We start from the raw sequence: 43,806 nt of genomic DNA, 5'->3' as shown, positions 1-43,806 counted from the left end.
GCCGGCAAGACCGGCACCAACAACAACAACAAGGAAGCCTGGTTCGTCGGCTTCACCCCGCAACTGTCGACCGCCGTCGGCATGTTCCGCCAGGAATGCAAGACCAAGAGCGGCAAGGTCGTGCCGCCGAAGAACGACATCTGCCCGGTGACCAAGGGCAAGAGCACGCGCTACAACGACCAGAATCCCTACAGCACGCCGTACGAGAAGCCCCTCGGCACCGGGTTCCAGGGCGGCAGCTACTCCGCGGCCATCTGGAAGACCTTCATGACCGAGGCGATGAGGAACGTGCCCGTCGAGCAGTTCCCCGAGCGGGTCGACGCCGGAGTCACCGAGGACCTCGCGCCCAAGCCGATCCCCACCCCGACGGCCACCAAGGACCCGCTGGAGGAGCCGGACCTCGACGCCACCTGCGAGATCGGCCCGTGCGACGACGGTGAGATCATCACGATCGACCCCAACGAGATGGGCACCATCGACGACGGCGACGGCAGCGTGCTCGGCGGCGGCGCCCTCGGCGACGGCACCTTCGGCGGCGGCGGCTACGCCTATCCCGAGCAGACCCGGGCGTCCACGCCTTCACGGCGCGAAACCCCGTGAAGGCGGTCACGGAGGTGCGCCCGCCGCTGACCGCGCGGGTCGTCCCGTACCTGCCCCTGGGGCTGTTCGCGGCCCTGGGGGCGAGCCTCGCCTACGTCTTCCGGCTGCCCTGCCGGACCGGCGGCTGGAACGACCAGACCACCGTCTACACCAACTTCTGCTACACCGACATCTACCCCCTCTACTTCGACCGGCAGCTCGCGGCGGAGAACCCCTACTTCGCGCAGGTGCCCTTCGACAAGCACGTCGAGTACCCGGTGGTGCTCGGCGAGGTCATGCAGGCGTTCGCCTGGGTCGCCCGCCTGCTGGAGCCGGGCCCCCGCGCCCTGGTGGAAGCGGCCCAGGCGACCCTGTTCTACGACGTCACCGTCGTCTTCCTCGGCATCTGCCTCGTCGTCGGCGTCCTGCTGATGGCCGCGGTGGCCGGGCCGACCCGGCGCTGGGACGCCCTGTGGTACGCGCTGGCCCCCTCGGTGATCCTGGCCGCGTACATCAACTGGGACCTCGTCGCCGGCGCGCTGTCCATGGGCGTGCTGCTGGCCTGGGCGCGCAAGCGGCAGGTGCTGGCCGGCGTGCTGCTCGGGCTGGCGATCGCGACGAAGTTCTATCCGCTGATGTTCGTCGGGGCGCTGTTCCTGCTCACGCTGCGCACCGCGCGCTGGCGGCCGTTCCTCGTGACGATGGGCGCGGCGGTGGCCGCCTGGCTGGTGGTGAACGTCCCGTTCATGGTGCTGGCCTGGGACGGCTGGCGGCGGTTCTACGTGTTCTCGCAGGAGCGCGGCGTCGACTGGGGCTCGCCCTGGCTGTTCTTCCAGAACAAGGGCTGGCCGGTGCTCGGCGAGATGGACGTCAGCACCCTCGGCATGGCGTCGCTGCTGCTGCTGTGCGCGGGCATCGCCGTGCTCACCCTGGTCGCCCCGCGCCGGCCGCGGCTCGCGCAGATCTGCTTCCTCGCGCTGGCCGCGTTCATGATGACGAACAAGGTGTGGTCGCCGCAGTTCGTGCTCTGGCTGGTGCCGCTGGCCGTGCTGGCCAGACCCAACTGGAAGCCGCTCGCGCTGTGGCAGGTCGCCGAGGTGTGGTACTTCTTCGCGATCTGGCTCTACCTGGTCGGCCAGCCGCCGCTCGACCGCGACGACCTGGGCATCGGTGACGACACCTACTTCACCGCCGTCTGGGGCCGGGTCATCACGATCGGCATCATGATGGCGTTCGTGGTGCGCGACATCCTGCGCCCGCACAAGGACCTCGTCCGGCAGGGCGACGTCGACGACCAGGGCGGCGGCGTCTTCGACGGAGCTCCCGACCGGTTCACGCTGGTCGCCGCCTCCAGGTGATCACCCGCTCGGCCGGTCGCGACGCCCTGCTGCTGTGGCTCGCCTCGCGGGCCGGGCTGGTGGTCGCGACGCTGCTCGGGGCGGCGCTGCACGACTACGTCGGCAGATGGCAGCAGTGGGACGCGGGGCTGTTCGTCACGATCGCCCGGTACGGCTACGACGGCGACCCGGGCAGGCCACCCGACGCCGGGCTGCCCGCCTTCTTCCCCGGCTTCCCCATGGCACTGCGGCTGGCGCACCTGGTGGTGCCCGACTGGACCGCGGCCGGGTTGCTCGTCTCGCTGGCGGCCGGGGCCGTGGCCGTGGTCGCCCTGGCCCGGCTGGCCGAGTTCGAGGGCGCCTCCGGCTGGATCGCCGTGCTGGGGTTGCTGCTCTGCCCGACGGCCGTGTTCCTGACCGCCGGATACAGCGAGTCGCTCTTCCTGGCGTTCGCGATCCCCGCGTGGCTGGCCGCCCGGCAGGGCCGCTGGCCGCACGCCGTGCTGCTCGCCGCCGGCGCCTCGTGCGTGCGGATCACCGGGCTGTTCCTGGCGGTCGCGCTGGCGGTGGAGTTCGTCGCCGGCCGGTCCCGGGGAGCCGCCGTGCCGGTCTCGTGGCGGCAGGCGCCGTGGCTGCTGGTGCCGTTCCTGCCGCTGGTGGCGTACTCGGCCTACCACTACACCCGGTCCGGCAACTGGTTCGCGTGGAAGGACGCGCAGGAGGCCGGGTGGGGGCGGGAGCTGGTGTGGCCGTGGACCTCCTGGAGCACCACCTGGAACGCGGCCCGGGGCGGCGACGACTTCGCCGTGGCCTTCCGCATGGAGATCGCCGGAGCGGTCGTGGCCGTGCTGGCCCTGGCCTGGCTGGTGGCGCTGGGCCGGTGGAGCGAGGCGGTCTACACCGGGTTGCAGGCGGCGGCGCTGATGACCTCGGCCTACTACCTGTCGATCCCGCGCTCGCTGCTGCTGTGGTTTCCGCTGTGGGTGGCGCTCGCCCGGCTGGCCACCCGGCGGCCGTGGGTGATCGTGGTGTACGCCGCGGTGGCGGGGCCGCTCATGCTGCTGGGCACGCTGCGTTTCCTGGGCGGAGCCTGGGCCGGCTGATATCCGTACCCACTTCTGTGGATCAGTAATCCAGGGAAGTTATCCACAGGCTGTGTGTTTTGGCTACAGGTTCTTCCGCAGGAAGGCGATGTCGTCGGCCTGGCCCTCACCCGGCGTCTCCACCACGATCGGCGCCCCGGCCGCCCGGCACACCGCGAGGATCAGCTCGGGGTCGATGCGGCCCCTGCCGAGGTTGGCGTGCCGGTCGGCGCCCGAGTCGAAGTCGTCACGCGAGTCGTTGCAGTGCACCAGGTCGATCCGCCCGGTGATCGCCTTGACCCGGTCGACCAGGTCGACCAGCTCCTCGCCGCCCGCGTGCGCGTGGCAGGTGTCGAGACAGAAGCCCACGTCGAAGCCGTCGAGCGCGTCCCACAGCCGGGCGACGCGCTCCAGCTTGCGCGCCATCGCGTTGCCGCCGCCCGCGGTGTTCTCGATCAGCACCGGGATCGGGCACTCCAGCCGCTCGAACACCTTGCGCCAGTTGTCGAAGCCGGCCTGCGGGTCGTCGTTCTTGTTGACGTGGCCGCCGTGCACGATCAGGCCCTTGGCGCCGAGCCCGGCCGCCGCCTCCAGGTGCTGGGCGAGCAGCTTGCGGCTGGGAATCCTGATGCGGTTGTTGGTCGTGGCCACGTTGATCAGGTAGGGCGCGTGGATGTAGACGTCGACGCCCTCCACCGGCCTGGCCGGCAGCACGGGCTTGTCGTAGCCCTGGGGATCGCCCAGGAAGAACTGCACCACCTCGGCGCCGACCGCGGCGGCGTGGGCGGCGGGGTCGTCCTGGCCGACATGAGCTCCGATGGGCACCATGCGACCGAGCCTATCCGTTTGACGGGACCGTACCGGGGCAGTCGCAGGGCACCCCCCGAACGAGGAGAACGAGAGATGTCCCGCTGGCGCGTGCGCTCCCTGGTCTTCCTGGTCTACGTCGCGATCGGCGTCTACGTGGCGTGGGCGTACGACTACATCACCCCGGCCGTCCTGAGGGACGTCGCCGAGGCGTTGCTCGCCGTCTTCCTGTGGTTCCTCGTCCTGCTGGGCGTGGACCTGAACATCGGCTGACGACCCAGGCGGCGGCCCGCCGGCGGACGGGCGCGCGGACCACGGGCGCGCGGACGCCGCCCGGCGGGGCGCCGGGCGGCGGGGAGCGGCGGCGTCAGGGCAGGAAGCCGCCGCGGGCGATGCCGAGCGCCACGCCGACGAACGCCGCCACCAGCCCGACGATGTTGAGCGCGCGCTGCGCCGTGGTCGCCGAGATGTACTGGGAGTAGAGGCCGGTGCCGAAGCCGAGCGCACCCGCCCACGACGCGACCACGTGACCGCCGGGGAAGAACGTCGCGACGAACGCGACGAGGCCCAGGGAGAGCGTGGCCACCGCCAGGATGTTCTCGACCGGGTGGGGTCGCCCGTCGGTGTTGAGCGTGGGCCTGAACCGCTCGTTTTCGGAAGGTTGAAGGATGTGTGGCACAACTATCACCCCCTTGTTCCTTGAGGCCTTCCCACCTGTGCACGGCTGGTAACCTGGTCAAGCTGCGCTGTGATGGGTGACCCGTCACCCCGGAGGCCGAAAGGGGCGCTCCGGGTCCAGGCGTCAGCGTCCTCCTGTCACGGCAGAGCGCCGTGACCGCAAGAGTCCAGAGGAGGTTGGAGTCCCGCATGCGTCGTTACGAAGTAATGGTCATTCTGGACCCTTCGCTCGATGAGCGCACTGTCGCGCCGTCCCTCGACCAGTTCCTCACCGTGGTCCGCAACGACGGCGGCACCGTGGAGAAGGTCGACGTCTGGGGCCGTCGCCGTCTCGCCTACGACATCGACAAGAAGTCCGAGGGCATCTACGCCGTCATCGACCTGTCCGCGGAGCCCGCGACGGTCAAGGAGCTCGACCGCCAGATGAACCTCAACGAGGGCATCCTGCGCACCAAGGTTCTCCGCCCCGACGTGCACTAAGCAGTCCGTCACCCGGCTTTTTGTCGGGCGGCGGCCGTACTCTGAGCCGTAACCAAAGCGAAGGCGTGCAGGAAGGCGAGCGCTGGCCATGGCAGCAGGCGACACCGTAATCACCATCGTCGGCAACCTTGTCGACGACCCGGAGCTACGCTTCACCCCGACGGGGCAGGCGGTGGCCCGGTTCCGCATCGCGTCCACTCCGCGGTTCATGGACCGCCAGACCAATGAGTGGAAGGACGGCGAAAGCCTGTTCCTGACCTGCAACGTGTGGCGGCAGGCGGCGGAGAACGCCGCCGAGAGCCTCCAGCGCGGCATGCGGGTCATCGTGCAGGGGCGGCTCAAGCAGAGGTCTTACGAGACCAAGGAAGGCGAGAAGCGCACGGTCTACGAGGTCGAGGTCGACGAGGTCGGCCCGTCCCTGCGCAACGCCACCGCCAAGGTCAACCGCACCTCCCGTCAGGGCGGCGGCGGTGGCGGCTTCGGCGGCGGCCCCGCCGACGACCCGTGGGCGTCCGCGTCGCCCGCCCCGCCCCAGGGGGGCGGCGGCTTCGGCGGCGGTGGCGGCTACCAGGGCGGCGGCGGCCAGGGCGGCGGCCAGCAGGGCGGCGGCTTCGGCGGCGGCAACGACTTCAGCGACGAACCGCCTTTCTAACTCCAGTTCACCAGCCCGAGTCCATTCCCGCTTGACGGCGGGGCTCTGAAAGGAGCACCACGATGGCTAAGCCGGCACTGCGCAAGCCCAAGAAGAAGGTTTGCCTGTTCTGCCACGACAAGATCTCCTACGTCGACTACAAGGACACGGCCCTGCTGCGGAAGTTCATCTCCGACCGTGGCAAGATCCGTGCGCGCCGGGTGACGGGCAACTGCACCCAGCACCAGCGTGACGTGGCGACCGCGATCAAGAACGCCCGTGAGGTGGCCCTGCTGCCTTACACGAGCACCGCGCGCTAAGGAGGTCTGTCGACATGAAGCTCATCCTCACCAACGAGGTTTCCGGCCTCGGCGCCCCCGGCGACGTCGTCGAGGTCAAGGACGGCTACGGCCGCAACTACCTCATCCCGCGCGGCTACGCCATGCGCTGGACGCGTGGCGCCGAGAAGCAGATCGAGTCCATCAAGAAGGCTCGTGACGCGCGCGAGATCCGCGACCTGGGCACGGCCAAGGAGGTCGCCGGCCAGCTCGGCGCCCTGCGTGTCCGGCTCACCACCCGCGCGGGCGACTCCGGCCGCCTGTTCGGCTCGGTCACCACGGGCGACATCGCCGACGCGGTCAAGGCCGCCGGCGGTCCCACCCTCGACCGCCGCCGCATCGAGATCATCAACCCGATCAAGAGCGTCGGCTCCCACAAGATCAGCGTCAAGCTGCACCCCGAGGTCTCGGCCTCGGTCGACGTCGAGGTCGTCGCCGGCTGAGTCCGGCGTCGCCTTGTGCAAGCGGCCCCTGCTCCCACCGAGCGGGGGCCGTTCGCATGTCCGGGAAGACGGGCGTCCGGTCGGACGGAAGCGCCATGACTGGAGTCAAGCTGGGCGGTATGACCCCAGGTGGGGCGTATAGCCGATCGTGGCGGCCGTAGAATCAGGGGCGTTCTTCCCCGCGTCCCTTCTGGAGGCACCACCCATGGTCCGTCCCTCGACGCTGCTCGCGCTCGGCGCGCTGGCGGCGGCGGTCGTCGCGTGCGCACCCGCCGACAACACGGCGAGCACGACCGGCACCGCCGGCACCGCCACGTCCACCGCGTGCGGCAAGGACCAGCTCAAGCTCGTCAACGCCGGCAAGCTGACGATCGGCACCGACAAGCCCGCCTTCGAGCCGTGGTTCAAGGACGACGACCCCGCCAACGGCCAGGGGTTCGAGAGCGCCGTGGCCTTCGCGGTCGCGGGGGAGCTGGGCTTCGACCGTGACGAGGTGCAGTGGACCACGGTCAAGTTCGACTCGGCGTTCGCCCCCGGGCCCAAGCAGTTCGACTTCGACGTCAACCAGGTCTCCATCACCCCGAAGCGGGCGGAGGCGGTCGACTTCAGCAACGGCTACTACACCGTCAAGCAGGCCGTCGTCACGGTCGACGGCGGCAAGTTCGCGGGCGCGAAGAGCCTGGCCGAGCTCAAGGACGCCAAGATCGGCGTGCAGGTCGGCACGACCTCGTTCGCCGCGGTCAAGGAAGTCATCAAGCCCTCCGCCGACCCCCACGTCTACAACGACCAGATCGACGCGGTCACCGCCCTGAAGAACAAGCAGGTGGACGCGATCGTGGTCGACCTGCCCACGGCGTTCTACGTGACCGCCGCCCAGGTCGAGAACTCCAAGATCGTCGGCCAGTTCAGTGCGACGGGCGGCACGCCGGAGGAGTTCGGGCTGGTCATGCAGAAGGGCAGCCCGCTGAAGTCCTGCGTGGACAAGGCCGTGGACGCGCTGAAGTCCAAGGGCGAGCTGGCCAAGATCGAGCAGCAGTGGCTCGGCTCGGCGGCCGGCGCGCCCGAGCTCAGCTAGCCGACGACCGATGAGTGACATGCCCGCCGGCCCGGGCTGGGTCAAGAGCGACCGGCAGCGGGAGCGCGAGCGGGTCCGCAGATCGCGGGCCCGCCGCTCGGCCTCGATCGCGACCGCCTCCACGATCGTGTTCGCCGTGCTCGTCGCGGTGGTCGTGACCAACGCGCCGGGCTGGTCTCGTGTGCGGGAGGCGTTCCTCAGCGGTGAGGCCTTCGCCGACGCGCTGCCCGACGTGGCGTCGGGGTTCCTGGTCAACATCAAGATCTTCCTGATCGCCGAGCCGTGCATCCTCGTCGTGGGCCTGCTCGTGGCGTTCGCCAGGGGCGTCAAGACGCCCGCCTTCTTCCCGATCAGGGCGCTGGCCACCCTGTACACCGACGTCTTCCGTGGGGTGCCGACGCTCCTGGTGATCTTCCTCATCGGGTTCGGGGTGCCGGCGCTCAACCTGCAGGGCGTCCCCACCGACCTGGTCACGCTCGGCATCATCGCCCTGACGCTCTCCTACGGCGCGTACGTGGCCGAGGTGTTCCGATCGGGCATCGACTCGATCCATCCCAGTCAGGTGGCGGCGGCCCGCTCCCTGGGCCTCAGCCACGCCAAGACCCTGCGTCACGTCGTCCTGCCCCAGGCCACCCGCAGGGTGGTCCCTCCGCTGCTGAACGACTTCGTCTCGCTGCAGAAGGACACCGCGCTGGTGGCCACCCTCGGCCCGCTGGAGGCGCTGCGCCAGGCGCAGATCTACACTTCCGGCACGTTCAACTACACGTCCTACCTGGTGGCGGCGCTGCTGTTCATCCTGCTCACCATCCCCATGGCCAGGTTCACCGACCACCTGGCCGAGCGCACCAGGAGGAGGCGGGGAGCATGAGCCTGCTGACCATCGACGGCGTGTGGAAGCACTTCGGCGACCACAGCGTGCTGCGCGGCATCGACCTGGAGGTGCGCCCGCACGAGGTCGTCAGCCTCATCGGCGCGTCCGGCTCCGGCAAGTCCACGCTGCTGCGCTGCGTCAACCTGCTGGAGACCGTGGACGACGGGGTGATCCTGCTCGACGGCCGGGACATCACCGACCCGCGGGTGAACGTCGACGACGTGCGCAAGCGGCTCGGCATCGTGTTCCAGGCGTTCAACCTCTTCCCGCACATGACGGTGCTCGACAACATCACGCTCGCGCCGCGCCAGGTGCACGGCGTGCCGCGGGCGCAGGCGGAGGAGCGGGCGCACGACCTGCTGACCAGGTTCGGCCTGGCCGCCAAGGCGCGCGCCTACCCCGACCAGCTCTCCGGCGGCCAGCAGCAGCGGGTGGCGATCGTCCGCGCGCTGGCGACGGAGCCGATGCTCCTGCTGCTCGACGAGGTCACCTCCGCGCTCGACCCGACGCTGGTGGCCGAGGTGCTGGAGATCATCAGGGAGCTCAAGCAGTCAGGCATGACGATGATCCTGACGACGCACGAGATGGGCTTCTGCCGCGACATCTCCGACACCGTGTGCTTCCTCGACGACGGAGTGGTGCTGGAGCAGGGGCCGCCGGAGAAGATCTTCGGCGACCCGGAGCACGCCCGGACCCGGGACTTCCTGCGCGCGGTGGTCGAGGCGGGCCGGCTCTAGCGGCGGTGCCGGCCCCGCCCCGGAGCGGGGTCGGGGTGCGGCGTCGGCCGCGGTGCGGCCAGCAGACTGTGGCGTCGGCCGTACCCGAGGTAGACCAGCAGGCCGAAGGCCATCCACAGGGCGAACCACACCCACGTGATGACGTGCAGGTTCACCATCAGCCAGAGCGTCGCGAGCAGCGACAGGGCGGGCAGCACCGGCGACAGCGGCACGCTGAAGCCGCGCTCCAGGTGCGGCATCCGGCGGCGCATCACGATCACCCCGGCCGCCACGAACACGAACGCGAACAGCGCCCCCATGACGACGAGCTGCTCCAGCGTGAACACCGGCGCGAACACCGCCAGCAGGATTCCGATCCCGCCGATCACCAGCGTCACCCGCGAAGGCGTGTGGTAGCGGCGGCTGATCGCGGCGAGCCCGCGCGGCATGAGCCCGTCGCGGGCCATCGAGAACATGACCCGGGTCTGCCCCACGAGCAGCACGAGGATCACCGTGGTCAGGCCCAGCACCGCGCCGATGTCGATGACGTGCGCCATCCAGTGGACGCCCACACCGCGGAACGCGCCGGACAGCGGCGCGTCCACGGAGATGCTGGAGTACGGGATCATGCCGACCATGACCACGGCCACCGCGATGTAGATGACGGTGGCGACGACCAGGCTGCGGATCATGCCCTTCGGGACCGCCCGGGGCGCGTTGACGGTCTCCTCGGCCGCGGTGGCGACGATGTCGAACCCGATGTAGGCGAAGGCGATGGCCGGCGCCGCCGCGAAGATGCCGAACCAGCCGAAGGCGTGGCTCTGCCCGAGGAAGACGTCGAGCACGGTCGCGGACGGGGCGGCCAGCGGTTGGGGATCGGCGTGGAAGTCACCGAAGTTGGCCGGTTCGACGTGCGCGGCGCCCACGACGATGACGGCGCCGATGGCGAGCAGCTTGGCCGCCACCATGACCCACAGCGCGCGCAGGCCGATCCGCGCGTTGAGGGCGACGACGCCGGTGAGCAACGCCAGGATGAGCAGCACGAGCAGGTTCACGACCAGGTCGGGTGCGGGCAGGCCGACGCCGAAGTTCGCGAGGGCCCGCACGGTGAGTTCGCCCCACGCCCGGGCGACCACCGCCGCGGCGAGCTGGAGTTCGAGGATCAGGGCCCAGCCGATGATCCACGCCCACACCTCACCGAAGATCACATAGGTGAACGTGTAGGCGCTGCCCGAGGTCGGCATCGTCGAGGACAGTTCGGCGTAGCACAGGCACGCGAGCAGGGACGCGATGCCGGCGATCATGAAGGAGAGGATCACGCCGGGTCCGGCCATGGTGGCGGCCTGCCGGCCCGCGATGCTGAAGATGCCCGCCCCGATCGTCACGCCCAGGCCGAGCACGACGAGGTCGGCCGGCCGGTAGAGCTCGGCGAGACTGTGCCGGGCGCCCGTGCGCAGGCCGGTCGCCTCACTGGCGGGAAGACGTCGCAGGATCGTGGACACGGGGCACTCTCCGCTCGTGGAACTCGCCCACAGTGCCTCACCCCTCCTGCCACGGCAAGCACAGGACGGTTACGCCCCGGTCACCAGCCATGCCGTGCCGGTGGCCCGCCGTACCAGTGTGATCAGACGTGCGAACATCCACAGGCCGAGCGCGCACCAGAGCGCGACGATGCCGAGATCGGCCACCAGGAACGCGGCCGGCAGGTAGGCGAGCGTCGTCCACACACCCGCCCACGCGAGGTAACGCTGGTCTCCCGCGCCGATGAGCACCCCGTCGAGCACGAACACCACGCCGCACAGCGGCTGGAGCAGCGCCACCGGCCACAGTACGGCCAGCAGGTGCTCGGTGACCTGCGGGTCCGCGTCGAACAGCGCGGGCAGCAACGGCCTGGCGGCGAGCACCAGCACGGCCAGCACGGCACCCGACCAGACGCCCCAGCGCACCATGCGCCGGGTCGCCTCCTTGGTGGCCTCGGCGTCGCCGGCGCCGAGGCTGCGGCCGGTGATGGCCTGCCCGGCGATCGCGATGGCGTCCAGGGCGAGGGCCAGCAGCGTCCACACCTGCGTCGCGATGGCGTACGCGGCCAGCTCCGCCTCACCCATCCTGGTGGCGACCACGGTGGCGACGATGAGGACGATCCGCAGGCAGACGGTCCGGACGAGCAGGGCGACGCCGGCCGTGCCCGCCTGGCGCACCCCGGCCAGGTCGGGGAGCAGGGACGTGCCGAGCCGCCGCGCCCCCTTGACGACCACGGCCACGTACACGACGGCGCCGAGCGTCTGCGCCAGCACGGTCCCCCAGGCGGACCCGGCGATGCCCCAGTCCATGCCGAGGACGAACCAGGCGTTCAGCGCGGCGTTGAGCGCGAACGAGCCGATCGCCACGACCAGCGGGGTCGCGGTGTCCTGCAGCCCGCGCAGCACGCCCGTGCCCGCCAGCACGACCAGCATGGCGGGCGCGCCGAGCAGGCTGATGCGCAGGTAGGTCACGGCTTCGTCCGCCTGGCCCGGCGGCGCGCCGAACATCCCGACGATGGCGGGGGCGGCGGGCCAGCAGACCGCGACGAGCGCGACGCCGATGGCGAGGGCGAGCCAGATGCCGTCCACGCCGCCGCGCATGGCCTGCCCGTGGTTGCCCGCACCGCTCTGTCGCGCCACGGAGGCCGTGGTGCCGTACGCCAGGAAGACGCAGAGGTTGACCATCGTGGCCAGCACCGTGCCCGCCACGCCCAGGGCGCCCACGGCCGTGGTCCCCAGCCCGTGACCGACGATCGCGTAGTCGGCGAGCAGGAACAGCGGCTCGGCGACCAGCGCGCCGAACGCGGGCACCGCAAGCCGGAGAATCTCCTTGTCCTGGCGTGTAATGGGCATTTGGCTATTATGCCCATTACGGGGCATCTGGGGCCAACTTTCTTTTCTCCACAACCGGTGGATGAAGTCGTGCCTGCTCAGCGAGGGTGCGGTGGATGATCTTCCGGGTTATCCACAGGTTTCGTCCACAGTGCTTTCACACCTTGGGGACAGTCATGCACAGGCTGTCCACAAGGTTATCCACAGGCCGCGTTGCCGACGTCCCCCGAACCCGCGAAACTGTCAGCCCGGTCGACTACAAGTGGGGGTGGTGCGACCGCCGCAAGGGTTGTCGAGGGGGCGCGGTGAGCATTGACGAAGAGACCGGTGCGGGTCCCGGCTTCGAGCGCACGCCGCCCAGCAACATCGAGGCGGAGCAGTCGGTCCTGGGCGGCATGCTGCTGTCCAAGGACGCGATCGCCGACGTCGTCGAGATCATCAAGGCCGACGACTTCTACCGGCCCGCCCACCAGATGATCTACGACGTCATCACCGACCTCTACGGCCGCGGCGAGCCCGCCGACGCCGTCACCGTCTTCGACGAGCTGCAGAAGCGCGGCGAGATGGCCCGGGTCGGCGGCGCCGCCTACCTCCACACCCTGACCGCCGTCGTCCCCACGGCGGCCAACGCCGGCTACTACGCGAAGATCGTCCGCGAGCAGGCCATCCTCCGCCGCCTCATCGAGGCCGGCACCCGCATCGTCTCCTTCGGCTACGGCGGCAACAACGAGGAGGTCGACGACCTCGTCGACCGCGCCCAGGCCGAGATCTACAAGGTCACCGAGCGCCGCACCTCCGAGGACTACGCCCCGCTGGCCGACATCATGCCGGGCGCCCTCGACGAGCTGGAGGCCATCGGCAGCCGCGGCGGCCAGATGGTCGGCGTCCCCACCGGCTTCCAGGACCTCGACCAGCTCACCAACGGTCTCCACGCCGGCCAGATGATCGTCGTCGCCGCCCGCCCGGCCATCGGGAAGGCGCTCGCGCTCGACACGCCCCTCCCCACCCCGACGGGCTGGACGACGATGGGCGAGGTCCGGGTGGGCGACGAGCTGATCGGCGCCGACGGCAGGCCGACCCGCGTCGTCGCGGCCACCGAGGTCATGCACGACAGGCCGTGCTACGAGGTGGAGTTCAGCGACGGCACGGTGATCGTCGCCGACGCGCAGCACCAGTGGCAGATCGCCGCGCCGGAGCACACCGCCACGACGGCCGCGCACGACGTGGTCACCACCGAGGAGATCGCCGCGACGCTGCGGCGCGCCACGGACGGCCGGCCGCCCGACCACGCCGTCGCGGTCTCGGCCGCCTTCGAGCTCGACGAACGGGACCTGCCGCTCTCGCCGTACGCGCTCGGCGTCTGGCTGGGTGGCGGGGAGACCTCCGCCGCCCGCCCGGCCACGACCGAGCCCGAGATCATCGCCGGCCTGGGGAGCGAAGGTCTCAGCGAGGGCGTCCTGCGGACCCTCGGCGTGCTCGACGACAGGCACGTCCCGCAGCCCTACCTGCGCGCGTCCAGGCGCCAGCGCCACGACCTGCTGGCCGGCCTGCTCGACACCGGCGGTCACGTCGACCGCTCCGGTCGGATCCGGTTCGCCGTGACCGACCGGCGGCTGGCTCACGACGTGCATGAGCTGGTCCTCAGCCTCGGTCACCGGGCGACGATGCGCACCCGACCGGTCGAGGGCCGCACGGAGTCGCCCGCCACCCGCTACGTGATCAGTTTCACCACGGCGGAGAAGGTGTTCCGCCTGCCCGGCAAGGCGGAGCTGCATGCCCGCACCGCGCACCCCGCCCCGCGCGTCCGGCACATCGTGGACGTGCGCCCCGTCGAGTCGCGGCCCGTGCGCTGCGTCGAGGTCGACAACGCCGACCACCTCTACCTCGCGAGCAGAAGCTGCATCCCCACGCACAACAGCACCCTCGGGCTCGACTTCGCGCGGTCGGCGGCCATCAAGCACGGGATGACCACCGTCATCTTCTCGCTGGAGATGTCGCGCAACGAGATCACCATGCGTCTGCTGTCGGCGGAGGCGCGGGTGTCGCTGCAGTCGATGCGGTCCGGCATGATGAGCGACGACGACTGGACCCGGCTGGCCCGCCGGATGAGCGAGGTGGCCGAGGCGCCGCTGTTCATCGACGACTCGCCCAACATGTCGATGATGGAGATCCGGGCCAAGTGCCGGCGGCTCAAGCAGCGCAACGACCTGAGGTTCGTGGTCATCGACTACCTCCAGCTGATGAGCTCGCCGAAGAAGACCGAGAGCCGCCAGAACGAGGTGTCCGAGATCTCCCGTGCCATCAAGCTGCTGGCCAAGGAGCTCGAAGTCCCGGTCATCGCCATCTCGCAGCTCAACCGTGGCCCCGAGCAGCGCACGGACAAACGCCCCCAAGTGAGCGACCTTCGCGAATCTGGATCCATCGAGCAGGACGCCGACATGGTCATCCTGCTGCACCGGGAAGACGCCTACGAGCGGGAGTCGCCGCGGGCCGGTGAGGCCGACCTGATCGTGGCCAAGCACCGTAACGGTCCCACGGCGACCGTCACCGTCGCCTTCCAGGGCCACTACAGCCGCTTCGTCGACATGGCCCAGCACTAGCCGGACCTGATGGTGGGCGGATATTGGTTCGCCTGCCGGGTCGTCCGGCGCGAAGATGCCTGAGTGTGACGCTTCACGAGAACGAAGTCCCCATCGACGAGGTGATCGTCAGCTCGCTGCTGGCGGCGCAGTGCCCGCAGTGGGCCGGCCTGCCGTTGTCGCCGGCGGGCGCGGGCACGGACAACGTCATGTACCGGCTGGGTGACGACCTGCTCGTGCGACTTCCGCGGACGGCTGACAACGCGCGGTCCGTACGGAAGGAGCAGGAGTGGCTTCCCCGCCTGGCGCCACTGCTCCCGCGTCCGGTCCCGGAGCCGGTCCACGCCGGCGCGCCCACCCCGGCCTTCCCGCTCTCCTGGTCGGTCTACCGCTGGATCGACGGGAACGAAGCCCGGCGGGACACCGTCCAGGACTGGGCCGCCTTCGGAAGCGACCTGGCGGAGTTCGTGCGCGAGCTGCACGGCATCGACCTGATGGGGGCGGCCCGCGTGGGCGACCTCAGCTGGTACCGCGGGGGGCACCTGCGGGAGTGCGAGGGATGGGTCGGCTCCTGTTTCGCAGCCTGCCGGACGAGATGCGGTGCGGAGCTCGACGTCGAGACCCTGGAACGGTTGTGGAACGCCGCGCTCGCCCTGCCCGAGCCTGCCGGAGCGCAGGTGTGGCTCCACGGCGACCTCAAGCCCACCAATCTCCTGGTGCGGGAGGGTGAGCTGCACGCGGTCATCGACTTCGGGAGCCTGTCGGTCGGTTTTCCCGACGCCGAGCACTCCACCGTCTGGGACCTGCCGCCCCAGGCACGACAGGCTTACCGGAACGTCCTGAACCTTGACGAGCTGACGTGGGCCCGCGCCAGGGCGTGGGCCATCGCGGTGGCCGTCAGCGGAATCTCGTACTACTGGCACAGTTATCCCGCCTTCGTCGCCGAATGCCGAGCACGACTGCAAGCGATCCTCGCCGACGTCGCGGCACGCTGAGCGGCACGTCCCGAGGGACGTGTCCGGCGGCGGGCGCCGCTCAGCGGACGATGCGGTCCCGCGCCCGGCGTAGGGCGGCCACGATCACCTCCTCGCGCTGGGGGTCGAGGCGGACCATGGGGATGGAGCAGCTCAGCGCCTCGGCCGGAGCGGCCCCGAAGTCGAGGGCGACGGCGAAGCAGCGCAGGCCGATGGTGGATTCCTGCTCGTCCACGGCGTGTCCGCGGCGGCGGATCTCCTCCAGTTCGGCGCGCAGCGCCGGCCGGTCGGTGATCGTGTGGACGGTGCGCGCCTCCAGGGTCTCGGGGAGGAGCGCGTCGACCTCCTCCCAGGGGCGTCCGGCGAGGATGGCCTTGCCGAGCCCGGTCGTCCAGCAGGGCAGGCGCCGGCCGGGCCGGGAGACGACGGCGAGGGAGTGCCGGGAGATGTGGGTGGCCAGGTAGACGACCTCGGCGCCGTCGAGGCGCGCCAGGTGGATGGTCTCTCCGAGGTCGTCGTGCAGCGCGTCCATCACCGGCTGCGCCCGCTTGACGACGTCGTCGCGCTCGACGTACGACTCGCCGGCGCGCAGCGCGCGGATGCCCAGGCGGTAGCGGCCGGTCCCGTCCGTCTCGACCCATCCGGTCTGCGCCAGGGTGGTGAGCAGCGCGTAGCCGCTGGCGCGGGGCAGCCCCAGGTCGGTGGTCACCTCGCGGAGCGTGCGCGCCTCCTTGGCCGCGCTGAGGTATTCGAGGACGGCGATGGTCCGCTCGGCGGACTTCACGCTCCGGACGCCCCCGGCCTCGATCGGCTCGGCCGCCTGGGCTGGGACGTATGGCCCCATCTGTCCACCTCTTGACGTTTCCGGAAACAGCGACTTAATGTCTCGGGCTACAAGTATAGACGCCGTCTTCATATGTAGACAAGAGGTTTCCGTTGATGTCCGCTGCCGTTTCGCGAGTCGCCTCTCTCTCCGGTCTGCTCGCGTTCCCCGTCACGCCGTTCACGGACACGGGGGATCTGGATCTGCCTCGATTCAAGGACCACCTCACCGCCATGCTCGCCGCGAAGCCCGGCGCGATCTTCGTCGCCTGCGGCACCGGGGAACTCGCCTCGCTGACCGCCGCCGAGCACGAGGCCGTGGTCCGGACCGCCGTCGAGCACGTGGCCGGGGCGGCGCCGGTGCTCGCGGGCGTCGGCGGCGGCACGCGGACGGCCGTGGACCTCGCCGGCACGGCGCAGGCCGCCGGAGCCGACGGCCTGCTGGCGCTCCCACCATACCTGCAGGTCGGCCCGCCGGCCGGGCTCGTCGCCCACTACCGGGAGGTGGCCGCGGCCACGGATCTCGACGTCATCCTCTACCAGCGCGGCACCGCGATCTTCTCACCCGGCGCGGTGGCCGAGCTGGCCGAGATCGGCAACATCGTCGCCCTCAAGGACGGGTACGGTGACATGGAGTTGCTCCAGCGCATCCGCACCGCCACCGGCGGCCGGCTGGCCCTGCTCAACGGCATGCCGACCGCCGAGATCTTCGCCCGCGCCTACGCCGGTCTGGGCGCCCGCGCCTACTCCTCGGCGGTGCTGGCCTTTCTGCCGGAGGTCGCCGGCGCGTTCTTCACCGCGTTCGAGAACGACGACGAGGCGACGCAGGACCTGCTGCTGCGCGAGTTCTACGCCCCGCTCGCCGAACTGCGCGACACGACCCCCGGCTACGCCGTCGCCCTGGTCAAGGCCGGTCTGGAGATCCGCGGTCGCTCCGCGGGCCCCGTCCGCCCGCCGCTGGCCGACGTCTCGCCGGAGCACCGCGAGCAGCTCGCCCGCATCATCGACCGCGGCCTCGCCGCCATCAGCGCGACGCCGGTCGCCTAGCACGTGGCCGTCCCGGCACCGGGATCAGGCTGTTTCGGAGGAATCATGATCAAAACAATGCGAGTGCCGAGCACCCCCCGCCGGCGGCAGGCGGCCTCCGCCTTGCTGGCGCTCGGCACCATGCTGTCCGCCGGCGCGTGCTCGGTCGCCAACAGCGGCCCCGAGGCCTCGGGCGGCGCCGCGGCCAACACCGTCCGCGTCGTGCTCCCCGAGGAGCCGCCCACGCTGGAGCCGTGCGACGCGTCCCTCACCGCCACGGGCCGCGTCACCCGTGCCAACATCACCGAGGCGCTCACCGAGCGCGACCCCAGCACCGGTCAGCTCCAGCCGGCGCTGGCGACCGAGTGGAAGCAGGACTCGCCCACCGAGTGGACCTTCACCCTGCGTCCGGGCGTGAAGTTCCACGACGGCACGGCCTTCGACGCCAAGGCGGCCGCGTTCTCCATCGACCGCACCGTCGGCTCCGAGATCGACTGCAACGTCGACGGCTACGTCTTCGGCGGCATCGAGCTCACGGCCACGGCCGTGGACGACACGACGCTGAAGGTCAAGACGACCAAGGCGGACCCGATCCTCCCGCTGCGGCTGTCGTTCGTCGAGATCGTGCCGACCACCACGAGCACGACCGGCAAGGTCCGCGAGCCCGTGGGCACCGGCCCGTACAAGATCGCCAAATGGGACACCGGCCGGAGCCTGCGCCTGGAGCGTTTCGCCGGCTACTGGGGCAAGGCCCCCGAGTTCGCCGCCGCGGAGTACGTCTGGCGCGCCGAGGGCAGCATCCGGGCGGCCATGGTCAAGAGTGACGAGGCGGACGTGGCCATCGGCCTCGCCCCCGAGGACGGCGCCGGTGACTCGGCCGTGCAGTACCCCAACAACGAGACGTCCTACCTGCGGATCGACGCCACCAAGGCGCCGCTGAACGACCTCCGCGTCCGCCAGGCGATCAACTACGCCATCGACCGGAACGGCCTGGTCGCGTCGGTCTTCGCCGGGCTCGGCAAGCCGGCCGGCCAGCTCGTGCCCGAGGGCGTGACCGGGCACAGCACCGCCATCGAGGCCTGGCCGTTCGACATGGCGCAGGCCAAGAAGCTGATCGCCGAGGCCAAGGCGGACGGCGTCCCCACCGACACCCCAATCAAGATCATCGGACGGAACGGGATCTACCCCAAGGCCGCCGAGGCGATGGAGGTCGTGCAGAACGCGCTGATCGAGGCCGGGCTCAAGGTGGAGATCGAGATGCTCGACGTGAACGCCTGGCTGGAGTACCTGCTGCGCCCGTTCCCGAAGAACCTCGGCCCGACGCTGCTCCAGGCCCAGCACGGCAACCAGGCCGGTGACGCGGCGTTCACGATGGGCCAGATCTACGGCAGCAAGGGCGCGCAGAGCAGCTACGGCACCGCCGAGCTGGACGACATGATCACCGAGGCGGAGCAGGCGTCCGGCGAGAAGCGCCAGGCGGCGTTCGCCAAGGCGCTGGAGCACCAGAACAAGGACGTCGTGCGGGACGCGGTCCTGGCCCACATGACCGGGATCATCGCCCTGTCGCCGCGGGTCACCTACAAGCCCAACGCCGCCACGAACGACGAGATGCGCCTCGCCGACATGCACCCGGCCGGCTGAGAGGAACCAGTGTGCTGACCTTCCTGCGGCGCCGCATCACCTCCAGCGCGCTTCCGCTGGTCGTGGTGATCCTCGGGGTGTTCGGCCTGGCCCGCCTCACCGGCGACCCGGCGAACCTCTACCTGCCGCTCAGCGCCACGCCGGAGATGCGGGCCGAGTTCGCCGCCCGGCACGGCTTCGACCAGCCGCTGTACGTCCAGTTCGCGGACTACCTGGCCCAGGTCGCCCGGCTGGACTTCGGCGAGTCGCTGCGGACGGCGGAACCCGCGGCCGAGGCGGTGCTGCGGGCGTTCCCGGCCACGCTGCAACTGGCGGGGGCGACGATGATCCTGGCGATCCTCGGCGCGATCGTCGTCGGGAGCTGGGCGGCCTACCGCCCCAACTCGGCGGCCGACCGGATCGCCAGCTTCACCTCCACCACCGCGGCGAGCATACCGGACTTCTGGTTCGCCATCATGGGCGTCCTGGTCTTCGCCGTGGCGCTCGGCTGGCTGCCCACCTCGGGCACGGTCGGCGCGGCGGCCTGGGTGCTGCCGGTCCTCACCCTGCTCATCCGGCCGTTCGGTGTGCTCGTGCAGGTGGTGCGCGGCGCGATGGTCAGCGCCCTGTCCGCGCCCTACATCAAGGTCGCCCGGAGCAAGGGCGCGGGGGAGGTGCGGGTGGTCTTCGGCCACGCGCTGCGCAACGCCGCCCCTCCCGCGCTCACCGTGGCCGGCGACCTCACGGTCGGGCTGGTCAACGGGGCCGTGGTCGTCGAGACCATCTTCGGCTGGCCGGGCATCGGCAAGCTGATGATCACCTCGATCCTGCAGCGTGACTTCGCCGTGCTGCAGGCCGCCGTCCTGGTGACCGCCATCACCATCTTCGCGCTCAACATCGTCATCGACGCCTGCTACGCGCTCCTGGACTCCCGGGTCCGCCAGGGCGTGACGACGTGACGAACGGAGACCTCATGTCCACTCAGGCCGGGCTCGAACGCCCCGCCGACCCGCCGGCGGCGGGGCCGCCCGCCCGCCGGGTCACCTGGTGGCGGCTGCTGCTGCGCGACCGGTTCGCCTGCCTGGCTGTGCTGATCCTGCTGGTCGTGGCGGCCTCCGCCGTCCTCGGGCCACTGCTGTTCGGCGACCTGGCCACCCGGCAGAACCTGCGTGCGGTCAACCGGCCGCCGTTCAGCCTCGACGACGGCTGGGCGTTCGTGCTCGGCAGCGACTCGCTCGGCCGCAGCCTGCTGGCCAGGCTCGTCGTGGCGAGCGGCACGACGCTGTCCGTGGCGGTTCCGGCCGTCGTCATCTCGCTCGTCATCGGGTCGGTCTGGGGGATGTGGGCCGGATACCACCGCGGGTGGCGGGAGAGCGTGTCGATGCGGATCGCCGACATCATCCTCAGCTTCCCCTCGCTGCTGCTGGCCGTGGTCGTCCTGTACGTCTTCTCGCCGAGCGCCGTGAACATCGTCCTCGTCCTGGCGGTCGCCCGGATCCCCATCTACCTGCGGGCCGCGCGGGCCGAGTCGGCCGAGCTGCAGAGCCGGCTGTTCGTCGACGCGGCGCGGACGTTCGGCACCGGGAGCTGGGCGATCATCGCCAGGCACGTGGCGCCGACCGTGCTCCCGACCCTGTTCACCGTCGCAACCCTGGACTTCTGTTTCGTGATGCTGACCGAGTCGTCGCTGAGTTTCCTGGGCATCGGCATCCAGCCGCCGGACATGAGCTGGGGCCTGATGGTCGCCCAGGGCCGGCAGGTGCTGCAGAGCGCCTGGTGGATCGCCGTCTTCCCCGGCCTCGCCATCGTCGTGACCACCGTCTCGGCGACCGTCCTCGCCTCCTGGGCCCGCCTGGCGATGGACCCCGGCCAGCGGTGGCGGCTCACCCTGCCCCGTTCGCGGCGCGGCACCAAGGGCCTGGTCAAGGGGGTGCGGGCGTGACCGAGCGAGCCGAGGTGACGGTCGAGGCCGGCGCGCCCGCCGCTACCGGCCGGCCGGTGCTGGAGGTCGACGGCCTGGCGGTCGACATCCGGACCCCCGCCGGCACGGTCCGCGCCGTGCGCGAGGTCAGCTTCTCCGTCCGGTCCGGCGAGACGCTGGCGCTGCTGGGCGAGTCCGGCTGCGGCAAGAGCATGACGGCGCAGGCCATCGTCGGCCTGCTCGACCCGGTGGCCCACGTCGCCGGCGGGCAGGTGCGGCTGGACGGCACCGACATCCTCGGCCTGTCGCCGGCACGGCGCCGCAAGCTGGCCGGTCCGGGCCTGTCCATCGTCTTCCAGGACGCGCTGACCGCGCTGAACCCGGTGCAGACGGTCGGCGCCCAGCTCGCCGAGCCGTTCCGGATCCACGAGAAGCTGTCGCGCCGCGCTGCCCGGGAACGGGCCGTCGAACTGATGGAACGGGTCGGCATCCCCGAGCCGCGCTCCCGCGTCGGGGCCTACCCGCACCAGTTCTCCGGCGGCATGCGCCAGCGCCTGCTCATCGCGCTGGCGGTGGCGCTGCACCCCAAGGTGCTGCTGGCGGACGAGCCCACCACCGCCCTGGACGTCACCGTGCAGGCCCAGATCATGGAGCTGCTGCGCGAGCTGCGCACCGAGCAGCGGACGGCGCTGATCCTGATCACCCACGACCTCGCGGTCGTGGCCGAGCAGGCCGATCACGTGGCCGTCATGTACGCCGGGTCCGTCGTCGAGACCGGGCGGGTGGCGGACGTGTTCGCCCGGCCCCGGCACCCGTACACGCGGGGGCTGCTCGACTCGGTGCCGGCGGAAGTGGCCCGCGGCGCCACGCTGAAGTCCATCCCGGGCACCCCGCCGGAGCTGCACGCGGTGCCCTCGGGCTGCGCCTTCAGGACCCGCTGCCCGATGGCCGGCGACGTGTGCGCCGAGCGCCGCCCGCTCCTCGTCGAGTCCGGACCCGGACGCCTGTCCGCGTGTCACCACTGGAGGGAACTGGCCGATGACTGAGGCTGCCATGCCGGCGCTCGCGGCGAGAGAGACGGGCGTTCCCCTGCTGGAGGTGACGGGGGTGACGAAGACCTTCCATGTGCCCCGCGGCGCCTCCGGCCGCAACCGCCTGCGCGCGCTGGACGGGGTGGACCTGCGCCTCGGGCACGGCGAGACGCTGGGCCTGGTGGGCGAGTCCGGCTGCGGCAAGTCCACCCTCGCCCGGGTGCTGCTCATGCTGGAGCGCCCCGACCAGGGCTCGGTCCGCTTCGAGGGAGTGGACCCGTTCGCGCTGCGCGGCAAGGAACTGCTCAGGTGGCGGCGCCGGGTGCAGATGGTGTTCCAGGACCCGTTCGCGTCGCTGAACGCCCGGCTGTGCGCCGAGGACATCGTCGGCGAGCCGTGGCGGACGCACCGCGACCTGGTGCCGGTGAAGGAGCGCGGCAGGCGGGTGGCCGAGCTCCTCGACATGGTGGGGCTGCGCGCCAGCGACGCGCGCCGCTACCCGCAGGAGTTCTCGGGCGGCCAGCGGCAGCGGCTCGGCATCGCCCGCGCGCTCGCCCTCGAACCGGACGTCATCGTCTGCGACGAGCCCGTCTCGGCGCTGGACCTGTCGGTGCAGGCGCAGGTGCTCAACCTGCTCACCGACCTGCAGGCGCGGCTGGGCGTGTCGTACGTGTTCATCTCGCACGACCTGTCGGTCGTCCGCCATGTCGCCGACCGGGTGTCGGTCATGTACCTGGGCAAGGTCGTCGAGACGGGGCCGACCAGGCAGGTGTTCGACCGTCCGCGCCACCCGTACACCGCCGCCCTGATGTCCGCGGCACCCGTCCTCGACGTCACCGCGGGGGTCCGCCGCGAGCGCATCCTGCTCAAGGGTGAGGTGCCTTCCCCGCTCGACCCGCCGTCGGGGTGCAGGTTCCGGACCCGCTGCTGGCGGGCCCAGGACGGCTGCGCCGAGACCGTGCCGCCCCTGGAGCCGTCCGGCGACGAGCCGCTGCACGGCGCGGCGTGCCACTTCCCCCTCCAGGAGGCGGACGTCTCCTAGGCGGGCGGGCAGACGCCCTGTGGCGGGCAGACGCGGGTGTCCATGCGGCGGGCGCCCGGGCCTTCCTCGCCGAGCCGGTCGTAGGGGTTGGCCAGCGCGCACCGGTCGAGCGACAGGCAGCCGCAGCCGATGCAGTCGGTCAGGTCGTCGCGCAGCCGCTGGAGCTGCTCGATGCGGTCGTCCAGCTCGGCCCGCCAGGCGGCCGACAGGCGTGCCCAGTCGTCGCGCGTCGGCGTGCGCTCCTCCGGCAGCGTCGACAGGGCGTCCCGGATCGTCTTCAGCGGGATGCCGAGCCGCTGGGCCAGCCTGACGAACGCCACCCGGCGCAGCGTGTCGCGGGTGTAGCGCCGCTGGTTGCCGGCCGTGCGGCGGCTGGTGATGAGGCCCTTGGCCTCGTAGAAGTGGAGTGCCGAAACGGCGACCCCGCTGCGCTCGGCGAGCTGCCCGACGGTCAGCTCCCTGGAGTTCCACGCCGCCCTCGTCATAACCTCAACTCTACTTGGGGATCGCTGGGCCGTTCGAAGAACGTCTCCAGAACCACGACGGTCCGCGTGCCGGTGACCCCCGGCACCTCGAACACCTGCCGCAGCACCTCCTGGAGGCGGCGGGTGCCGGCCGTACGGACCTTGAGGAGCAGCGAGGCCGGGCCGGCGATGACGTGCGCCTCCTCGACGGCCGGGATCGCGGCGAGCCTGTCGGCGGCGTCGCCCATCCACGTGCCGCCGTCCACCAGCACGTAAGCCACCACGTCGCGGCCGATCGCCGCCGGGTCCACCTCGATCGTGGTGCGCCTGATCACCCCGCGTTCGCGCAGCTTGCGCACCCGCTCGTGGGCGGCCCCGCCGGACAGCCCCACCTCCTTGCCGAGCGCCGCGTACGACCGGGTCGCGTCCTCCTGGAGCAGGCCGATCAGCTTTCTGTCGATCTCGTCCATCGCCATAGCCTATCTTGTGGCAAGCCGGATTGACCAAACCTCATTCTGTGCGATTAGCTTCAGGCATGATGGACACCATCCCCACGCAGTTCGAGGTGCTGGACGAGCGTTTCGCCGAGGTCGCCGGCGACGACGTGGTCGAGCGGCTCCACGTCGGCACCCGCTGGGCCGAGGGTCCGGTCTACTTCCCGGCCGGCCGGTTCCTGGTGTGGAGCGACATCCCCAACGACCGGATGCTGCGCTGGGACGAGCCGACCGGCACCGTGGGCACCTTCCGCCGGCCCGCCGGCTACGTCAACGGCAACACCCTCGACGGTCAGGGCCGCCTGGTCTCCTGCGAGCAGGGCAACCGGCGGGTCACCCGCACCGAGCACGACGGCTCCGTCACGGTGATCGCCGACAGGTGGCAGGGCAGGCGGCTCAACAGCCCCAACGACGTCGTGGTGCGCTCCGACGGCTCCGTCTGGTTCACCGACCCGCCGTACGGCATCACCAGCGACTACGAGGGAGTCAGGGCCGAGCAGGAGATCGACGGCTGCCACGTCTACCGCGCCGATCCGGTGACCGGCCGGGTCGAGCGCGTCGCCGACGACTTCGAGCGACCCAACGGCCTGGCGTTCTCCCGGGACGAGAGCCGCCTCTACGTGGCCGACACGCGGCGCAGGCACCTGCGGGTGTTCGACGTGGGCGACGACGGCGCGCTGTCGGGCGGCGAGGTGCTGGCCGACACGGGGGAGGGCAAGCCCGACGGGCTGCGTCTCGACGACGCCGGCCGCATCTGGGCGGCCGTCGGCCGGGCCGTGCACTGCCACGCCCCCGACGGCACCCTGATCGGCCGGCTGCACCTGCCCGACCACGTCGCCAACCTGGTCTTCGGCGGGCCCAAGCGCAACCGGCTGTTCATCGCCGCCTCCACCTCGCTCTACTCGCTGATGGTCAACGTGACGGGCGCCCGCCCCGTCTGGGCGTGATCACTCCCACCGGAAGAACCGCACCGCCAGCGCGCTGCACAGCACGAGCCCGGCCCCCATGACGACCAGGTTCGCCGGCTCCGGCCACTGCCCGGCCCAGGTGGCGCGCAGCGCCTGCGCGAACGGCCCCGCCACCGAGTAGTCGCCGACCGCCCGCAGCGCGTCCGGCATGACCTCGCGCGGCACCCACATGCCGGCCACGAACATCAGCGGGAACATCACCGACGTCCCGATGAGCGGCGCCGCCTTCCCCGACGGCGCCAGGGCCGCGATCAGCAGCCCCATGGCCAGCAGCGCGGCGGCCCCGAGCAGGAATACCAGCACGAACCCGACCGGCAGCCGGGGCAGCGCCGTCCCCAGCACCAGCCGCCCGGCCACCACCAGCAGGACGATCGCCGCGACCCCCAGCACCAGGTTGATCACGAGCTGGGCCGCCAGCATCCGGCCGGGGTGCATCGGCGTGGTGGACATCCGCCTGAGCACCCCCTGCTCGCGGTAGGTGGCGAGGACGGCCGGCAGCACGGTGAACGCCAGGGTCAGCAGGGCGAGCAGCGTCATCATCGCCGGCAGGTGCGTGTCGATCATACGTTCGCCGCCGAAGGCCGGATTCGGCTCCGACAGTTGCGGGATGCTGCCGATGACCAGCAGCAGCGCCACCGGCAGCACGATGCTGAACACCACGGTCCCCACCTCCCGCAGGTGCAGCTTGGTCTCGACGAGGAGGATCTTCTTCACGACAGCTTCCTTCCGGTGAGCGCGAGGAACGCGTCGTCCAGCGTCGCCTGCTCGATGCGCAGGTCGGCCGGGACGATCTGGTGTTCGGCCAGCGCCAGAGTGACGGCGGCGACGAGGTTGCCGGTGCCGGAGACGGTGACGTGGTCGCCGCTCCGGGAGATCTCCCGCACCTCCGGCAGCGCGAGCAGCAGGGCGTCGTCCACGGGAGCCGACGGCCTGAACCGCACCCGCTGCTCGGCGGCCACGCGGGCGACCAGTCCGGCCGGGGTGTCGACGGCCACGACGCGGCCCCGGTCGATGAGCGCGATGCGGTCGCAGAGCCGTTCGGCCTCCTCCATGAAGTGCGTGACGAGCACGATCGTCACGCCCGAGGCACGCACCTGCTCGACCAGTTCCCACGCGTCGCGGCGGGCCTGCGGGTCGAGCCCGGTGGTCAGCTCGTCCAGCACCGCCACGCGCGGCCGCCCGACCAGGGCCAGGGCGACCGACAGCCGCTGACGCTGCCCCCCGGAGAGCTTGGCGAAGGTGGCGTCGCGCTTGTCGCCGAGCCCGACCCGCTCCATCAGCTCGGGCCAGTCGGCGGGGTCGGGGTAGAAGGACGCGTACAGGTCCAGCGCCTCCCACACCTTGATCTTCCCGGGCAGCGCGGCGCTCTGGAGCTGGACGCCGAGCACCCGGCGCAGCCCGTCCCGCTCGCGGTGCGGGTCCAGCCCGGCCACGCGGACGGTGCCGCCGTCGGGGACGCGCAGCCCCGCGACGCACTCGACCGTGGTGGTCTTGCCGGCGCCGTTCGGGCCGAGGATGCCGAAGATCTCTCCCTCGGCGACCTCGAACGACACGTCGTCCACCGCCACGTGGCCGGGGTAGCGCTTGTGGAGGTTCCTGACCTCGATCACCTTCATGCCATCGACGGTAGGAACGGCGCTTCTGCTGGGGAATGCGGCTGGATGTCGGGCAAGGGTGTACCTAGGTGCAGTGTCCGGACCGGACCGGCTCCCGCAGACTGGGAGCCATGCTGAGAAGGTACGGCCGGATCCTGGCCCTGCTCGGGCTGAGCGTCGTGCAGTTGGCCGTGGTGCTGGTGGCCACGGTCTGCCTGCTGCTGTCCTTCGCGCTGGGCATGGTCTTCCTCTATCCGCCGCAGGTGCGGCTGGTGCGCGGTCTCGCGGAGGACGCCCGGCGGCGGGTCGCCACCTGGACGGGGATCTCGATCGACCCGCCGTACCTGCCGGAGCCGCCGCCCCCGCAGCCGGGGCCCGACGGCATGTACCTGTCCGAGCGGACGCTCTACCGCACGCCGCGCGTCCCCGCCTGGAACGCCAGGTGGAAGTGGATGCTGACCGACCCGGCCACCTGGCGCGACTCGCTGTGGCTGCTGCTCGACCCGCTGATCAAGATCTGCCTGCTGCCGCCGCTGCTCGTCGTCCCCGGGCGCGCCCTGCGCCTGTACGGCATGTGGTGCGAGTTGCTGCTCTCACCGACCACGACCAGCCGGCTGGCCCGGCAGGTCACCCGGCTCAACCGGGTGCGCAACCTCGCGGCCGACTCCCAGGCCGCCGAGATGCGCCGCATCGAACGCGACCTGCACGACGGCACCCAGGCGAGGCTGGTGGCGATCGGCATGACGCTCGGCGCCGCCGAGGAGCTGATCGACCGCGACCCCGCCTCGGCCCGGGCACTGCTCGCCAAGGCCCGGGAGGCGTCCGCCGACACCCTGACGGAGCTGCGCCGGGTCATCCGCGGCATCCACCCGCCGGTGCTCGCCGAGCGCGGGCTCGCCGACGCCGTGCGGGCGCTCGCCATGGACAGCCCGCTGCGGGTGAGCGTGGAGGTGGACCTGTCCCACCGCCCGGAACTCCCGGTGGAGGCCGCGCTCTACTTCGCGGTCAGCGAGCTGCTGGCCAACGCCGCCCGGCACGGCGATGCCCGCACCGTGACGGTCGACATCCGGAGCGACGACGCCGACCTGCGGGTGAGCGTGACGGACGACGGCCTGGGCGGGGCCGACCCGGACAGGGGAAGCGGCCTGGCCGGCATCGAACGCCGGCTCGCGGCCTTCGACGGCGTGATGGCGATCACCAGCCCGCCCGGCGGGCCGACCTCCGTGACCATGGAGCTGCCGCGGGTGCTGCCCCAGCACTGGGCGGGCAGCCAGCCCAGGATGCCGCGCCGCAAGGCCGCCCTGGTCGTCTTCCTCTGGCTGACGGCCTGGTGCCCCCTGTTCCCGCAGGGTCTCGTCGCGGCCATCTTCAAGATCATCGATTTCCGGCACAGGTCGTGGTTCCTGGCGTTGTACCTGCCCGGGCCCTGGCAGTGGCCGGTCATCCTGTTCATGATCGCGCTGGGCATCGCCATGTACGTCCTTGCGATCACGATCCCCGCCGCCCACACCAGGGAACGCTGGATGGTCCAGACCGCACCGCCGCGTCTATGGTTCCGCCCATGACCCGCGTACTCATCGCCGAGGACCTCTACCTGCTCCGCGACGGCCTGGTGCACCTGCTGCAGGCCCACGGCTTCACCGTCGTGGCGGCGGTGGAGAGCGGGCCCGAGCTGCTCAAGGGGCTGGTCGAGCTGCGCCCCGACGTGTCGGTCGTGGACGTGCGGCTGCCCCCCACGTTCACCGACGAGGGGCTGCAGGCGGCGCTCGCGGCCCGCCGCCAGGTGCCGGGGCTGCCCGTCCTGGTGCTGTCCCAGCACGTCGAGCAGCTCTACGCCCGCGAGCTGCTGGCCGACGGCTCCGGTGCGATCGGCTACCTGCTCAAGGACCGGGTGTTCAACGCCGAGCAGTTCGTCGACGCGGTCCGCCGGGTCGCCGGCGGCGGCACGGCCATGGACCCCGAGGTGATCGCCAAGCTGCTGGCCAGCAACGCCCGGCACGAGCCGCTGGCCGCCCTGACCCCGCGCGAGCGGGAGGTCCTCGAGGCCATGGCCGAGGGCCGGTCCAACGCCGCCATCTCCCAGCGGCTCTACCTCAGCGAGAGCGCGGTGGCCAAGCACACCGCCGGCATCTTCGCCAAGCTCGGCCTCGCCCCCTCCGACGACGACAATCGCAGGGTGCTGGCCGTCCTCGCCTATCTCAACAGTCGTTAGCGGGACTGTCGGTGACACCGGATACCTTCGGAGGAGGCAGGCGAGAGGAAAGGGTCGATCAGGTGAAAATCCGGGTTAACCGCGATGTACTGGCTGACGCGGTGGCGTGGGCCGCCAGGGTTCTGCCCAGCCGTCCTGTGACACCCGTGCTGTCCGGGCTGTTGATCGAGGCGGGCGACGAGCTGACCGTGTCCGCGTTCGACTACGACGTCTCGGCGCAGGCCCGGATCGACGCCGACGTCGCCGAGGCGGGCCGCGTGCTCATCCCCGGCCGGCTGCTGGCCGAGATCAGCCGCAGCCTGCCCGGCGAGCAGGTGGAGATCGTGACCGAGGGCGCCGAGGCGGTGCTGACCTGCGGAAGCGCCGAGTTCGGGCTGGTCACCATGCCGGTCGAGGACTTCCCGACCATGCCGACGATGCCGCCGAGCATCGGCGCCGTCGGCGGTGGGGTGTTCGCCTCCGCCGTCGGCCAGGTCGCGCCCGCCTCCAGCCGCGACGACACGCTGCCCATGCTCACCGGCATCCGGGTCGACATCGAGGGCGAGACCGTCACGATGGCCGCGACCGACCGCTACCGGATCGCCGCCCGCGAGTTCGCCTGGCGGCCCACCGCGCCCGACGTCGCCGTCTCCGCCATGGTGCCCGCCCGGGTGCTGGTCGAGGTGGCCAAGTCGCTGCGCGGCGGCGAGGTGCTGGTCGCGATGGGCGACGGGGTGGCCGGGTTCGAGAGCGTCGGCCGCAGCACCACCGTGCGGCTGCTCGACGAGCAGTTCATCGACTACCGCACCCGGCTGACCGCCGACTGGTCCATCCGGGCCGACGTGCGGGTGGGGCCGTTCGTCGACGCGATCAAGCGGGTGGCGCTGGTGGCCGAGCGCAACACCGCGATCCGGCTGTCGTTCACCCAGGGCCAGGTGCTCATCCAGGCGGGGGGCGGTGACGTCGGCCGCGGTTCCGAGGTGGTCGAGTGCGAGCTGCGCGGCGACGACATCCAGATCGCGTTCCAGTCGCACTTCCTGCTCGACGGCCTCACCGGCATCGAGAGCGAGCTGGCCCGGATCAACATGGAGTCGCCCACGCGGCCGGCCCTGATCCAGGATGTGCCGGGCGACGCCGACCCCGCCTTCCGCTACCTGGTCATGTCGCTCCGCCAGGGCACCTGACCGGCCGGGCCGGTCAGGTGGTCGCCGAGTGGTGCCCGGCCACCAACCTGAAGATCCGCTTGAACTCGGCGTACACCTCCGCACCCACCGCCTCGGCGTGCCGTGCCTCGATCGCGGCCACGGCCGCGTCCGCCTTGGCCATCTGATCCAGCCCCTTGGCCGTCGGCACGACGAGCTTGGCGCGCCGGTCGGCCGGGTCCGGGCGGCGTTCCACGTACCCCAGCGCGGCCAGCTCGTCCACGAGCGTGCCGATCACCTGCTTGTGCTGGCCCGACTGCGCCGCCAGGTCGGTGGCCCGGCTGCCCTCCTCGTCCAGGTACGCCAGCACCGCGCCGTGCCGCGGCCGGAGCTCCGGGTGCCCCTGCTCGGCCACGGCGGCGAACAGCTCCTGCTGCAGCCCGAACAACGTGCGGCCGGCCAGGACGCCGAGGTCGGGGTCCTGCAGCTTGCGCTCGCTCCTGCGCACGGTCACGCCTCCATTAGTCACTTATCATGATAGTCACTGATTATTACTATATCGTCGTGGTATGACCACGACAGTGGAACTCACCCGGTTCCGGGCGTCCCCGGAGCACACCGATCGGCTGCCGGCCGCCCGCCCCGCGATGCTCGCGGACTTCCGCGCCGTGTCCGCGGACGCGGGCACCACGCAAGAAGGCGAGAACTGACCATGACGATCCTCATCACCGGAGCACCGCGAGGCCGGCGTGCGGCACGTCGTCCGCCTGTCGGCCATCGGCGCCGCGCACGACGCCCCCACTCGCAACGGCCGGCTGCACGCCCTCTCCGACGCGGAACTCCAGGCCTCCGGCCTCGACTGGACCATCATCCGCCCGGCCTTCTTCATGCAGAACCTCTTCGGCGCGCTGAACGGCACCACCCTGTACGGCTCCACCGGCCAGGGACGGCTGGGTCTCATCGACGTCAGGGACATCGGCGACTTCGCCGCCACAGTCCTCACCGATCCCCGACCCCACACAGGCAAGGTCTACACCCTCACGGGCCCGGCCAGCATCTCCATGGCCGAGGCCGCCGGCGACCTGGCGGAGGTCTACGGCCGTCCGGTCACCTACCAGCCCCTGCCGCCCGACCATGTCCACGCCGCCATGCTGGACGCCGGCGTCCCGGAGTGGATCGCCGCGGTCAGCGTCGAGTACGCCGTCGCCTACGCGCGCGGCTGGGGCGACTACACCACCCCCGACTTCGCGTCGGTCACGGGCCACGCCCCACGCACGTTCCTGGACTTCGCCCACGCTCACGCCGACCACCTGACCGCCGGCACCCCGTCCTGACCGGCCCGGACGCCCCAGCGGCGCTTCGGACGCGCCGGTGGTGGGGTGCGGGAGCCATGGCCGGCCGGACGTCGTCACGGCGGCCCGCCACCATCCGGTCAGCGGGCGTCTCCTGGAGGCCCTGAGCCCCGTGCGGCGGGTGGCGGCCCAGGCGGCCGTGCCGTCACCGGACGCCTGAAAGGGGAGCTCCGCGGGCCGCTACGACTCCGTGAGGGGGTACGGCGGGTGGCTGTGACGGAACGCCGGTGGGCCGCTACGACTCCGTGAGGGGGTCGGCGGGTGGCTGTGACGGAACGCCGGTGGGCCGCTACGACTCCGTGAGGGCGATGAGGATGTGCTCCATGCACGCGTGGCTGGCGCGCTCGGCGGCGCTGGCGTCGCCGGCGGCGATGGCGCGGGCGATCGCGTCGTGCGGGATGTAGCTCTTGTTGAGCGACGTGCCGGCGGCCGTGATGCTGGCTCGCAGCGCGGCCGAGAAGTCCTCGAACAGGTCGATGAGCACGAGGTTGTGCGTGGCGTGCGCGACGGCCATGTGGAAGGCGAGGTCGGCCTCGACGAAGTAGTCGGGGTCGTCGAGCTCCCAGGCCCGGTCGCGTTCGGCGAGGGCGGCCTCGATGCGCTTGATGTCGTCGTCGGTGCGCCGGGCGGCGGCCAGGCGGGCCGACTCGACCTCCAGCGCGCGCCGCACCTCAAGGATCTCGAGTTGCTCCGCCTGCTTGAGCCGGCGGAGCATGGCTCCCGAGAGTTCGCTGGTGGCCCGGACGTAGGTGCCGTCACCCTGGCGGCATTCGAGGAGCCCGGCGTGCGTAAGCGCCCGCACGGCCTCGCGAACGGTGTTGCGGCCGACCCCGAGCTGCTCCGCGAGCACGGTCTCGGTCGGGATCTTGCCGTTCATCTGCCACGACCCTGATGTGATCTGCTCCTTGAGCTGATCAATCACCTGGTCCACGAGCGAAGCCCGCTGCGCCGTACGCAGACTCACAGTCCGCCTCCTCCGGGAAACCAATCATCCTATGAGTCAATGACTGGTAGACCCTAATTATTCCAGACCGTTCAGCACAAATCTGGAACTTCCCCGGAGTCCTCCGTCAGCGGGAAACCGAGGCGTCCACCGTCAGGCCTGCCAGCGCGGAGCGCACTCCTGCCGCTTCCAGGGCCTTACGATACGCGCCGGTCTGGTGCGCCTGGTCACCGCCCCGACCGTACAGGTCGCCCAGCTCGCGCCAGCACCGGGCCGCCTGCCTGTCGGAGCCGAACACCGGCCGGCCGAGCGCCTCCAGCAGCCCGCGGGCGGTGCCGAGATGCCTGCCGGCGTCACCCCCGAGGTCGAGGGCGACGGTGGCGAGGATCAGGTGGGCCTCCGCCGGGATCGTGTGCGGCGCGGCGGGCGCGAGGTCGAGCGCCGCCGTCGCCAGCTCGCCCGCCCGTGCCGGGTCGGCGGCGCGCAGCCTGACCCGCGCGTGCGCTATGAGCGCCGCGCCGTGCTCCCCGGCGGTGCCCGGTGTCGCGGCGAACGCTCTGACCGCCTCCCGCGCCAGGTGCTCGGCCTCGTCGACCGGCGTGCCGGCCAGCATGGCCCAGTGCATGGCGGTCCGCGCGAGCTGCAGCGCGAGCCTGATGGACCGGCCTGCGGTGATGGCGTCGTCGGCCAGCCGTACGGCCAGCGCCGAGTCATCGCCGGCCGCGGCGGCGGAGCTCGCCCGCCACAGGGTCCGGATCTCGGCGGAACGGTCCACAATCGCGGGCACGCCGTTGGCGTCCAGCACCCGCTTGACGAACGTCGGCGCGGCGGTGCCGTCCTCCAGCTCGCCGCGCGCCTCGACGAGCGCGGCGGCCAGGTCGATCGCGATCTCGCCCTGGGTGATGGCCAGCTTGAGCGCCTGCTCCAGCGCGTGGGCGGCCAGATCGCGGGCGCGCAGCCGGTCGCCGGCCCGCTGGTAGCAGCGGCTCAGCGCGACGGTCAGCGGCAGGTCGGCCAGCCGCTCGGGGTGCGCGGACGCCTCCCTGCGCAGCCGCTCGAACGCCTCGACCGCCTGACCCAGGCTGCCCTGCGCCTCCAGCGCGCGAGCCCGGCCGAAGCGGGCGTGCGCCGTGAGCATGGCGTTCTCCTCGTCGGCGGCCTTCACGATCTCCGTGAAGCGCTCGGCGGCGACGGCCGGATCGCCGTGCTGAAGCTCCAGCTCGGCGTGGCGCAGCCCGAGCTCGGTGTCGATGCGCTGCCGAGGCTCGATCCCGTGCAGGAGGAACTCGGTGGTGCACCCCAGGCGCTCGGCCAGGAGTCGGGCCACGACCGGAGTCGGGGTGCGCTTGCCCGACTCGATGAGTGAGACATAACTGTCAGACAGGTCGGGTCCGGCCAGTTGGGCCTGGGACATCCGCCTGTTCAGCCGCAGTCCGCGGACGCGGTCACCGATGGTTCCCTGACTCGGCATCTCATCTCTCAAGGCGGGGAAGGGTCAACAACACGCAATGATTGCATGAAGTGGCCGAATCTGGTATCCCCACGTGAAGAATTCCGCACGCGGAGCTTAATCGTCGCCGCTGTCCGCGCTGGGGAAAAGCATCTGGCAGACCTCGAGGTAGAGGGTCTCGGGGTACGGAATGTAGTCGACGTTGGACAGCGCCTGGTCTTGACCGGCCGATTCGAGGACGAACTCACCGTAACCGAGCATGCGCCCGAGGAGGGACCGCTTGAAGCTCATGTCGGTGACCTTGGACAGGGGCATCATCGCGACCTTGCGCGTGATCAGACCCGTGGTCAGCAACATGCGTTTCGAGGTCACCACGAAGTAGTCGACCGACCACTCGGCGACTTTCCAGACGAAACGGATCAGCAGCACCAGCCAGAGCCACCAGACGACCACCAGGGCCGTGCCGCCCCCGTTGTCGCCGAGGAACTTGCTGAGCAGTCCGGCGAGAATCAGGCCGCCGAAGACCTCGGCGACGGGACGCAGCAGCACGGCCGGGTGGCGCCGCACCATGATGACCTGTTGTTCGTCGGGGAGTAGGTAACGATTGACCGACGACGGGGCGGAGTCCCCGTGGGTCACAAGTCTCATGCGAGGTTGTTCACGAATTGGGCCAGGGAGTCGGCCGCGTTGATCACGCTGTCGAAGGCCCCCTTGACCGCCGTGGCGGCCTCGGATGGTCGCGCCAGCAGGTAGTAGGCGGCGAATGCGATGCCGCCGTACGAGAGGACTTTTTTGACCTGCACTGTCTGCCTCCGAGATGTTACCCACTACACCCGCCGTATACATTACCCACCCGGCGGCCCGGGTAAAGGTGACTTCACGGCCTGGTCATGATCTTGCTTAACCGCGTTCGCTGGCGACCAGCGCCAGGACGTGAAGGTGCTTGCGCGCGATCCGCTCGACGAGGCTGGGGTGGGCGTAGCCCGTGACCTCCAGCGCGCCGTAGTGCGCGGCCTCGACGCATCGCGTCACGGTGGTCGCGGAGTGGACGCCGGCGAACTCGTCGCACAGCGCGGCCTCGACGTCCGCGTACGGAGTCGGACCCGCCTCGATGTGCTCGCTCACGAGAACACCCCGACAACCGGAAAATCGCTCATCGCGCCCCCTCGCGCCCATGCGGAAGCTGCCTTCCTCTCTCTACGTACCCACACGACAACAGTATGTAACGAAGAGACCACTCCGTGTGACGGAAGGGGGATTTCCGGCCGGGCCGAGGCGGAGGCGGTTCGGGCGGGACGGCTCAGACGACGCCGTACAGCCGGTCGCCCGCGTCACCCAGGCCGGGGACGATGTAGCCGTTCTCGTTCAGCCGCTCGTCCAGTGCCGCGGTGACCACGCGGATCGGCTTGCCCGACCCGGCGAACACCTCGTCCATGTGCCGCAGCCCCTCCGGCGCCGCCAGCAGGCACAGGGCCGTCACGTCCTGCGCGCCCCTGTCGAAGAGGAACTGCACGGCCGCGGCGAGCGTGCCGCCGGTGGCGAGCATCGGGTCCACCACGAAGCACTGCCGTCCGGACAGGTCCTCGGGCAGCCGGGTGGCGTACGTCTCGGCCTGCAGCGTCGACTCGTTGCGGATCATGCCGAGGAAGCCGACCTCCGCCGTGGGCAACAGCCGGGTCATGCCGTCGAGCATGCCGAGCCCCGCGCGCAGGATGGGCACCACCAGCGGGTACGGCCGAGCCATCCGCACGCCGTGCGCCTCGGCGACCGGCGTCCGGACGGTCACGTCGGTGATGCGGACGTCGCGGGTGGCCTCGTAGGCCAGCAACGTCACCAGCTCGTCGGCGAGCCTGCGGAAGGTGGGGGAGTCGGTCCGCACGTCGCGCAGCGTGGTGAGCTTGTGGGCCACGAGCGGATGGTCGACGACGAGGGTTTCCATAGGGGACAACGCTATCTTGTGGGGGACGTACCGCCACGATGTGCCTCCGGTTTTGATCACAATTTGGTCGGAGCGGCACACGGCGGCGGGTCACGTCTGGAACGATTGGAACTCGGAGAGGCCACGTCAGGTGGGGTGTGCGATGACAGACGAAGACGTGTTCGACTTCGCCGTCGTGGTCTATCGGGAGGACGAGTGCTGGGACGCGGAGATGCTCCCGATGACGCTGACGTCCGACCTCCACGGCCTGATCAAGGCACTGCGTCAGCAGCCGAGCGAGAGCGGCACGATCGGGCTGGTCGCCGTGGGCGACGAGTTCTTCGTGGCGCTGCGCGTCCTCGGTGAGCGGGTCGACGTCTTCCTGTCCGACATCGCGGCCTCCTGGGACTTCCCGCTGGCCAGGCAGGTCCTCGAATACCTCGACGTGCCGGTGCCCGACGAGGAGGAGCTCGAGGAGATCCTCCAGGACGAGGAGCTGGCGCTGCCCGCGGGCGACCTGTCCATCTTCGCCGACCTGGGGCTCGACGAGATGGAGCTGGGCATCCTGTCCGGTGACATCGACCTGCTGCCCGAGGACGTGCTGTCCAGCATCGCCGCGCGGCTCGGCTTCTCCGAGCCGTTCGAGCGTGCCCTCGAATCGGCTTTCGGCTGACCCCTCTGGAGCAAGACACATGGCGGCCAACACCTTTTCCGCGGCGTTCGTCAGGACCACCGACGGCTGGAGCGGCGCGGAGGTGGACCTGAGCGAGGCCGAGATCGTCGACGACCTCGGCGACGCCGTGACCGAGGCGCTCGGCCTGTCGGGTGACGAGCTGGCGCTGCTCTGCGTCGAGGTGGAGGACGAGTGGTTCGCCATCGCGCGCTACTTCGGCGAGGACGAGCCGCGGGTCTTCCTCTCCGACGCCCACGCCATCGCGCCCGACAGCCTCGGCGAGCTGTTCGCCGAGTTCGCGGGCGTGGTGCCCGACAAGGAGGGCACCAACACGCTCGGCGTCCGGCCGGCGGGCGACTTCGAGCTGCTCAGTGACCTCGGCCTCAGCTCCGAGGAGCTGCTGGAGCTCAGCATGGAGGAGGGCGTGCTGCCGGCCGACGTGCTCTCGGTGATCGCCGAGCGGCTGTCGTTCGGCGACGAGCTCGACCGGTTGCGGTGACCCACGCCGAGGCGATGCGCCTGGCGCTGGCCGAGGCCGTCGCCGCGGGAGCCCGCGGTGAGGTGCCCGTCGGGGCGGTGGTGCTCGACCCGCTCGGCGAGGTGCTGGCGGCCGCGGGCAACGACCGCGAGTCCGGAGCCGACCCCACCGCGCACGCCGAGGTGCTGGCGCTCAGGGCGGCGGCCCGCGAGCGCGGGGCGTGGCGGCTCGACGGCTGTACGCTCGTGGTCACCCTGGAGCCCTGCACGATGTGCGCGGGCGCGGCCGTGCTCGCGCGGGTGGCGCGCATCGTGTACGGCGCGGTGGACGAGAAGGGCGGCGCCGTGGGCTCGCTCTGGGACGTCGTCAGGGACCGCAGGCTCAACCACCGCCCCGAGGTCGTCATGGGTGTGCTGGCGGCGGAATGCTCCGCGGTGCTCAAGGAGTTCTTCGCCACTCGCCGGATCCGGTAAGCTCGTCGGCGGTGGTGTCGCCTAGTGGCCGAGGGCGCACGCCTCGAAAGCGTGTGATGGGGCAACTCATCCGTGGGTTCAAATCCCACCACCACCGCCGGCCGAAAGGGCCTGCGATCCGGTCGGATCGCAGGCCCTTTCGCTTGTCCGGGGCAGGTTCTCTCAGGCGGGCAGGTCCAGCACGCGGGCGTGCAGGATGGATCGTTGGTGGAGCGCGGCCCGCAGCGCCCGGTGCAGGCCGTCCTCGAGGTACAGCTCGCCCTGCCACTGCACCACGTGCGGAAAGAGATCACCGTAGAACGTGGAGTCGGCGGCGAGCAGCGAGTGCAGGTCCAGCATCGCTTTCGTGGTGATCAACGAGTCGAGCCGGACCTGGCGCGGCGGTATCCGGGCCCAATCTCGATTGGTCAGACCGTGTTCGGGATAGGGTCGTCCGTCGCCGACCAGCTTGAAGATCACCCCATAGATTTTAGGAGAGAAACTGCCTGCTTGTACTGTTCGCTGGCGTTAACCCAGCTCAGCGGTGTCGCATCGGGCCGGCTGGCCGGTCGTGTAGCCCTGCTTGAAGGCGTCGACGCGCTGCCGCGAGGAGCCGTGGGTGAACGACTCGGGATCGACGCGCCCCCGCGTCCGCTGCTGGATGCGGTCGTCGCCGACAGCCGCCGCCGCGTCGATGGCCTGGGCGATGTCGGAGTCGGTGAACGGTTTGTCGTAGAAGCCGGTGTCGACGGCCTTCTTGGCCCAGACGCCGGCGTAGCAGTCGGCCTGGAGCTCGGTCGCGACGGAGTTGCCGCCTTCGAGGCCGCCGACGAGGTTCTGCACGTGGTGGCCGTACTCGTGGGCGATGACGTACGCCTGGGCGAACGGCCCGCCCTGGGCGCCGAAGCGGCTGTGCAGGTCGTCGAAGAAGCTCAGGTCCAGGTAGACGCGCTGGTCGCCGGGGCAGTAGAAGGGGCCGACCGAGGAGTCGGCCGCGCCGCAGGCGGTGCGGACACCGCCGCTGTAGAGCACCGTCTTGGCCGGCCGGTAGCCGGAGACCTCGCCCTTCCAGTAGTCCTGGATGCTGTTGACCACGCCCACGACCCGGCACTTCTCCGACTGGTCGGCGTCCTTGCCGGTGCGGCACTCCTGGGTGAGGTCGGAGGCCGGCTGCCGTTGCGCCGGCTGCTCGCCCCCTCCGTCGCCGAGGCCGTTCAGCAGCAGGAGGGCGATTGTCACGATCACGCCGAGGATGCCCCCGCCGCCGATGACCATGCCGCCGGGGAACCTGCCACCGCCGCTCCCGCCGCTCCCGCCGACGTCCTCCACCTGGGAGGCGTCGAGGTTGGCGTTGTCTCTGAAGTCCATCGCCCCAGTCCCTTCTCCGAAGAGCCCGGCAGGACTGCTTCCCCGAGAAGGCGCGGAGATGCCAACGACGAGGCGCCCGGAGCCCGCGGTGACGTATCGGATAATCTTGCGAAATGACCGCAGGCTTGATCGGGATCGCCCTCGTGTCGCTGGGCATGGTCCTCACTCCCGGCCCGAACATGATCTATCTGGTGTCCCGGTCGATCACCCAGGGCCGCCGCGCCGGTCTCATCTCGCTCACGGGCGTGGCACTGGGCTTCACGATCTATCTGACCGCGACCTGCCTGGGCCTGACCGCGATCTTCGCGTACGTGCCCGCCGCGTACACGGCCCTGAAACTCGCCGGGGCCGCGTACCTGCTCTGGCTGGCCTGGACCGCCGTCCGTCCCGGTGGCACCTCGGCCTTCGAGACGCGCGAGCTGCCGGCCGAGCCGCCGCGCCGGCTGTTCGCGATGGGCCTGTTCACCTGCCTGCTGAACCCCAAGATCGCCATTCTCTACCTCTCGCTGCTGCCGCAGTTCATCGACCCGGCCCTGGGCCACGTCCTGCTGCAGAGCCTGGCTCTCGGCTCGGTGCAGATCATCATCGGCACCGTGGTGAACGGCCTCATCGCGATCTCCGCGGGGGCCCTGGCCGCGTTCCTGGCCGGCCGCCCCCTGTGGCTGCGGGTGCAGCGCTACTTCATGGGCACGGTCCTGGCCGGCATCGCCGTCCACCTGGCGACCGACCGCTCCAGGGCGCTCACGACGGCCTGACGGCCGGGTCGGGGTCCCGTACGCTGGGGGGTTCCGGAGCGGGGGCGGGGCGGCGGACGAGTTCGGGGACCAGCGTGAGCAGGCCGAGCACGGCGAGTCCGGCCCCGAGCCAGAGCGGGGCACGCAGCCCCGCGGCGTCGATGGCCAGCCCGCCGGCCGACGAGCCGACGATGACGCCGAGCGTGATGAACGACGAGTGCACGGTGTTGACCAGCGGCCCGGCGTTGCCGGCGCGCTGGACCCGGGTGACCATGGCCGGGTTCATGGTGACGCCGACCAGGCCGACGCCGAGCATGAGGAGCACGGCGGGCACGCTCGCGTGGGCCAGCAGGGCGAAGCCGGCGAGGAAGACGGTGTTCAGGGCCAGGCCGGCCACCTGGACGCCGATGGTGTGCCGGTCCGCGAGCCGGCCGACGACGACGTTGCCGGCCACGGTGGCTGCGCCGTACGCGACGAGCAGGAGCGGCACGGTCTCGGCGGCGAACCCGCTGAGGCGCGTCAGGATCGGGTTGAGGTAGCTGAAGGCGGAGAACGTCGCGCCGATGATGAGCGTGCTGGTGGACAGGGCCAGCCACAGGCGGGGGGCGCGGAAGACGCCCAGGTGGCGGCGCAGGCCCGCGCCGTCGTCCGCCGACCGCTCCAGCCGCGGCACTCCCGCCACCGTGGCGAGGGCGGCGACCACGGTCAGCACGCTGACGGCCCAGAACGCCGCCCGCCAGCCGAGGCGTTCGCCGACGAACGTGGACAGCGGCAGCCCGAGCAGGGTGCCGACCATCAGCCCGTTCATGACCACGGCGATGGCCCGGCCGCGCACCTCGGGAGGCGTCAGCCGGACCGTGAGCGAGATGGCGACGCCGAAGAACGCCTGCGAGGCGACGCCGGTGACCACGCGGGCGGCCAGCATGACCCCGTAGGTCGGGGCGACGGCCGCCAGCACGTTGCCCGCGAGGAAGACGGCGAACAAGGTCATGAGCGCGGTCCGGGGACGCAGCCGCATCAGGGCGATCGTCATGAACGGCCCGCCGACGGCCATGGCGACCGCGAAGGCGGTGATCAGATAGCCGATCTGGGGGATCGTGGCGTCGAGGCCGGCGGCGAGCTGCGGCATCAGCCCGGCCACGGCGAACTCACTGGTGACCATGGCGAAGATGCCGAGGGCCAGCACGTAGACGGCACGGGGCATGGAGGTGCTCCTGTCAGTTCAATTTTGCATCGATCAGTACAAAACTCGGGCATGCGAAGGCACTCCGAGGGAGGTGGTGGATCAGCGGAAGAGGGCGTCCAGCGCGGTGGCCGCGATGTCCTCCAGGTCGGCGCGGCCGGCGCCGCCCCTGGCCGACACCCGGATTCCGGCGATCACGGCGTTGAGGTAGCTGGCGAGGGAGGCGGGGTCGCGGTCGGAGACGACGTCGCCGGCGCGCCGCCCCTCCTCGATCACGGCCTGGAACGAGTCGAGCCGCCTGCGCAGGTCCTGTTCGAGCAGCCGGGAGACCTCCTCGTCGTGCCCGGCGAGCTCGACGGTGGTGTTGACGCTCAGGCACCCGAGGCTGGGGCCGTCACCCCGGTGCCGGAACTCGTCATCGATGATCTTGGAGAGGAGTGCGCGGACGCGCTCACCGGCCGGCTGTCCGCCGGCGCCGAGGATCTCGACCTGGGCCGCGGTCATCGCGTCGAGATAGCGGCTCAGCGCCCGCTTGAAAAGCTCGTGCTTGCTGGTGAAGGCGTTGTAGACGCTGCTGCGGTCGAGGCCGGTCGCCTCGCACAGGTCGCGGGTGGACGTGCCTTCGTACCCGCCCGCCCAGAACGCGCGCATCGCCGCGTCCAGCACCCGCTCCTCGTCGAACGCCCGTGGTCTGGCCATACGACCACGCTACCAATTCTGCTCCGAGTGATGCAAAATAGGGGGACGCTCCTCGCGGCGGCCGCGAGGAGGTCCGTCAGGCGCCGACGTAGGCCGCGAGGTGCTCGCCGGTGAGGGTGGAGCGGGCGGCGACGAGGTCGGCGGGGGTGCCCTCGAAGACGATCAGGCCGCCGTCGTGCCCGGCCCCGGGGCCGAGGTCGATGATCCAGTCGGCGTGCGCCATCACCGCCTGGTGGTGCTCGATGACGATGACCGACTTGCCGGAGTCGACGAGCCGGTCGAGCAGGCCGAGCAACTGCTCGACATCGGCGAGGTGGAGGCCGGTGGTCGGCTCGTCGAGGACGTAGACGCCGCCCTTGTCGGCCATGTGGGTGGCCAGCTTCAGCCGCTGCCGCTCGCCGCCGGACAGCGTGGTGAGCGGCTGGCCGAGGCTGAGGTAGCCCAGCCCGACGTCGGCGAGCCGGCCGAGGACGGCCTGCGCGGCCGGCGTGCGCGCCTCGCCGGCGCCGAAGAACTCCGCGGCCTCCGTCACCGACATCGCGAGCACCTCGCTGATGTCGCGGCCGCCGAGGTGGTATTCGAGCACCGACGCCTCGAACCGCTTCCCCTCGCACTCCTCGCAGGTGGTGGAGACACCGGCCATGATGCCCAGGTCCATGTAGATGACCCCGGCGCCGTTGCAGGTGGGGCAGGCGCCCTCGGAGTTGGCGCTGAACAGGGCCGGCTTCACGCCGTTGGCCTTGGCGAACGCCTTGCGGATCGGGTCGAGCAGCCCCGTGTACGTCGCCGGGTTGCTGCGCCGCGAGCCGCGGATGGGCGCCTGGTCGACGGACACCACGCCCGCGCCGGCGGGGATCGACCCGTGGATCAGCGAGCTCTTGCCGGAGCCGGCGACACCGGTGACGACGCAGAGGACGCCGAGCGGGATGTCGACGTCCACGTCCCGCAGGTTGTGGCGGCTCGCACCGCGGATCTCCAACGTGCCCTTGGGCGTCCGCACCGTCTCCTTGAGCACGGCCCGGTCGTCCAGGTGGCGGCCGGTGATGGTGCCGCCGGCCCGCAGACCCTCGACGGTGCCCTCGTAGCAGATCGTGCCGCCCGCCGTGCCGGCGCCGGGGCCGAGGTCGACGACGTGGTCGGCGATCGCGATCGCCTCCGGCTTGTGCTCGACGACGAGCACCGTGTTGCCCTTGTCCCGCAGCCGGAGCAGCAGGCCGTTCATCCGCTGGATGTCGTGCGGGTGCAGGCCGATGGTGGGCTCGTCGAAGACGTAGGTCACGTCGGTGAGCGCGGAGCCGAGATGGCGGATCATCTTCGTGCGCTGCGCCTCGCCGCCCGACAGCGTGCCCGCCGGCCGGTCGAGCGAGAGGTAGCCCAGCCCGATCTCCACGAACGAGTCGAGGGTGTGCCGCAGCGCGGCGAGCAACGGCGCGACCGATGGCTCGTCGAGGCCGCCGACCCAGGCGGCGAGGTCGCTGATCTGCATCGCGCAGGCGTCGGCGATGTTGACGCCCCTGATCCGCGACGAGCGGGCCTCCTCGCTGAGCCGGGTGCCGTCGCACTCGGGACAGGTGGTGAAGGTGACCGCCCGGTCCACGAACGCCCGGATGTGCGGCTGCATCGCCTCCCGGTCCTTCGACAGGAACGACTTCTGGATCTTCGGGATCAGTCCCTCGTAGGTGAGGTTGACGCCGTCGACCTTCACCTTGGTCGGCTCCTTGTGCAGGAAGTCGTGAAGCTCCTTGTCGGTGTACGAGCGGATCGGCTTGTTCGGGTCGACGAAGCCCGACTCGGCGTAGACCCGCACGGTCCAGAAGCTGTCCGACTTCCAGCCGGGGATGGTGAACGCGCCCTCGGCGAGCGACTTGGAGTCGTCGTAGAGCTGCGTGAGGTCGAGATCGGTGACCGTGCCCCGGCCTTCGCAGCGCGTGCACATGCCGCCGACGCGGGTGAAGGTCGCCTTCTCGGCCTTGCGGGCGCCGCGTTCGACCGTGATCGCGCCGCTCGCCCGCACCGTGGGGACGTTGAAGGAGAACGCCTGGGGCGAGCCGATGTGCGGCTCGCCGAGCCGGCTGAACAGGATGCGCAGCATCGCGTTGGCGTCGGTGGCGGTGCCGACGGTGGAGCGCGGGTCGGCGCCCATCCGTTGCTGGTCGACGATGATCGCGGTCGTCAGCCCTTCGAGGACGTCGACCTCCGGCCGCGCCAGCGTCGGCATGAAGCCCTGCACGAAGGCGCTGTAGGTCTCGTTGATCAGCCGCTGCGACTCCGCGGCGATCGTGCTGAACACCAGCGAGCTCTTGCCCGAACCGGAGACCCCGGTGAACACCGTCAGCCTGCGCTTCGGGATCGCGATGCTGACGTCCTTGAGGTTGTTCACGCGCGCGCCGTGCACGCGGATCAGATCGTGGCTGTCGGCAGAGTGCGGCGCAGGCGACCGCGCGTCCGTCGTCGGGGTCATGCTCATCGTGTCTCCATCTCTCAGCGGGCCGCGTTCGCGGTCCCCATCGGCGTCGCCTGGCTCGATCTAACCAGTTTCGAGCAGTATGTCCGGTTCTCTGTCGCGCCGACCCCGGGTCACGCCCGGCCGTGAGGCCGGGCCGGCTTCAGGGGGAGCCGGCCGGCTCGCCGCGCCGGTGGAGGCCCGCCGGAATGCCGACGTCCATGCGGTCACGCTAGGCGCGGTCCGAAGGCGGCGCTTCTCGATTCCTGACCGGTCTGGTGACCTGTTTCGCCACGCACGACGGCATCCCCGCCACTGCGTCAGCCGCCTGACGCTGGTAGGCGCTGGGCGGCAT

The 43,806-nt window shown here is 71.0% G+C and carries 49 protein-coding genes, 1 tRNA gene and 2 pseudogenes; 30 read left to right on the top strand and 22 right to left on the bottom strand.

Going from position 1 to position 43,806, the window contains the following annotated elements:
* From ACGF0J_RS37165 to ACGF0J_RS37155, 3 genes and pseudogenes are all read left to right on the top strand, one after another.
* A pseudogene (locus ACGF0J_RS37165) lies at positions 1-600 on the top strand (hypothetical protein); the annotation flags it as partial.
* Entirely contained in the window at positions 597-1,937 is a 1,341-nt protein-coding gene (locus tag ACGF0J_RS37160) for a glycosyltransferase family 87 protein (RefSeq protein WP_393153841.1), read from the top strand. The pseudogene ACGF0J_RS37165 and the gene ACGF0J_RS37160, both read left to right, overlap by 4 nt.
* Entirely contained in the window at positions 1,934-3,019 is a 1,086-nt protein-coding gene (locus ACGF0J_RS37155) for a mannosyltransferase family protein (protein WP_393153839.1), read from the top strand. The genes ACGF0J_RS37160 and ACGF0J_RS37155 overlap by 4 nt, the downstream gene beginning before the upstream one ends.
* A 63-nt stretch (positions 3,020-3,082) precedes the next feature.
* Here the strand turns inward: ACGF0J_RS37155 and ACGF0J_RS37150 are convergent, their stop codons facing one another.
* Positions 3,083-3,826, bottom strand: coding sequence for a deoxyribonuclease IV (locus tag ACGF0J_RS37150; RefSeq protein ID WP_393153837.1), 744 nt, complete (start codon positions 3,824-3,826; stop codon positions 3,083-3,085).
* Between the two features lie 75 nt (positions 3,827-3,901).
* Here ACGF0J_RS37150 and ACGF0J_RS37145 point away from each other — a divergent pair, with 75 nt between their 5' ends.
* Positions 3,902-4,078 carry a hypothetical protein gene (locus ACGF0J_RS37145; RefSeq protein WP_393153835.1) on the top strand — a complete coding sequence of 59 codons (177 nt, stop codon included), beginning with the start codon at positions 3,902-3,904 and terminating at the stop codon, positions 4,076-4,078.
* 94 nt (positions 4,079-4,172) lie between these two features.
* Here the strand turns inward: ACGF0J_RS37145 and ACGF0J_RS37140 are convergent, their stop codons facing one another.
* Positions 4,173-4,484 carry a hypothetical protein gene (locus ACGF0J_RS37140; protein WP_393153833.1) on the bottom strand — a complete coding sequence of 104 codons (312 nt, stop codon included), beginning with the start codon at positions 4,482-4,484 and terminating at the stop codon, positions 4,173-4,175.
* Between the two features lie 188 nt (positions 4,485-4,672).
* Here ACGF0J_RS37140 and rpsF point away from each other — a divergent pair, with 188 nt between their 5' ends.
* From rpsF to ACGF0J_RS37105, 7 genes are all read left to right on the top strand, one after another.
* Positions 4,673-4,963 (top strand): 30S ribosomal protein S6, encoded by a 291-nt coding sequence (gene rpsF / locus ACGF0J_RS37135; RefSeq protein WP_026214314.1) that lies wholly within the window; start codon positions 4,673-4,675, stop codon positions 4,961-4,963.
* An 88-nt stretch (positions 4,964-5,051) separates the two neighbouring features.
* Positions 5,052-5,615, top strand: a complete 564-nt coding sequence (locus tag ACGF0J_RS37130) for a single-stranded DNA-binding protein (RefSeq protein WP_393153831.1) — start codon at positions 5,052-5,054, stop codon at positions 5,613-5,615.
* Between the two features lie 62 nt (positions 5,616-5,677).
* Positions 5,678-5,914 (top strand): 30S ribosomal protein S18, encoded by a 237-nt coding sequence (rpsR, locus tag ACGF0J_RS37125; RefSeq protein ID WP_020543048.1) that lies wholly within the window; start codon positions 5,678-5,680, stop codon positions 5,912-5,914.
* Positions 5,915-5,928: 14 nt separating this feature from the next.
* Positions 5,929-6,375: a 50S ribosomal protein L9 gene (rplI, locus tag ACGF0J_RS37120; RefSeq protein WP_393153829.1), complete on the top strand. Its 447-nt coding sequence runs from the start codon at positions 5,929-5,931 to the stop codon at positions 6,373-6,375.
* Between the two features lie 205 nt (positions 6,376-6,580).
* Positions 6,581-7,450, top strand: coding sequence for an ABC transporter substrate-binding protein (locus tag ACGF0J_RS37115; RefSeq protein ID WP_393153827.1), 870 nt, complete (start codon positions 6,581-6,583; stop codon positions 7,448-7,450).
* 10 nt (positions 7,451-7,460) lie between these two features.
* Positions 7,461-8,318 (top strand): amino acid ABC transporter permease, encoded by an 858-nt coding sequence (locus tag ACGF0J_RS37110; RefSeq protein WP_393153825.1) that lies wholly within the window; start codon positions 7,461-7,463, stop codon positions 8,316-8,318.
* Positions 8,315-9,058: an amino acid ABC transporter ATP-binding protein gene (locus ACGF0J_RS37105; RefSeq protein WP_393153823.1), complete on the top strand. Its 744-nt coding sequence runs from the start codon at positions 8,315-8,317 to the stop codon at positions 9,056-9,058. The genes ACGF0J_RS37110 and ACGF0J_RS37105 overlap by 4 nt, the downstream gene beginning before the upstream one ends.
* On the opposite strand, the gene ACGF0J_RS37100 is transcribed toward ACGF0J_RS37105, so the two are convergent.
* Both ACGF0J_RS37100 and ACGF0J_RS37095 read right to left on the bottom strand, forming a co-directional pair.
* The gene (locus ACGF0J_RS37100) at positions 9,055-10,539 is read right to left on the bottom strand and encodes an APC family permease (RefSeq protein WP_393153821.1); all 1,485 of its coding nucleotides are present in this window, start codon (positions 10,537-10,539) and stop codon (positions 9,055-9,057) included. The genes ACGF0J_RS37105 and ACGF0J_RS37100 overlap by 4 nt on opposite strands.
* A 69-nt stretch (positions 10,540-10,608) precedes the next feature.
* Positions 10,609-11,910: an MATE family efflux transporter gene (locus tag ACGF0J_RS37095; RefSeq protein ID WP_393153819.1), complete on the bottom strand. Its 1,302-nt coding sequence runs from the start codon at positions 11,908-11,910 to the stop codon at positions 10,609-10,611.
* Positions 11,911-12,194: 284 nt separating this feature from the next.
* Here ACGF0J_RS37095 and dnaB point away from each other — a divergent pair, with 284 nt between their 5' ends.
* Both dnaB and ACGF0J_RS37085 read left to right on the top strand, forming a co-directional pair.
* Entirely contained in the window at positions 12,195-14,489 is a 2,295-nt protein-coding gene (gene dnaB / locus ACGF0J_RS37090) for a replicative DNA helicase (protein WP_393153817.1), read from the top strand.
* A gap of 65 nt (positions 14,490-14,554) precedes the next feature.
* On the top strand, positions 14,555-15,463 hold the full coding sequence (locus ACGF0J_RS37085) for an aminoglycoside phosphotransferase family protein (protein WP_393153815.1): 909 nt from the start codon (positions 14,555-14,557) through the stop codon (positions 15,461-15,463).
* A 40-nt stretch (positions 15,464-15,503) separates the two neighbouring features.
* Here the strand turns inward: ACGF0J_RS37085 and ACGF0J_RS37080 are convergent, their stop codons facing one another.
* On the bottom strand, positions 15,504-16,286 hold the full coding sequence (locus tag ACGF0J_RS37080) for an IclR family transcriptional regulator (protein WP_393153813.1): 783 nt from the start codon (positions 16,284-16,286) through the stop codon (positions 15,504-15,506).
* A gap of 95 nt (positions 16,287-16,381) precedes the next feature.
* On the opposite strand from ACGF0J_RS37080, the gene ACGF0J_RS37075 reads away from it, so the two are divergent.
* From ACGF0J_RS37075 to ACGF0J_RS37050, 6 genes are read left to right on the top strand one after another with little or no spacing between them, the layout of a single operon-like run.
* Positions 16,382-17,311, top strand: a complete 930-nt coding sequence (locus tag ACGF0J_RS37075) for a 5-dehydro-4-deoxyglucarate dehydratase (RefSeq protein WP_393153811.1) — start codon at positions 16,382-16,384, stop codon at positions 17,309-17,311.
* 57 nt (positions 17,312-17,368) lie between these two features.
* Positions 17,369-18,931, top strand: a complete 1,563-nt coding sequence (locus ACGF0J_RS37070; RefSeq protein ID WP_393153809.1) for an ABC transporter substrate-binding protein — start codon at positions 17,369-17,371, stop codon at positions 18,929-18,931.
* An 11-nt stretch (positions 18,932-18,942) separates the two neighbouring features.
* The gene (locus tag ACGF0J_RS37065; protein WP_393153807.1) at positions 18,943-19,869 is read left to right on the top strand and encodes an ABC transporter permease; all 927 of its coding nucleotides are present in this window, start codon (positions 18,943-18,945) and stop codon (positions 19,867-19,869) included.
* A gap of 14 nt (positions 19,870-19,883) precedes the next feature.
* A complete protein-coding gene (locus ACGF0J_RS37060) occupies positions 19,884-20,852 on the top strand; it encodes an ABC transporter permease (protein WP_393153805.1) in 969 nt (322 codons plus the stop codon).
* Positions 20,849-21,877 carry an ABC transporter ATP-binding protein gene (locus ACGF0J_RS37055; protein WP_393153803.1) on the top strand — a complete coding sequence of 343 codons (1,029 nt, stop codon included), beginning with the start codon at positions 20,849-20,851 and terminating at the stop codon, positions 21,875-21,877. Before ACGF0J_RS37060 ends, ACGF0J_RS37055 begins: the two co-directional genes overlap by 4 nt.
* Positions 21,870-22,904, top strand: a complete 1,035-nt coding sequence (locus ACGF0J_RS37050; protein WP_393153801.1) for an ABC transporter ATP-binding protein — start codon at positions 21,870-21,872, stop codon at positions 22,902-22,904. The genes ACGF0J_RS37055 and ACGF0J_RS37050 overlap by 8 nt, the downstream gene beginning before the upstream one ends.
* Here the strand turns inward: ACGF0J_RS37050 and soxR are convergent.
* Positions 22,901-23,389: a redox-sensitive transcriptional activator SoxR gene (gene soxR / locus ACGF0J_RS37045; RefSeq protein ID WP_393153799.1), complete on the bottom strand. Its 489-nt coding sequence runs from the start codon at positions 23,387-23,389 to the stop codon at positions 22,901-22,903. The two genes, ACGF0J_RS37050 and soxR, sit on opposite strands and share 4 nt — an antisense overlap.
* Positions 23,386-23,838 (bottom strand): Lrp/AsnC family transcriptional regulator, encoded by a 453-nt coding sequence (locus ACGF0J_RS37040; RefSeq protein WP_393153797.1) that lies wholly within the window; start codon positions 23,836-23,838, stop codon positions 23,386-23,388. The genes soxR and ACGF0J_RS37040 overlap by 4 nt, the downstream gene beginning before the upstream one ends.
* A gap of 65 nt (positions 23,839-23,903) precedes the next feature.
* Between ACGF0J_RS37040 and ACGF0J_RS37035 the strand changes: the two genes are divergently transcribed.
* On the top strand, positions 23,904-24,809 hold the full coding sequence (locus tag ACGF0J_RS37035; protein WP_393153795.1) for an SMP-30/gluconolactonase/LRE family protein: 906 nt from the start codon (positions 23,904-23,906) through the stop codon (positions 24,807-24,809).
* Here ACGF0J_RS37035 and ACGF0J_RS37030 read toward each other — a convergent pair whose 3' ends face one another.
* Complete coding sequence (locus ACGF0J_RS37030; RefSeq protein ID WP_393153793.1) at positions 24,810-25,544, bottom strand: ABC transporter permease; 735 nt, start codon at positions 25,542-25,544, stop codon at positions 24,810-24,812.
* Positions 25,541-26,446, bottom strand: coding sequence for an ABC transporter ATP-binding protein (locus ACGF0J_RS37025; RefSeq protein WP_393153791.1), 906 nt, complete (start codon positions 26,444-26,446; stop codon positions 25,541-25,543). Before ACGF0J_RS37025 ends, ACGF0J_RS37030 begins: the two co-directional genes overlap by 4 nt.
* A gap of 110 nt (positions 26,447-26,556) precedes the next feature.
* Here ACGF0J_RS37025 and ACGF0J_RS37020 point away from each other — a divergent pair, with 110 nt between their 5' ends.
* The 3 genes from ACGF0J_RS37020 to dnaN all read left to right on the top strand — a co-directional run bounded on the left by ACGF0J_RS37020 (position 26,557) and on the right by dnaN (position 29,800).
* Positions 26,557-27,990, top strand: a complete 1,434-nt coding sequence (locus ACGF0J_RS37020) for a sensor histidine kinase (protein ID WP_393153789.1) — start codon at positions 26,557-26,559, stop codon at positions 27,988-27,990.
* A complete protein-coding gene (locus tag ACGF0J_RS37015; RefSeq protein WP_393153787.1) occupies positions 27,987-28,637 on the top strand; it encodes a response regulator in 651 nt (216 codons plus the stop codon). The genes ACGF0J_RS37020 and ACGF0J_RS37015 overlap by 4 nt, the downstream gene beginning before the upstream one ends.
* Before the next feature lie 62 nt (positions 28,638-28,699).
* Positions 28,700-29,800 (top strand): DNA polymerase III subunit beta, encoded by a 1,101-nt coding sequence (gene dnaN / locus ACGF0J_RS37010; RefSeq protein ID WP_393153785.1) that lies wholly within the window; start codon positions 28,700-28,702, stop codon positions 29,798-29,800.
* A 13-nt stretch (positions 29,801-29,813) separates the two neighbouring features.
* Here the strand turns inward: dnaN and ACGF0J_RS37005 are convergent, their stop codons facing one another.
* Positions 29,814-30,272 carry a MarR family winged helix-turn-helix transcriptional regulator gene (locus ACGF0J_RS37005; RefSeq protein ID WP_393153783.1) on the bottom strand — a complete coding sequence of 153 codons (459 nt, stop codon included), beginning with the start codon at positions 30,270-30,272 and terminating at the stop codon, positions 29,814-29,816.
* Between the two features lie 55 nt (positions 30,273-30,327).
* On the opposite strand from ACGF0J_RS37005, the gene ACGF0J_RS37000 reads away from it, so the two are divergent.
* Together ACGF0J_RS37000 and ACGF0J_RS36995 are read left to right on the top strand one after the other, a co-directional pair.
* The gene (locus ACGF0J_RS37000; RefSeq protein ID WP_393153781.1) at positions 30,328-30,468 is read left to right on the top strand and encodes a hypothetical protein; all 141 of its coding nucleotides are present in this window, start codon (positions 30,328-30,330) and stop codon (positions 30,466-30,468) included.
* A gap of 39 nt (positions 30,469-30,507) precedes the next feature.
* A complete protein-coding gene (locus ACGF0J_RS36995; RefSeq protein ID WP_393153779.1) occupies positions 30,508-31,092 on the top strand; it encodes an NAD(P)H-binding protein in 585 nt (194 codons plus the stop codon).
* 307 nt (positions 31,093-31,399) lie between these two features.
* Here the strand turns inward: ACGF0J_RS36995 and ACGF0J_RS36990 are convergent, their stop codons facing one another.
* The 6 genes from ACGF0J_RS36990 to upp form a co-directional block, all read right to left on the bottom strand.
* Positions 31,400-32,074, bottom strand: coding sequence for a FadR/GntR family transcriptional regulator (locus ACGF0J_RS36990; RefSeq protein ID WP_393153777.1), 675 nt, complete (start codon positions 32,072-32,074; stop codon positions 31,400-31,402).
* Positions 32,075-32,180: 106 nt separating this feature from the next.
* Positions 32,181-33,524 (bottom strand): helix-turn-helix domain-containing protein, encoded by a 1,344-nt coding sequence (locus ACGF0J_RS36985; protein ID WP_393153775.1) that lies wholly within the window; start codon positions 33,522-33,524, stop codon positions 32,181-32,183.
* A 96-nt stretch (positions 33,525-33,620) separates the two neighbouring features.
* On the bottom strand, positions 33,621-34,151 hold the full coding sequence (locus tag ACGF0J_RS36980; protein WP_393153773.1) for a PH domain-containing protein: 531 nt from the start codon (positions 34,149-34,151) through the stop codon (positions 33,621-33,623).
* A complete protein-coding gene (locus ACGF0J_RS36975) occupies positions 34,148-34,306 on the bottom strand; it encodes a hypothetical protein (RefSeq protein WP_185083873.1) in 159 nt (52 codons plus the stop codon). Before ACGF0J_RS36975 ends, ACGF0J_RS36980 begins: the two co-directional genes overlap by 4 nt.
* Positions 34,307-34,403: 97 nt before the next feature.
* Positions 34,404-34,628 (bottom strand): hypothetical protein, encoded by a 225-nt coding sequence (locus ACGF0J_RS36970; RefSeq protein WP_393153771.1) that lies wholly within the window; start codon positions 34,626-34,628, stop codon positions 34,404-34,406.
* A gap of 175 nt (positions 34,629-34,803) precedes the next feature.
* Entirely contained in the window at positions 34,804-35,442 is a 639-nt protein-coding gene (upp, locus tag ACGF0J_RS36965) for a uracil phosphoribosyltransferase (protein WP_393153769.1), read from the bottom strand.
* Positions 35,443-35,584: 142 nt separating this feature from the next.
* Between upp and ACGF0J_RS36960 the strand changes: the two genes are divergently transcribed.
* From ACGF0J_RS36960 to ACGF0J_RS36945, 4 genes are all read left to right on the top strand, one after another.
* Positions 35,585-36,094 (top strand): tRNA adenosine deaminase-associated protein, encoded by a 510-nt coding sequence (locus ACGF0J_RS36960; protein ID WP_393153767.1) that lies wholly within the window; start codon positions 35,585-35,587, stop codon positions 36,092-36,094.
* A gap of 19 nt (positions 36,095-36,113) precedes the next feature.
* Positions 36,114-36,593, top strand: coding sequence for a tRNA adenosine deaminase-associated protein (locus ACGF0J_RS36955; protein WP_393153765.1), 480 nt, complete (start codon positions 36,114-36,116; stop codon positions 36,591-36,593).
* A 14-nt stretch (positions 36,594-36,607) separates the two neighbouring features.
* Complete coding sequence (locus tag ACGF0J_RS36950; protein WP_393153843.1) at positions 36,608-37,045, top strand: nucleoside deaminase; 438 nt, start codon at positions 36,608-36,610, stop codon at positions 37,043-37,045.
* 10 nt (positions 37,046-37,055) lie between these two features.
* A tRNA-Ser gene (locus ACGF0J_RS36945) sits at positions 37,056-37,142 on the top strand.
* A gap of 65 nt (positions 37,143-37,207) precedes the next feature.
* Here ACGF0J_RS36945 and ACGF0J_RS36940 read toward each other — a convergent pair.
* Positions 37,208-37,504 carry a type II toxin-antitoxin system VapB family antitoxin gene (locus tag ACGF0J_RS36940; RefSeq protein ID WP_393153763.1) on the bottom strand — a complete coding sequence of 99 codons (297 nt, stop codon included), beginning with the start codon at positions 37,502-37,504 and terminating at the stop codon, positions 37,208-37,210.
* A gap of 48 nt (positions 37,505-37,552) precedes the next feature.
* Positions 37,553-38,392: a neutral zinc metallopeptidase gene (locus ACGF0J_RS36935; protein WP_393153761.1), complete on the bottom strand. Its 840-nt coding sequence runs from the start codon at positions 38,390-38,392 to the stop codon at positions 37,553-37,555.
* Positions 38,393-38,505: 113 nt separating this feature from the next.
* Between ACGF0J_RS36935 and ACGF0J_RS36930 the strand changes: the two genes are divergently transcribed.
* A complete protein-coding gene (locus ACGF0J_RS36930) occupies positions 38,506-39,147 on the top strand; it encodes a LysE family translocator (RefSeq protein ID WP_393153759.1) in 642 nt (213 codons plus the stop codon).
* Here the strand turns inward: ACGF0J_RS36930 and ACGF0J_RS36925 are convergent.
* The 4 genes and pseudogenes from ACGF0J_RS36925 to ACGF0J_RS36910 all read right to left on the bottom strand — a co-directional run.
* Complete coding sequence (locus tag ACGF0J_RS36925; protein WP_393153757.1) at positions 39,134-40,330, bottom strand: MFS transporter; 1,197 nt, start codon at positions 40,328-40,330, stop codon at positions 39,134-39,136. The genes ACGF0J_RS36930 and ACGF0J_RS36925 overlap by 14 nt on opposite strands.
* 81 nt (positions 40,331-40,411) lie before the next feature.
* Entirely contained in the window at positions 40,412-41,008 is a 597-nt protein-coding gene (locus ACGF0J_RS36920; RefSeq protein ID WP_393153755.1) for a TetR/AcrR family transcriptional regulator, read from the bottom strand.
* A gap of 76 nt (positions 41,009-41,084) precedes the next feature.
* Positions 41,085-43,475: an ATP-binding cassette domain-containing protein gene (locus tag ACGF0J_RS36915; RefSeq protein WP_393153753.1), complete on the bottom strand. Its 2,391-nt coding sequence runs from the start codon at positions 43,473-43,475 to the stop codon at positions 41,085-41,087.
* Positions 43,476-43,683: 208 nt separating this feature from the next.
* Positions 43,684-43,806 (bottom strand): annotated as a pseudogene (locus ACGF0J_RS36910) (AraC family transcriptional regulator); the annotation flags it as partial.

It is taken from the genome of Nonomuraea sp. NPDC047897, from assembly GCF_043204415.1.
In the GTDB taxonomy this organism is placed as follows: Bacteria; Actinomycetota; Actinomycetes; order Streptosporangiales; family Streptosporangiaceae; genus Nonomuraea.
The sequence above is the reverse complement of the archived record's forward strand: the minus strand, read 5'-3'. Positions and strand labels throughout refer to the sequence as shown.

What these genes read in the sequence shown, in the direction of transcription:
- ACGF0J_RS37150 (WP_393153837.1), bottom strand. Translation starts at nt 3,826, where the DNA reads ATGGTGCCCATCGGAGCTCATGTCGGCCAGGACGACCCCGCCGCCCAC.
- ACGF0J_RS37145 (WP_393153835.1), top strand. Translation starts at nt 3,902, where the DNA reads ATGTCCCGCTGGCGCGTGCGCTCCCTGGTCTTCCTGGTCTACGTCGCG.
- rpsF (WP_026214314.1), top strand. Translation starts at nt 4,673, where the DNA reads ATGCGTCGTTACGAAGTAATGGTCATTCTGGACCCTTCGCTCGATGAG.
- ACGF0J_RS37130 (WP_393153831.1), top strand. Translation starts at nt 5,052, where the DNA reads ATGGCAGCAGGCGACACCGTAATCACCATCGTCGGCAACCTTGTCGAC.
- rpsR (WP_020543048.1), top strand. Translation starts at nt 5,678, where the DNA reads ATGGCTAAGCCGGCACTGCGCAAGCCCAAGAAGAAGGTTTGCCTGTTC.
- rplI (WP_393153829.1), top strand. Translation starts at nt 5,929, where the DNA reads ATGAAGCTCATCCTCACCAACGAGGTTTCCGGCCTCGGCGCCCCCGGC.
- ACGF0J_RS37115 (WP_393153827.1), top strand. Translation starts at nt 6,581, where the DNA reads ATGGTCCGTCCCTCGACGCTGCTCGCGCTCGGCGCGCTGGCGGCGGCG.
- ACGF0J_RS37110 (WP_393153825.1), top strand. Translation starts at nt 7,461, where the DNA reads ATGAGTGACATGCCCGCCGGCCCGGGCTGGGTCAAGAGCGACCGGCAG.
- ACGF0J_RS37105 (WP_393153823.1), top strand. Translation starts at nt 8,315, where the DNA reads ATGAGCCTGCTGACCATCGACGGCGTGTGGAAGCACTTCGGCGACCAC.
- ACGF0J_RS37095 (WP_393153819.1), bottom strand. Translation starts at nt 11,910, where the DNA reads ATGCCCATTACACGCCAGGACAAGGAGATTCTCCGGCTTGCGGTGCCC.
- ACGF0J_RS37080 (WP_393153813.1), bottom strand. Translation starts at nt 16,286, where the DNA reads ATGGGGCCATACGTCCCAGCCCAGGCGGCCGAGCCGATCGAGGCCGGG.
- ACGF0J_RS37075 (WP_393153811.1), top strand. Translation starts at nt 16,382, where the DNA reads ATGTCCGCTGCCGTTTCGCGAGTCGCCTCTCTCTCCGGTCTGCTCGCG.
- ACGF0J_RS37070 (WP_393153809.1), top strand. Translation starts at nt 17,369, where the DNA reads ATGCGAGTGCCGAGCACCCCCCGCCGGCGGCAGGCGGCCTCCGCCTTG.
- ACGF0J_RS37060 (WP_393153805.1), top strand. Translation starts at nt 19,884, where the DNA reads ATGTCCACTCAGGCCGGGCTCGAACGCCCCGCCGACCCGCCGGCGGCG.
- ACGF0J_RS37050 (WP_393153801.1), top strand. Translation starts at nt 21,870, where the DNA reads ATGACTGAGGCTGCCATGCCGGCGCTCGCGGCGAGAGAGACGGGCGTT.
- soxR (WP_393153799.1), bottom strand. Translation starts at nt 23,389, where the DNA reads ATGACGAGGGCGGCGTGGAACTCCAGGGAGCTGACCGTCGGGCAGCTC.
- ACGF0J_RS37040 (WP_393153797.1), bottom strand. Translation starts at nt 23,838, where the DNA reads ATGGACGAGATCGACAGAAAGCTGATCGGCCTGCTCCAGGAGGACGCG.
- ACGF0J_RS37035 (WP_393153795.1), top strand. Translation starts at nt 23,904, where the DNA reads ATGATGGACACCATCCCCACGCAGTTCGAGGTGCTGGACGAGCGTTTC.
- ACGF0J_RS37025 (WP_393153791.1), bottom strand. Translation starts at nt 26,446, where the DNA reads ATGAAGGTGATCGAGGTCAGGAACCTCCACAAGCGCTACCCCGGCCAC.
- ACGF0J_RS37020 (WP_393153789.1), top strand. Translation starts at nt 26,557, where the DNA reads ATGCTGAGAAGGTACGGCCGGATCCTGGCCCTGCTCGGGCTGAGCGTC.
- ACGF0J_RS37015 (WP_393153787.1), top strand. Translation starts at nt 27,987, where the DNA reads ATGACCCGCGTACTCATCGCCGAGGACCTCTACCTGCTCCGCGACGGC.
- ACGF0J_RS37000 (WP_393153781.1), top strand. Translation starts at nt 30,328, where the DNA reads ATGACCACGACAGTGGAACTCACCCGGTTCCGGGCGTCCCCGGAGCAC.
- ACGF0J_RS36985 (WP_393153775.1), bottom strand. Translation starts at nt 33,524, where the DNA reads ATGCCGAGTCAGGGAACCATCGGTGACCGCGTCCGCGGACTGCGGCTG.
- ACGF0J_RS36980 (WP_393153773.1), bottom strand. Translation starts at nt 34,151, where the DNA reads ATGAGACTTGTGACCCACGGGGACTCCGCCCCGTCGTCGGTCAATCGT.
- upp (WP_393153769.1), bottom strand. Translation starts at nt 35,442, where the DNA reads ATGGAAACCCTCGTCGTCGACCATCCGCTCGTGGCCCACAAGCTCACC.
- ACGF0J_RS36960 (WP_393153767.1), top strand. Translation starts at nt 35,585, where the DNA reads ATGACAGACGAAGACGTGTTCGACTTCGCCGTCGTGGTCTATCGGGAG.
- ACGF0J_RS36955 (WP_393153765.1), top strand. Translation starts at nt 36,114, where the DNA reads ATGGCGGCCAACACCTTTTCCGCGGCGTTCGTCAGGACCACCGACGGC.
- ACGF0J_RS36950 (WP_393153843.1), top strand. Translation starts at nt 36,608, where the DNA reads ATGCGCCTGGCGCTGGCCGAGGCCGTCGCCGCGGGAGCCCGCGGTGAG.
- ACGF0J_RS36935 (WP_393153761.1), bottom strand. Translation starts at nt 38,392, where the DNA reads ATGGACTTCAGAGACAACGCCAACCTCGACGCCTCCCAGGTGGAGGAC.
- ACGF0J_RS36930 (WP_393153759.1), top strand. Translation starts at nt 38,506, where the DNA reads ATGACCGCAGGCTTGATCGGGATCGCCCTCGTGTCGCTGGGCATGGTC.
- ACGF0J_RS36925 (WP_393153757.1), bottom strand. Translation starts at nt 40,330, where the DNA reads ATGCCCCGTGCCGTCTACGTGCTGGCCCTCGGCATCTTCGCCATGGTC.
- ACGF0J_RS36920 (WP_393153755.1), bottom strand. Translation starts at nt 41,008, where the DNA reads ATGGCCAGACCACGGGCGTTCGACGAGGAGCGGGTGCTGGACGCGGCG.
- ACGF0J_RS36915 (WP_393153753.1), bottom strand. Translation starts at nt 43,475, where the DNA reads ATGAGCATGACCCCGACGACGGACGCGCGGTCGCCTGCGCCGCACTCT.